Source organism: Curvibacter sp. CHRR-16 (assembly GCF_018474005.1).
Taxonomy (GTDB): domain Bacteria; phylum Pseudomonadota; class Gammaproteobacteria; order Burkholderiales; family Burkholderiaceae_C; genus Allorhodoferax.
Genome location: NZ_JAHCSH010000001.1, coordinates 168,603 through 226,003, shown reverse-complemented (window position 1 = coordinate 226,003; position 57,401 = coordinate 168,603). Strand labels below are relative to the sequence as shown.

General features: G+C 58.9%; 53 protein-coding genes and 1 riboswitch (2 of these 54 cut by a window edge). Of the genes, 21 read left to right on the top strand and 32 right to left on the bottom strand.

The genetic code is table 11. The features are described 5' to 3' along the window. From KIK84_RS01105 to KIK84_RS01090, 4 genes are all read right to left on the bottom strand, one after another. On the bottom strand, positions 1-706 hold the 5' portion of the coding sequence (locus tag KIK84_RS01105; RefSeq protein ID WP_214121561.1) for an NAD(P)H-dependent flavin oxidoreductase. Its footprint begins 251 nt before the window's first position; 706 of the gene's 957 nt are visible here — the first part of the coding sequence; it begins with the start codon at positions 704-706; its stop codon lies beyond the left edge, outside the window. A 35-nt stretch (positions 707-741) separates the two neighbouring features. Then, positions 742-2,562, bottom strand: coding sequence for an acyl-CoA dehydrogenase (locus KIK84_RS01100; RefSeq protein ID WP_214121140.1), 1,821 nt, complete (start codon positions 2,560-2,562; stop codon positions 742-744). A gap of 80 nt (positions 2,563-2,642) precedes the next feature. Next, on the bottom strand, positions 2,643-3,572 hold the full coding sequence (locus tag KIK84_RS01095; protein ID WP_214121139.1) for an electron transfer flavoprotein subunit alpha/FixB family protein: 930 nt from the start codon (positions 3,570-3,572) through the stop codon (positions 2,643-2,645). Between the two features lie 29 nt (positions 3,573-3,601). Beyond that, on the bottom strand, positions 3,602-4,351 hold the full coding sequence (locus tag KIK84_RS01090; protein WP_214121138.1) for an electron transfer flavoprotein subunit beta/FixA family protein: 750 nt from the start codon (positions 4,349-4,351) through the stop codon (positions 3,602-3,604). A 239-nt stretch (positions 4,352-4,590) separates the two neighbouring features. Here KIK84_RS01090 and KIK84_RS01085 point away from each other — a divergent pair, with 239 nt between their 5' ends. Next, positions 4,591-5,808 (top strand): glycoside hydrolase family 28 protein, encoded by a 1,218-nt coding sequence (locus KIK84_RS01085; protein WP_214121137.1) that lies wholly within the window; start codon positions 4,591-4,593, stop codon positions 5,806-5,808. Here KIK84_RS01085 and KIK84_RS01080 read toward each other — a convergent pair. Continuing rightward, positions 5,785-7,095 (bottom strand): mechanosensitive ion channel family protein, encoded by a 1,311-nt coding sequence (locus KIK84_RS01080; protein ID WP_214121136.1) that lies wholly within the window; start codon positions 7,093-7,095, stop codon positions 5,785-5,787. The two genes, KIK84_RS01085 and KIK84_RS01080, sit on opposite strands and share 24 nt — an antisense overlap. A 34-nt stretch (positions 7,096-7,129) precedes the next feature. Between KIK84_RS01080 and KIK84_RS01075 the strand changes: the two genes are divergently transcribed. From KIK84_RS01075 to KIK84_RS01065, 3 genes are read left to right on the top strand one after another with little or no spacing between them, the layout of a single operon-like run. Next, positions 7,130-8,053, top strand: a complete 924-nt coding sequence (locus tag KIK84_RS01075; RefSeq protein WP_214121135.1) for an AAA family ATPase — start codon at positions 7,130-7,132, stop codon at positions 8,051-8,053. A gap of 12 nt (positions 8,054-8,065) precedes the next feature. Continuing rightward, positions 8,066-9,169 (top strand): DUF58 domain-containing protein, encoded by a 1,104-nt coding sequence (locus KIK84_RS01070; protein WP_214121134.1) that lies wholly within the window; start codon positions 8,066-8,068, stop codon positions 9,167-9,169. A gap of 11 nt (positions 9,170-9,180) precedes the next feature. Further along, positions 9,181-11,277, top strand: a complete 2,097-nt coding sequence (locus KIK84_RS01065) for a transglutaminase TgpA family protein (protein WP_214121133.1) — start codon at positions 9,181-9,183, stop codon at positions 11,275-11,277. A 34-nt stretch (positions 11,278-11,311) separates the two neighbouring features. Here KIK84_RS01065 and KIK84_RS01060 read toward each other — a convergent pair whose 3' ends face one another. From KIK84_RS01060 to KIK84_RS01035, 6 genes are all read right to left on the bottom strand, one after another. After that, on the bottom strand, positions 11,312-13,627 hold the full coding sequence (locus KIK84_RS01060) for an autotransporter outer membrane beta-barrel domain-containing protein (protein ID WP_214121132.1): 2,316 nt from the start codon (positions 13,625-13,627) through the stop codon (positions 11,312-11,314). Positions 13,628-13,643: 16 nt separating this feature from the next. After that, a complete protein-coding gene (locus KIK84_RS01055) occupies positions 13,644-14,330 on the bottom strand; it encodes a PilW family protein (protein ID WP_214121131.1) in 687 nt (228 codons plus the stop codon). A gap of 5 nt (positions 14,331-14,335) precedes the next feature. Continuing rightward, on the bottom strand, positions 14,336-14,764 hold the full coding sequence (locus KIK84_RS01050; protein ID WP_214121130.1) for a PulJ/GspJ family protein: 429 nt from the start codon (positions 14,762-14,764) through the stop codon (positions 14,336-14,338). Then, positions 14,742-15,206, bottom strand: a complete 465-nt coding sequence (locus tag KIK84_RS01045; protein ID WP_214121129.1) for a pilus assembly FimT family protein — start codon at positions 15,204-15,206, stop codon at positions 14,742-14,744. Before KIK84_RS01045 ends, KIK84_RS01050 begins: the two co-directional genes overlap by 23 nt. 5 nt (positions 15,207-15,211) lie before the next feature. Next, a complete protein-coding gene (locus tag KIK84_RS16765; protein ID WP_214121128.1) occupies positions 15,212-15,655 on the bottom strand; it encodes a type IV pilin protein in 444 nt (147 codons plus the stop codon). Between the two features lie 151 nt (positions 15,656-15,806). Beyond that, positions 15,807-17,243, bottom strand: a complete 1,437-nt coding sequence (locus KIK84_RS01035) for a YdgA family protein (protein WP_214121127.1) — start codon at positions 17,241-17,243, stop codon at positions 15,807-15,809. Between the two features lie 257 nt (positions 17,244-17,500). Here KIK84_RS01035 and mltB point away from each other — a divergent pair, with 257 nt between their 5' ends. Continuing rightward, a complete protein-coding gene (gene mltB / locus KIK84_RS01030; protein WP_502757529.1) occupies positions 17,501-18,541 on the top strand; it encodes a lytic murein transglycosylase B in 1,041 nt (346 codons plus the stop codon). A gap of 40 nt (positions 18,542-18,581) precedes the next feature. Beyond that, positions 18,582-19,592: a DUF2628 domain-containing protein gene (locus KIK84_RS01025; protein WP_214121125.1), complete on the top strand. Its 1,011-nt coding sequence runs from the start codon at positions 18,582-18,584 to the stop codon at positions 19,590-19,592. Positions 19,593-19,637: 45 nt separating this feature from the next. Here KIK84_RS01025 and KIK84_RS01020 read toward each other — a convergent pair whose 3' ends face one another. Genes KIK84_RS01020 through KIK84_RS01010 form a run of 3 tightly spaced genes read right to left on the bottom strand, consistent with a single transcriptional unit; the run spans position 19,638 to position 22,961 of the window. Beyond that, the gene (locus KIK84_RS01020; protein WP_214121124.1) at positions 19,638-20,516 is read right to left on the bottom strand and encodes an HDOD domain-containing protein; all 879 of its coding nucleotides are present in this window, start codon (positions 20,514-20,516) and stop codon (positions 19,638-19,640) included. A 5-nt stretch (positions 20,517-20,521) separates the two neighbouring features. Further along, positions 20,522-21,478: an alpha-E domain-containing protein gene (locus KIK84_RS01015; protein ID WP_214121123.1), complete on the bottom strand. Its 957-nt coding sequence runs from the start codon at positions 21,476-21,478 to the stop codon at positions 20,522-20,524. Positions 21,479-21,503: 25 nt separating this feature from the next. Beyond that, positions 21,504-22,961 carry a circularly permuted type 2 ATP-grasp protein gene (locus KIK84_RS01010; RefSeq protein WP_214121122.1) on the bottom strand — a complete coding sequence of 486 codons (1,458 nt, stop codon included), beginning with the start codon at positions 22,959-22,961 and terminating at the stop codon, positions 21,504-21,506. A gap of 363 nt (positions 22,962-23,324) precedes the next feature. Here KIK84_RS01010 and KIK84_RS01005 point away from each other — a divergent pair, with 363 nt between their 5' ends. Beyond that, a complete protein-coding gene (locus tag KIK84_RS01005) occupies positions 23,325-23,963 on the top strand; it encodes an MBL fold metallo-hydrolase (protein WP_214121121.1) in 639 nt (212 codons plus the stop codon). A 1-nt stretch (position 23,964) separates the two neighbouring features. On the opposite strand, the gene KIK84_RS01000 is transcribed toward KIK84_RS01005, so the two are convergent. The 7 genes from KIK84_RS01000 to hppD form a co-directional block, all read right to left on the bottom strand. Then, positions 23,965-24,921: a DMT family transporter gene (locus tag KIK84_RS01000; protein ID WP_250207715.1), complete on the bottom strand. Its 957-nt coding sequence runs from the start codon at positions 24,919-24,921 to the stop codon at positions 23,965-23,967. Between the two features lie 155 nt (positions 24,922-25,076). Then, positions 25,077-25,724, bottom strand: a complete 648-nt coding sequence (gene maiA / locus KIK84_RS00995; RefSeq protein WP_214121560.1) for a maleylacetoacetate isomerase — start codon at positions 25,722-25,724, stop codon at positions 25,077-25,079. Then, the gene (phhA, locus tag KIK84_RS00990) at positions 25,721-26,551 is read right to left on the bottom strand and encodes a phenylalanine 4-monooxygenase (RefSeq protein ID WP_214121119.1); all 831 of its coding nucleotides are present in this window, start codon (positions 26,549-26,551) and stop codon (positions 25,721-25,723) included. Before phhA ends, maiA begins: the two co-directional genes overlap by 4 nt. Before the next feature lie 21 nt (positions 26,552-26,572). Beyond that, positions 26,573-26,878: a 4a-hydroxytetrahydrobiopterin dehydratase gene (locus tag KIK84_RS00985; protein WP_214121118.1), complete on the bottom strand. Its 306-nt coding sequence runs from the start codon at positions 26,876-26,878 to the stop codon at positions 26,573-26,575. A gap of 2 nt (positions 26,879-26,880) precedes the next feature. After that, positions 26,881-28,194 (bottom strand): fumarylacetoacetase, encoded by a 1,314-nt coding sequence (fahA, locus tag KIK84_RS00980; RefSeq protein WP_214121117.1) that lies wholly within the window; start codon positions 28,192-28,194, stop codon positions 26,881-26,883. A 5-nt stretch (positions 28,195-28,199) separates the two neighbouring features. After that, entirely contained in the window at positions 28,200-28,751 is a 552-nt protein-coding gene (locus KIK84_RS00975) for a VOC family protein (RefSeq protein ID WP_214121559.1), read from the bottom strand. 30 nt (positions 28,752-28,781) lie between these two features. Beyond that, positions 28,782-29,864, bottom strand: coding sequence for a 4-hydroxyphenylpyruvate dioxygenase (gene hppD, locus KIK84_RS00970; protein ID WP_214121116.1), 1,083 nt, complete (start codon positions 29,862-29,864; stop codon positions 28,782-28,784). 107 nt (positions 29,865-29,971) lie between these two features. Between hppD and KIK84_RS00965 the strand changes: the two genes are divergently transcribed. The 4 genes from KIK84_RS00965 (at position 29,972) to KIK84_RS00950 (ending at position 34,306) form a co-directional block, all read left to right on the top strand. After that, positions 29,972-30,472 carry an Lrp/AsnC family transcriptional regulator gene (locus tag KIK84_RS00965; RefSeq protein ID WP_214121115.1) on the top strand — a complete coding sequence of 167 codons (501 nt, stop codon included), beginning with the start codon at positions 29,972-29,974 and terminating at the stop codon, positions 30,470-30,472. Between the two features lie 84 nt (positions 30,473-30,556). After that, positions 30,557-31,552 (top strand): lysozyme inhibitor LprI family protein, encoded by a 996-nt coding sequence (locus KIK84_RS00960; RefSeq protein WP_214121114.1) that lies wholly within the window; start codon positions 30,557-30,559, stop codon positions 31,550-31,552. Between the two features lie 2 nt (positions 31,553-31,554). Beyond that, a complete protein-coding gene (locus tag KIK84_RS00955; protein ID WP_214121113.1) occupies positions 31,555-33,285 on the top strand; it encodes a calcium-binding protein in 1,731 nt (576 codons plus the stop codon). Next, positions 33,278-34,306: a lysozyme inhibitor LprI family protein gene (locus KIK84_RS00950; RefSeq protein ID WP_214121112.1), complete on the top strand. Its 1,029-nt coding sequence runs from the start codon at positions 33,278-33,280 to the stop codon at positions 34,304-34,306. The genes KIK84_RS00955 and KIK84_RS00950 overlap by 8 nt, the downstream gene beginning before the upstream one ends. Before the next feature lie 167 nt (positions 34,307-34,473). On the opposite strand, the gene KIK84_RS16760 is transcribed toward KIK84_RS00950, so the two are convergent. After that, complete coding sequence (locus KIK84_RS16760) at positions 34,474-36,042, bottom strand: methyl-accepting chemotaxis protein (RefSeq protein WP_214121111.1); 1,569 nt, start codon at positions 36,040-36,042, stop codon at positions 34,474-34,476. Between the two features lie 104 nt (positions 36,043-36,146). Further along, a riboswitch (TPP riboswitch) is annotated at positions 36,147-36,255 on the top strand. A gap of 104 nt (positions 36,256-36,359) precedes the next feature. Between KIK84_RS16760 and thiC the strand changes: the two genes are divergently transcribed. From thiC to KIK84_RS00915, 6 genes are all read left to right on the top strand, one after another. Next, on the top strand, positions 36,360-38,294 hold the full coding sequence (gene thiC, locus KIK84_RS00940) for a phosphomethylpyrimidine synthase ThiC (RefSeq protein WP_214121110.1): 1,935 nt from the start codon (positions 36,360-36,362) through the stop codon (positions 38,292-38,294). Next, entirely contained in the window at positions 38,291-39,388 is a 1,098-nt protein-coding gene (locus KIK84_RS00935) for an FAD-dependent oxidoreductase (protein ID WP_214121109.1), read from the top strand. The genes thiC and KIK84_RS00935 overlap by 4 nt, the downstream gene beginning before the upstream one ends. Then, positions 39,385-39,630: a sulfur carrier protein ThiS gene (gene thiS / locus KIK84_RS00930; protein ID WP_214121108.1), complete on the top strand. Its 246-nt coding sequence runs from the start codon at positions 39,385-39,387 to the stop codon at positions 39,628-39,630. The genes KIK84_RS00935 and thiS overlap by 4 nt, the downstream gene beginning before the upstream one ends. An 89-nt stretch (positions 39,631-39,719) precedes the next feature. Next, positions 39,720-40,535, top strand: coding sequence for a thiazole synthase (locus KIK84_RS00925; protein ID WP_214121558.1), 816 nt, complete (start codon positions 39,720-39,722; stop codon positions 40,533-40,535). 34 nt (positions 40,536-40,569) lie between these two features. Continuing rightward, on the top strand, positions 40,570-42,240 hold the full coding sequence (gene thiD / locus KIK84_RS00920; protein WP_214121107.1) for a bifunctional hydroxymethylpyrimidine kinase/phosphomethylpyrimidine kinase: 1,671 nt from the start codon (positions 40,570-40,572) through the stop codon (positions 42,238-42,240). Positions 42,241-42,375: 135 nt separating this feature from the next. After that, entirely contained in the window at positions 42,376-43,608 is a 1,233-nt protein-coding gene (locus KIK84_RS00915) for a pectate lyase family protein (RefSeq protein ID WP_214121106.1), read from the top strand. Between the two features lie 9 nt (positions 43,609-43,617). On the opposite strand, the gene KIK84_RS00910 is transcribed toward KIK84_RS00915, so the two are convergent. From KIK84_RS00910 to KIK84_RS00870, 9 genes are all read right to left on the bottom strand, one after another. After that, positions 43,618-45,195, bottom strand: coding sequence for a methyl-accepting chemotaxis protein (locus KIK84_RS00910; protein WP_284150451.1), 1,578 nt, complete (start codon positions 45,193-45,195; stop codon positions 43,618-43,620). 112 nt (positions 45,196-45,307) lie between these two features. Next, a complete protein-coding gene (nadA, locus tag KIK84_RS00905; RefSeq protein WP_214121104.1) occupies positions 45,308-46,513 on the bottom strand; it encodes a quinolinate synthase NadA in 1,206 nt (401 codons plus the stop codon). Positions 46,514-46,526: 13 nt separating this feature from the next. After that, positions 46,527-47,444, bottom strand: coding sequence for a carboxylating nicotinate-nucleotide diphosphorylase (nadC, locus tag KIK84_RS00900; protein WP_214121103.1), 918 nt, complete (start codon positions 47,442-47,444; stop codon positions 46,527-46,529). Positions 47,445-47,473: 29 nt separating this feature from the next. Beyond that, on the bottom strand, positions 47,474-48,271 hold the full coding sequence (locus KIK84_RS00895) for an ATP-binding cassette domain-containing protein (protein ID WP_214121102.1): 798 nt from the start codon (positions 48,269-48,271) through the stop codon (positions 47,474-47,476). Further along, positions 48,264-49,319, bottom strand: coding sequence for a FecCD family ABC transporter permease (locus KIK84_RS00890; RefSeq protein ID WP_214121101.1), 1,056 nt, complete (start codon positions 49,317-49,319; stop codon positions 48,264-48,266). Before KIK84_RS00890 ends, KIK84_RS00895 begins: the two co-directional genes overlap by 8 nt. Continuing rightward, complete coding sequence (locus KIK84_RS00885; protein ID WP_214121100.1) at positions 49,316-50,218, bottom strand: heme/hemin ABC transporter substrate-binding protein; 903 nt, start codon at positions 50,216-50,218, stop codon at positions 49,316-49,318. The genes KIK84_RS00890 and KIK84_RS00885 overlap by 4 nt, the downstream gene beginning before the upstream one ends. After that, positions 50,206-51,333: a hemin-degrading factor gene (locus tag KIK84_RS00880; protein ID WP_214121099.1), complete on the bottom strand. Its 1,128-nt coding sequence runs from the start codon at positions 51,331-51,333 to the stop codon at positions 50,206-50,208. The genes KIK84_RS00885 and KIK84_RS00880 overlap by 13 nt, the downstream gene beginning before the upstream one ends. Before the next feature lie 34 nt (positions 51,334-51,367). Continuing rightward, positions 51,368-51,919 carry a HugZ family pyridoxamine 5'-phosphate oxidase gene (locus tag KIK84_RS00875; protein WP_214121098.1) on the bottom strand — a complete coding sequence of 184 codons (552 nt, stop codon included), beginning with the start codon at positions 51,917-51,919 and terminating at the stop codon, positions 51,368-51,370. A 15-nt stretch (positions 51,920-51,934) separates the two neighbouring features. Beyond that, entirely contained in the window at positions 51,935-54,112 is a 2,178-nt protein-coding gene (locus KIK84_RS00870) for a TonB-dependent hemoglobin/transferrin/lactoferrin family receptor (RefSeq protein ID WP_214121097.1), read from the bottom strand. A gap of 146 nt (positions 54,113-54,258) precedes the next feature. Here KIK84_RS00870 and KIK84_RS00865 point away from each other — a divergent pair, with 146 nt between their 5' ends. From KIK84_RS00865 to panC, 4 genes are all read left to right on the top strand, one after another. Next, positions 54,259-54,462 carry a DUF3460 family protein gene (locus tag KIK84_RS00865; RefSeq protein WP_214121096.1) on the top strand — a complete coding sequence of 68 codons (204 nt, stop codon included), beginning with the start codon at positions 54,259-54,261 and terminating at the stop codon, positions 54,460-54,462. A 63-nt stretch (positions 54,463-54,525) separates the two neighbouring features. Continuing rightward, complete coding sequence (locus KIK84_RS00860; RefSeq protein ID WP_214121095.1) at positions 54,526-55,377, top strand: segregation and condensation protein A; 852 nt, start codon at positions 54,526-54,528, stop codon at positions 55,375-55,377. A gap of 11 nt (positions 55,378-55,388) precedes the next feature. Next, entirely contained in the window at positions 55,389-56,270 is an 882-nt protein-coding gene (gene panB / locus KIK84_RS00855) for a 3-methyl-2-oxobutanoate hydroxymethyltransferase (protein ID WP_214121094.1), read from the top strand. An 8-nt stretch (positions 56,271-56,278) separates the two neighbouring features. After that, the gene (gene panC, locus KIK84_RS00850; RefSeq protein ID WP_214121093.1) at positions 56,279-57,124 is read left to right on the top strand and encodes a pantoate--beta-alanine ligase; all 846 of its coding nucleotides are present in this window, start codon (positions 56,279-56,281) and stop codon (positions 57,122-57,124) included. A 2-nt stretch (positions 57,125-57,126) separates the two neighbouring features. On the opposite strand, the gene pobA is transcribed toward panC, so the two are convergent. Further along, positions 57,127-57,401, bottom strand: the 3' end of a protein-coding gene (gene pobA / locus KIK84_RS00845) for a 4-hydroxybenzoate 3-monooxygenase (RefSeq protein WP_214121092.1). 901 nt of this gene lie beyond the right edge of the window; only the last 275 of its 1,176 coding nucleotides appear in the window; its start codon lies beyond the right edge, outside the window; its stop codon occupies positions 57,127-57,129.

The window sequence follows — 57,401 nt, the reverse complement described above, 5'->3', positions numbered from 1 at the left end:
TGCTGTAGACCACATCATCGGAATCGCAATCCACGATGGCCTGCTTGTACTCGGTAGCTGCGCGGGCTTCGTCCGTGGCAATAAAGGCCGAGCCGATGTAGGCAAAGTCAGCTCCCATGGCGCGTGCGGCAAGAACCGCAGAGCCCGAAGCAATAGCCCCTGACAAAGCCAAAGGCCCATGGAACCACTGGCGAATCTCTTGCACCAGCGCAAAGGGGCTCTTCACGCCCGCATGACCACCAGCACCAGCGGCCACAGCAATCAAACCATCGGCCCCTTTCTCAATGGCCTTGTGGGCGTGGGTGTTGTTGATGACATCGTGCAGCACCACGCCCCCATAAGAGTGAGCGGCGGCATTGATTTCCTCACGCGCCCCCAAGGACGTGATGATGATGGGCACCTTGTACTTCACACACAGGGCCATGTCATGCTCCAAACGGTCATTGCTCTTGTGCACGATCTGATTGATGGCAAAAGGGGCTGCAGGTTGATCCGGGTGCGCAGCATTGTGGGCTGCCAATGCCTCGGTGATCTCTTGCAACCACTCCTCCAACAGCTCAGCAGGCCGAGCGTTGAGCGCTGGCATGGAGCCCACCACACCCGCCTTGCACTGGGCAATAACCAGTTTGGGGGTGCTGATGATGAACATGGGAGAGGCAATCACCGGGAATGGCACATGGGCCAAAGCACCGGGCAAGCTGCGCAAAGAAGAGGTAGTGTGGGTCATCGCTTGAATCCTTCTCAGAATGCTTCTAGCGGCATAGCCAGCACGCTGTTGGCGCCTTGCACAATGCTGTCACGCATGCCTTGGCACTTCACCAGCAGGTGGTCGGCATAAAAACGCGCAGTGATCTGCTTGGCTTGCATGAAGGGCACATCCTCGCCGCGGGCTGCTGCGGCATGGGCTGCTAACCAAGAACGCGCCAACTGCCAACCAGCCAGCACAGTGCCAGCCAGCAGGAGGTAGGGCACGCTGCCTGCAAACACGTCGTTAGGCTGGGCCTTGGTGTGGGCGACCACAAAGTCCACCACATCCACAAACGCTTGGCGTGCCACTGCCAAGCGCTGGGCAATCGCATGGGCATTGGCATCCCCTGTAGCTTGCAAGGCCATTTCAGTGGCAGTGACTTGCTGGGCAATGGCCTTGGCGGTTGCCCCCCCATCACGCACGGTTTTGCGGCCCACCAAGTCATTGGCCTGAATAGCGGTGGTGCCCTCATAAATAGTCAAAATCTTGGCATCACGGTAGTACTGGGCAGCGCCCGTTTCTTCAATAAAGCCCATGCCACCGTGCACCTGCACGCCCAAGCTAGTCACTTCCAGACTCATCTCGGTGCTGTAGCCTTTAACCAGCGGTACCAAAAATTCGTAGAAAGCCTGCTGCTGCTTGGCCAAAGCGGCATCGGGGCTGTGGTGCGACACATCGTAGGCGGCTGCTGCCACGCTGGACAGAGCGCGACAGCCCTCGGTGTAAGCGCGCATGGTCATGAGCATGCGGCGCACATCCGGGTGGTGGATGATGGCCGCACTGCCGGGCAAGGAGCCATCCACAGGCCGGCTTTGCACGCGCTCGCGGGCAAAGGTGGCCGCTTTTTGGTAGGCGCGCTCGGCAATGGCAATACCCTGCACGCCCACGCTGTAGCGGGCCGCGTTCATCATGATGAACATGTACTCCAATCCGCGGTTTTCTTCGCCCACGAGGTAGCCCACCGCACCAGCGCCACTGGCATCGGCTACGCTGCCCGCCAAACCATCTCCGTACTGCAGCACCGCAGTCGGGCTGGCTTTGATGCCCATCTTGTGCTCAATCGACACGCACTGCACATCGTTGCGCTGACCGAGTGTTCCATCGGCGTTGACCAAAAACTTGGGCACCACAAACAGGCTGATACCCTTCACGCCTTCGGGCGCACCGGGCACACGGGCCAGCACCAAATGGACGATGTTGTCCACCATGTCATGCTCACCCCAGGTGATGAAAATTTTGGTGCCAAACACCTTGTAAGTGCCATTGCCTTGCGACTCGGCACGGCTGCGCACCAACGCCAAGTCCGACCCCGCTTGCGGTTCGGTCAAGTTCATGGTGCCGGTCCACTCCCCACTGATGAGCTTGGGCAAATATGCCGCTTTGAGTTCGTCCGAACCTGCCGTGAGCAAGGCCTCAATCGCTCCATCGGTCAACAGCGGGCACAACGCAAAACTCATGTTGGCACTGTTGATCATTTCCGAACACGCAGCCCCTATGCTCTTGGGCAAGCCCTGCCCGCCAAAGTCCACGGGGTGCTGCAACCCTTGCCAGCCGCCTTGGGCAAACTGCTCAAACGCCTGCTTGAATCCCGGCGTGGCCTGCACTTGGCCAGCTGCCCAGCTAGACGGGTTCTTGTCACCTTCCCAGTTCAGCGGGGAAAGCACTTCTTGGCTCAGTTTGGCTGCCTCTTCAAGCACCGCTTGGGCCGTGTCTAAGCCAGCGTCTTCGTATCCAGGCAAAGCAGCGACTTGCTCGATACCTGCCACGTACTGCAGGTTGAACAGCATGTCTTTGAGGGGGGCTTGGTATGTCATGGGGAACTCCTCGTGTATTTGTTATTGCCAGAAAAAAGCCGCCCCAAACAGACGGCTTTTTTCGGTAGGTTCTCTGCCGCTTACAGCGCCTTGACCAGTTCAGGCACTGCGGTGAACAAATCGGCCTCCAGCCCGTAGTCGGCCACACTGAAGATGGGGGCCTCAGGGTCTTTGTTGATGGCCACGATGACCTTGCTGTCCTTCATGCCCGCCAAGTGCTGGATAGCCCCGCTGATACCGCAGGCCACGTACAACTCGGGGGCGACGATCTTGCCGGTCTGACCGACCTGCAAGTCGTTGGGGGCATAGCCTGCATCCACCGCAGCACGGCTAGCGCCAATGGCCGCACCCAGTTTGTCGGCCAGTGGTGTCATGACCTCGTTGAACTTCTCCGACGACCCCAGAGCGCGGCCACCAGAGACGATGATCTTGGCAGCAGTCAGCTCAGGGCGGTCGCTCTTGGCCAGTTCAGAACCCACAAAACTGCTCTTGCCGCTGTCCGCAGCCGCTGCAATGCTTTCTACCGTTGCACTGCCACCGCTAGCTGCGGCATCAAACGCCGTGGTACGCACGGTGATGACCTTCACTGCATCGGCCGTTTGCACCGTAGCGATGGCATTGCCCGCGTAAATGGGGCGCTCAAAGGTATCGCTGGATACCACCTTGGTAACGTCGCTGAGCTGCGCCACGTCCAGTTTGGCCGCCACACGGGGGGCCACGTTTTTGCCGCTGGCCGTGGATGGGAACAGGATATGGCTGTAGGCACTGGCAACGGCGAGCACTTGGGCCGCAACGTTTTCAGCCAAGCCGTGGGCCAAAGCAGCGCTATCAGCGTGCAGCACTTTGCTCACACCGACTACTTGGGCGGCGGCGGCGGCGGCGGCGGCGGCATTGTGGCCTGCTACCAGCACGTGCACGTCACCACCGCAAGCTGCGGCAGCGGTAATGGTGTTCAGGGTTGCGCCCTTCAGGGACGCGTTGTCGTGTTCGGCAATAACGAGAGCGGTCATGGGTCTATGTCCTTCTGCGTGTTGTTCTATTAGATGACTTTGGCTTCGGTCTTGAGCTTGGCAACCAAGGTAGCCACATCGGGCACCTTGATACCAGCGCTGCGCTTGGCTGGCTCACTGACCTTGAGCGTCTTGATGCGCGGGGCCACGTCCACACCCAAGTCTTCGGGTTTGACGGTATCGAGCTGCTTTTTCTTGGCCTTCATGATGTTGGGCAAGGTGACGTAGCGGGGCTCATTGAGGCGCAAGTCGGTGGTGATAATGGCGGGCAGGCTCACGGCAACTGTTTCTAGGCCGCCGTCGATTTCGCGCGTCACTTGGGCTTTGCCATCGGCAATTTCTACCTTGGAAGCAAAAGTAGCTTGTGGCAGGTCTGCCAAAGCAGCCAGCATCTGGCCGGTTTGGTTGCAATCGTCGTCAATGGCTTGCTTGCCCAGAATAACCAAGCCGGGTTGCTCTTTGTCCACCAAAGCTTTGAGCAGCTTGGCCACGGCCAAGGGCTGCAGCTCGGCATCGGTCTCGACCAAGATAGCCCGGTCTGCACCGATAGCCATAGCAGTACGCAAGGTTTCTTGGCACTGGGCCACGCCACACGATACGGCGATGATTTCACTCACCGCACCCTTTTCTTTGAGGCGAACCGCTTCTTCCACAGCGATTTCGTCAAAGGGATTCATGCTCATCTTGACGTTGGCGATGTCCACGCCCGTGTTGTCTGACTTGACGCGCACTTTGACGTTGTAGTCCACCACGCGCTTGACTGCTACCAAGACTTTCATAGTTGCCTCTCCAAATAGGGGGTTGTCTGCAAAATAGAACGATCGTGCTTTTTTGATGAATTATAGCCAGAGCGCTGCAAAAAGCCTGCAGCAAAGTGGGTGCAGCACTCTAGAAGCTTTCCACCCAACGCACAATGCGATGGTTGTGAACCCATTTCATCACCATGAAGAACTTTAGCCTTAAAAAGTGGCCCCATCTGCTAATTAGCGTTCTGGGAACTGTGATTGGCAGCTCCAGCATGGCCGCTACGCCTGCCTGCACCGTAGCGCCCACCACGGCAGAGGCTGCCGATGACACACTGGCCCTGCAAACCAGCATAGACCAATGCGCTGCCCAAGGCGGTGGTCACTTGCAACTGGAGGGTCGCGTATACCGAATAGGCCCCATCCAACTGCGCAGCAAAGTGTATTTGGTACTCGATGCCGCCACCGTACTGCAAGGCACCGAGGACAAAAGCCGCTATGAAGCCGCCTTTATTGGCTGGCCTTACAAACCACGTGAAGCGCTGATCAGTGGCTACCAAATCAGCGATGCGGGCATCTTGGGCGCAGGCCGCATTGATGGCAACGGTCAACTCTGGTGGGCCCAAGCCAAAGTGCAACGCAAAGACGGCACCATGGCGCGCCTGTACCCAGACATACCGGCATCCAACGGCATGCCACGCCCGTGGTTGGTGGAGTTTTTCGACTCCCAACGCATCACCATCGATGGCCCCACCATGACCAACAGCCCTATGTGGAACTTGGTACTGCGCTATAGCCAGCATGTGCAAATCAGCAACCTCACCGTGCGCAACCCCGAGAACTCGGCCAACACCGATGGCATTGACGTGGTAGCCAGCCAGCACGTGACCATCCGCCATGTGGATATCAGCACGGGTGATGACAACATCGCTCTGAAATCGGGCCTGGCAGGCTCCACCCTGCCTGCACAAGCCACTGCCCACGTGGAAGTAAAAGCCGCCACCTTTGGCAGCGGACATGGTCTGTCCATTGGCAGCGAAACCATCCATGGCGTGCAAGACATTGCACTGGACGATGTGCACTTTGACGGCACAGACTACGGTTTTCGCCTGAAAACCGGGCGCGACCGGGGCAACAACATCGGCCCCATCAGCATTCGCAACAGCACGATGCGCAATGTGCAAATGGCTATTTCGGTCACTGCGTACTACCCCAATGTGCCCGATGCACGCGATGCCGCCCAACCGGTAGGAGCAACCACCCCACAAATCCATGACATCAGCATCGAGAACTTGCAAGCCAGTGCCAATGTGGCAGGCCGCATCGTTGGCTTGCCCGAGTCACCGGTACGGGGTGTGCGGCTGCACAACGTGCACATCAGTGCCAACAAAGGGCTGACGCTGCGTGATACCGAATTGCTGGAAAACAATGCGCAAATACAGACCCTGATCGGCCCAGCCGTGATCCCCCTAGAGGGGGTGAGAACTCCCTGAAGGGCGTACCAGCACTTGGCGCTGGGGAGTGGCCAAGGCAATGCCATGCGCGCGCAGTGCGCGCAGCATGGCCAGATTAATGTCAGAGCGCAAATTGCCTTGGTTTTGTCCCCCATCGGCCACCCAGTAGCTGACTTGAAACTCCAGGCCATCGGGCGTGAAGTTCTGCAAGCTGACCGAGGGTGCTGGGTCGCGCAGCACGCGCACTTGCTGCTCCACAGCCTCACTCATGAGGCGCATGGCCTGTTCAGCATCGCAGTCGTTGGTCAAGGTCAAAGTGATGGTTTGGTTGACACGGCTATCGGCCAGCGACAGGTTTTCCACCCGCTGGGTCATGAGCTGCTCATTGGGCACAATGGCCTCGCGCCCTGCCGCTGAGCGCACCACGGTATAGCGGGCATTGATTTGGGTGATCACGCCCTCAAACGCACCTTCGAGTCGCACCACATCGCCAATGCGCATGCTGCGCTCGGCCAAGATAACAAAGCCACTCATGTAGTTGGCAGCCAATTTTTGCAGGCCAAAGCCCACACCCACACCCACGGCGCCGCCCAGTACCGAGAGGGCGGTGAGGTCTATACCCACTGCGGCCATGGCCAGCATCACCCCCACCAGCATCAGTACCGCCCGCGTGGCGTTGCTGATGGCTTTGCGCAGTGACAACTCTGCCCCTGTAGCTTGGCGCAACAAACGCGATTCGATACCAGCTGATATCCACAAAGTGATGAGCAAGGTGGCCCCAGCGGTGATCATGCCCTCGATGAGGTTGCGCACCGACAAGGTGGTGCTGCCCACTTTCCAAGTGATTTGATCCAACTCGTTGAGCACCACGGGCAGCAGACCACTGACCCACAGCACCATGCCCAGCCACGCCACCCAAGATATGGTTTGCTCCAACGCCTTGACCCAGCGCGCTTGGGCAAAGGTGGCTTGCAGCACCTTGACCCCCACGCGAATGACCACCAAGGCCACGAACACCGGCACCGCAATGGAGAGCACCGCCGGACGCAGCCAATGCCTGACCACATCCAATGTGGCGTAAGTCAAACACAGCAACAACATGGGCAGCAGCACACCGTCCACCAATTTGCGGCCAAACCAGATGGAGCGTTCGTCGTGCTGGCTCAAACCTTTTTGCAGTGCTCGGGCCATGGCCCACGCCAGCAATATGACCATGGCCAACAAGCCGAGCTCGGCCAACACGGTGGGGCGCATCAGGTCTTGCAACCATCCGGCAAAGTCGTCAATGGGTTTGGGCTGAACAGACAAGGGATTTAACGTACTCATGTGAAAACAAGGCAATTGCGTTATGGTGCAGGACATGGATACACAACAGACCCTGCACGCCTTACTGAACCAGCTTAACACGGCCATTGTGGGCAAAAGCACCCAAGTTCGCGACAGTTTGGCTTGCTTGCTAGCCGGGGGGCATTTGCTCATCGAAGACGTACCCGGCGTGGGCAAAACCACGCTGGCCCACGTCCTGGCCCGCACGCTGGGGCTGCAGTTTGCGCGGGTGCAATTCACCGCCGACTTGATGCCCAGCGACTTGACCGGCGTGAGCGTGTTCGAGCGTGCCAGCGAACGCTTCACCTTCCACCCCGGCCCCTTGTTCACCCAAGTGCTGCTGGCCGATGAAATCAACCGCGCCAGCCCCAAAACCCAAAGCGCCTTGCTCGAAGCCATGGAAGAGCGCCAAGTGAGCGTAGACGGCAACACCCACGCGCTGCCTGCGCCCTTTTTCGTCATCGCCACGCAAAACCCCAGCGAACAACTGGGCACGCACCCCCTGCCTGAATCGCAGTTGGACCGATTTCTGATGCGCATCAGCCTGGGCTACCCCGACAGGCAGTCCGAGCGCCTGCTGCTGCGCCACGACGGGCACCGCGCCCACGTGGAGCAACTGCCCGCCCTTTTGGGGCCAGGTGGTTTGCAAGGCCTGCAAGACAGCGTGCAAGCCGTCCATGTGGCCGACCCGCTGCTGGACTACGTGCAAGACCTCATCAGCGCCACGCGCAATGGCCAGTGGTTCAGCCAAGGCCTGAGCCCGCGTGCGGGCTTGGGCCTGCTGCGCGCGGCCAAAGCCTATGCCTTGTTGCAAGGACGCGACTACGTGGCCCCCGACGATGTGCGCGCCATCCTGCCGCAAACCGTGCTGCACCGGCTGCGCCCCGCTAGCCAGCAGCGCGCCAGCAGCGTGAGCGACCCGGTGCAAGCCTTGCTGCACAGCGTGCCCTTGCCTTGAGGCGGCCGCTTTATGCTCCGGCTACGCAACCCGCTCACCACCGTGTACGCGGTGCTGTTCACCGCCCCGCAACGGCGCATCCGCGATTGGTTCCACCAGCGGCTACCCGCCCGCGACAACATGGTGCTGACGCAACGCAACGTCTACATCATCCCCACCCGCGCGGGCTGGATGCTGGCGCTGACGGTGTTGGTACTGCTGGTGGCCAGCATCAATTACCAGCTCAATTTGGGCTACGCCCTGACCTTTTTACTGGCCGGCAGCGTGGCTATCAGCATGCATGTGTGCCACGCCACTTTGCGCGGACTTGCTATGCATTTGATAGCGCCTCCAGCACTATTCATGGGCTCTGCGGGCAAAATTCGCATAGAAGTGCAAAACCCCAGCAAGCGCACCCGCTGGGCCTTAGCACTGGGCTTACTCGACAGCACAGAGCCCATTTGGCTGCATGTGGACGCCCACAGCCAAACCGGCCTTGATGTGCCCTTTGTCCCCCACGCACGGGGTTGGCAACCACTACCCAGACTGAGCGCCCATACCCGCTTTCCGCTGGGAGCATTTCACGCATGGACAGTGTGGAAGCCCGCTGCTCGCGTGCTGGTGTACCCGCAGCCCGAACCACACGCTCCTACCCTGCCCCTGACTGCAGCGCGCACCGAGCAGCACAGCACTGAGGATGAACTGCCCACCACCACAGCGCAGCCCCACCCAGTCACCAAGGGCGATGGCAGTCTGCCCGAGGATGTGCGCCCCTACCGCCGCGGCGACCCACTCAAATGGGTGGTGTGGAAAAAAGCTGCACGCACGGATCGAATCGACCAATGGGTCAGCCGCACCCACGGCCCCGATAGTCCCCCCAGCAGGGAACGCACCGTGTGGTTGGATTGGCAGCAGGCGCAGCAAAGCCTGCACACCCTGCCGCACCAGCACACCGCACCGGCTATGGATCTGTACCCCAATGCCCATGAGCATGCCCTAGGGCGACTCTGCGCTTGGGTGCTGCAAGCCCAAGAGCAAGGCCTGCACTATGGCTTGCGATTACCAAACGTCCACATCGCACCTGATAACGGCCCCGACCACCAAAGCGCCTGCCTGCAAGCGCTGGCCTTGGCCTGACTGCCTGCACTATGAAAAACCCCCTGCACTCCTTGCCACGCGATGACCGTGACACGCTGCTGACGCTGGCCGTAGCGCTGTGGGTGTTGCTGCCGCAGTGGAACCACTTGCCGCTGTGGTGCTCGGCGCTGTCTGGCTTGCTATTGGCTTGGCGCGCTTGGCTGACGTTGACCCATGGCACACCAAGTCATGCACCAGGCTTGCACACCGGTGCGGCCGCGTCCTTGCCGCGCAGCCGCTGGCTGTTGCTGATTGGCGTATTGGCTTGTGTGGCCGTGGTGCGGGAGTACGGCACCCTGCTGGGGCGCGATCCGGGAGTGGCCTTGCTGGCCGTGCTGCTGGCCTTGAAGACGCTGGAAATGCGCGCCCAGCGCGACGCCATGGTGGTGTTTTTTCTGGGCTTTTTCATGCTGCTGGCGCAGTTTTTTTTCAGCCAAAGCCTGCTCACGGCAATCCACATGCTGCTGGGATTGCTGGCCCTGCTCACACTGCTGGTACTGGCCCACATGCCCAGCGCCATGGCGCAAGAGGCATCGCTGCGCAGCGCACTGGGCGTGGCGTGCAAACTGGCGGCGTGGGGCACTCCGCTCATGCTGGTGCTGTTTGTGCTGTTTCCGCGCGTGGCCCCCTTGTGGCGCATGCCGCAAGACTTGGTGGCTGGCAAAAGTGGTTTGTCCAACCACATGGAGGTGGGCCGCATGGCCCAACTGGCGCTGGACGACAGCGTGGCCATGTTTGTGCGCTTTGACGACCCGGTTCCGCGCCCCGACCAGCTCTACTTTCGCGGCCCGGTGCTGAGCGTATTTGACGGCCAGCGCTGGACCAGCGCGGCCAGTGCGGCCGACTCCGCCAATTTGGTTGGCCCATTGGATGCCGCGCTCCTCCTGCCCCAAGGCCCAGCGGTGCGCTACCAAATCATCCTGAACGCGCCACTGGCCGATGGTGGACAAACCGTGCTACCCGTGCTCGATGCCACCACCACTGTCGACATGCCCAACCAGCACCCACATGGCAATGCGGAACTGAGCTGGTTTATTCCCACCGCCCTGCAAGACAGTGTGCGCTACCGCGCCAGCAGCCATGTGGAGTTTGGCCATGGCGCGGGCCTGTCCAACACCAGCCGCCTGCGCAACTTGCAGTTGCCCATGGGCTACAACCCGCGCACACAAGCATGGGCGACAGACCTGCGCCGCCAAGCCCAGCAGCGCTACCCGCAAGCAGCAGACAGCGCCCAGCGCACGCAGTGGCTGGTGCAAACGGTGCTGGAGCACATCCGCACCGGTGGCTACACCTACACGCTAGAGCCCGGCACCTATGGGCGCGACAGTGCAGACGAGTTTTGGTTTGACCGCAAACTGGGCTTTTGCGAGCACTTTGCCGCAGGCTTTGTGATTGCCATGCGGGGGGCAGGCGTGCCTGCCCGTGTGGTCACGGGCTACCAAGGCGCGCAGGTCAATGCCTTAGACGGTGCCTGGGTAGTGCGCCAAAGCGACGCCCACGCGTGGGCCGAGGTGTGGCGCAGCGATGTGGGGTGGCAGCGCGTAGACCCCACCGCCGCCATAGCCCCCGGGCGCATTGGCAGCTACAACCGCCTGCAAACCGCCACAGGCGCCGTGGTGAGCCAAGTAGTGGGCACCATCAGCCCCAACCTGCTAGTGCAATGGCGCGCCCTGTGGGATGCCGTCAACAACCAGTGGACGCAATGGGTGCTGAACTACGGCCAAAACCGCCAAATGCGGCTCTTGGAGCGGCTGGGCTTTGAATCACCCGACTGGCAGCAACTGGGCCAAGTGCTGGGTGCTTTACTAGCCGCTGTGGCGGGGGTAGGCATAGCGTGGGCATGGTGGGACAAACGGCAGCACAACCCTTGGCTGCGCCTGCTGCACCGCGCCGCCCAGCGCTTGGGCTACCCCACCCCGCACGAGAGCGTCACCCCTGGCCAACTGCAAGCATGGGTAGGCAACAGCCCACTGCCAGTGCCTGCGCAAGAGGCTTGGCAAGCATGGCTAGCGCAGCTGCAAGCGTGGCGCTATGCGGCACAAGAGCGTGCGAGCCTCAAGACACTGCGCCAAAAACTACGGGGCCTCGAAAGGCCCCGTGTGAAATAAGCAGATAGCGGCTTATTGGATGGGGATTAATGGGCTAGTAAACGTAGCGGGCCCATTTGAGATTGACAGAAGTAGATGTCGAACTACAGCCTTTTGATACCACTTGAAGCTGATCGCTAGTCAAACCATTCGTATGCACATTAAATGACCCCCCAGTGAATTTAATTGCACCTCCACTAGCATTTACACCAACAGCCGCTGTTCCATACACATTGGTTTCTCCTCCACTGCTATCCAAGGCACCTCCCACCAAAATATTTCCATGCACTTCCCAACCAGATATGGTTAATTTCTTATTAATAGCAATTGCCATATTTCCTATGGGGTAGGTATGTGCAGCACCATCACTATCGGCCCAAGTTGCCAAGCTCCACGTATTATTATTTTTTGTACAAAGATTAGTCGGATAAAAATCACCAGAACATGCGTCCGAAGCTCCTGCAAAGTTTGGGGCCCACAAAGGTATATGCCCAGAATTAGTTAAGTTCAAATTACCGGTAGAAAAAATACCCGTTACGATCTTAGACATTAAACCAGAGGAAACTCCATCAATTTTTACATCCCCATCAAACAAAGCTACTCCAGGCGGCATTTTTGAGAGTCCATTCATAGTCCAGCTTGACGTTTCATTTTGAAAACAATGTGCTGACGAGTGCGCGCTATCCGTTATCCAATTACACATTAAGAAATTTTTCCCACCAAGCTTCCTAACATCACCAGTCTTGAGGTTATAAATACCATCAATTGATGTACCATCCGATGTTTTTACATTTTTCACTTTGAGCATTGGAACATTGGATTCAAAGTAAAAATAATAATTTACATCACCGGAATAATCTTTAGCATCTAAAGTATCTGTTTTGGTATTGCAATAAGGTAAACCAGGCAAGCCAGGGGATGTATTGACAACGGATGAGGTTAAGTTATTGATAGATCCAGAATACTTTGTTTTAGAAGAAGAATAGAATATATCTCCCGCAATTTTACTACCACTCCCTATAGGAGTGAAGTTGTCGCATGAAGTACTTCCACATGATGCAAATTGACTCCACAGATATCCTCCACCTGTAATCGACGAAATTTTTCCAGTTTTACCGCCACCAATTTTTGCATCGCCAGCCACCAATAATTCAGAAATACTGCTATTCCATCCCTCGTCCACAAAACTATTGGCCCACACTTTAGATGCAGTAGTCGTAGCAATGGAAATATTTCCACCATATATGGAAGTTGCCACAAATAAAAGTGTATCGGGCAATAATCCAGAGCCACTTAACCCAGTTGCGGCTTCTTGGGCATTCGAAACGACGCCCGTAGTCGTGTCAATCGTTGCAGAAGCCAAATTAACCACATATTTACTGCCATCAGTCAATGTAACAAATGCCCAACCAGATGTATCAGGCAGAACCGTACCAGCAGTCCATGGTGGTGTAGTGGGAGATGCAGTTGACGCTTTTAATTTCCCACCAATATTTCCCGCACCTATCTTTGATCCATTTGAATAGACATCAACAGAATATGAACCGGCTTTCAGGGCTGTATAAACAGCGTCTGTTTGACTGGAATTCAAAGTAATGTTCTTACCCCAAAAAACAACATTTTTTGGCGGATTCATTCCGCTACTAGTTTTAATGGTTCCATTTTGAGAGTAAATATAGGTGTTATCAACAACCCCACCACCATTCAAAGTGACATCCCCTGTTGCACAGCCTGACAATTTAACTGTTGCAGCGCTTTCTACAGTAAGGTTGCCATCTACTGCAATCCCAGCCAAACTTCCCGAGGAACTGGTCGCATTTAAGCCACCGCCTGAAACTGACGTATCTCCGCCCAATACAAGACCAGCGCTAATACTTTTACTGCAGGTACCAGAACTGCTGCTAGCGCTAGCAGTAGTCGCCCCATAAACCACCCGAATAGTGCTCGAAGCTCGCGCTGCTGTATCTTCTTCACCGGAAGTAGCTGTGACATCCACCGTGAAAGTAGTGGGGTTTGTTGCACTGTCTACCGCAACCGCAGTAGCAGAGACACCATCAAGCCCTGTCAACTCAAGCTTGACAGAGCCTTGGGAAGTAATGGCCGCTGCCAATGCTTTGGTGTTGTCCGTGCTGTTGGTCATCAATGTCTGCAAATAACTGCGTACCACCTCCACACCAGTCCAAGCACGCACTTGCGCTTGGGTTTGTGCGTGCAATGAGGCGCTTTGTGCTTGCGAGGCGTTGACGTAGTAGATGGTGCCCACGGTGGCAGCTGACAAGGTCAGGCCAATGAGGAGCACCATGACGATAGTGGCCACGCCGCGCTGTGCGCGGTGGGCTAGTCGTGTGTTAAATGGCTTAGCTGGGGACATGGTGTTTACTCCTGCATCAGCTCAAAGGAAAGTTGACCAAACAACTGCTGCTGGTAGAGGTTTGGGTGGTGTTGGTGGTGATGTTGTTGTCTTGCTTGAAGTCACGGCGAACCGTGTTGGTGGTGAAGGTCATGCTGACCTTGCCAATACCCACGATGCCAAAGGACGCGCAGCCACCCGACTTTTCTGACAAGGCCATGTGCGTAGTGGACTGGCTGGAGTTGTCCAGCACTGTCTGCGTCCAAGCCAGAGTGCTCCACCCGGCGCTGGCAGAAGTGCAATCTTGCGGGCCCAAGCGGTACATGCCACCAGTGCTTGGGGAATACAAGCCTGCGCACTGGTAGGTGGAGCCAATTTTTTCACCCCACACCACCGCATTGCCTTCTGTACCAACACTTTGCAAAGTACCCGAGAGCACGCCAGTTGTTGCGTCGATGCTTGCACCGGACAACACCACCAAATCTGTACCAACGGTAGCGGAGGTGATAGCAAAACCGGCTGACTGCACTAGGAGCTGGCTGGTCAGAATGCTGGATAGGCGTTGCGCATCGTTGATCGAGTCTTCTTTGGAACTCATGCTGGTGCGGATGAGGTTCTTAAAGACGATGACAGTGGCCAGCAAAATGATCAGAGAAATGACCAAACCGACCATGAGGCTGATGAGCGATATGCCCGTTTGTTTCTTGCGGGAAAGCATGGTCATGATCATCAAGGGGCGATGCTGATGCCTGTAGTACCCGCGTCATCGCCGCTGGTGGGGGTAGCCAAGGACGTTAATTGCGTCACGTTGGTCACAGAGCCACTGATGCCCAAGCTGCTTCCATCTGCTTTTTTGGGATCCACCGTTACGGATGCAATGGTGCTGCAAGTGGGTGTGACGGCGACTTGACTGCTGGTGGAGACGGCGGTGCCGCTGCTGCCACACAAAGTGCTAACACCTGTGTCACTGAGAACCTGGCGCATTTCCACCAAAGTGCGTGACCCGACGCTGGTGTTGCGCTGGTTATTGAGTGTCTTGGTCATGACAAATGCCAAACCCAGTGAGATGACCGACATGAGCAACATGCCCACCAAGGCTTCAATGAGTGCGTCCCCGCGCTGCGATGACAAGGGTTTATTGCAGAGTGAAGGTTTCATTCTGGGTACCTTTGGATGTTTTGTAGCTAGTAGCAGCGGTAATGGGCAAACCTAAGCTGCTCAGTTCCAACGAAGCGAGCGTGGTCTCTGTGCCAGAGGATGCTATGTAGCTGAAAGCGACCCCTGCGGGGTAGCCCGCGCTCCACTTGGCAAGCGTGCTGGTGCAACTGGAGGCAGGGCCTTCGCAGGCATATATCTTGGCGTTGGCAGTGTCAATTACCAAAGAGGCTGCTGCCGTTGAACCTTGGGCTTTTTGGGCATTGCGCAAAGCCAAGCCCTTCACTTGGCTATAGCTCTGTACCAAACGTGCACGGGCCTCTGAGACTCGCCCGGAATCAACCCAACTCGATGTCAGCGGAATGGCAACCACCAGCAATATGCCGATGATGGTCAACACCACCAACAGCTCGATCAAGGTGATGCCTTGCTGTAGTTGGCGCATGTGCTTCACCATGATGTGAAACCGCAATCTGCCCCCGTGGCGGTGCCAGCTGTTGAGGAATTGGTCACTGACAAGGTGCAGGCCATGCCTGTAACACCTTCAGCAGAGAGCGTGTAGGTGGTTGCTGTCGAGTTGACCTTGTATGTAAAAAATGCACTCTGGCTAGGTGCCCAACCGGGAAACGCAGTCTGAGTTCCACTGGTGCTGTTGCAGGCCGTTGTGCATGCGGTGTAGCTCAACTGCTTTTGGTAGCCGTTTTCTAGGACAGCAGCCAGCGCCCGCAAATCGGCAGCGGCCGAGCGTGCACGGCTTTTTTTAACGTAGCTGTTGTATGCCGGCAGTGCCACTGCCGCCAAGATGGCCACTATGGCCACCACGATCATGACTTCAATGAGGGTGAATCCGCGGCTAGTGCGCACACCTGAAAAACCGCACCACGGTTTGACCATAGCTCTACCTTTTCGACTGAAACAACGCTAAAAAAAATGGGGAATGTTTTGAAATGCGTGCCCGTGGCACCATTTGATTTGCAGTTTTTAACACAGGCATGGCATTACCCCATACCCAGTTATCGGGTAGCGCGGACGCTTAGCAACACTCCTAGTGTGCAGCAATGACTTCTGGTTCTTTTTCTGCTAATGGCTGTGGTGGTGGCCTGTCATTGAGTGGGTTCACCTCTATCGGCGCTACCTCACCACGTAGCAACGCACGTAACTGCAACTCTACTTGCTGCAATATAACGTTCAATAACGTTTCATCAACCATTTGATCGGCCACACTCAACTGCCCTTGCGCATAGTGCACTTTGAAGGCCAACCCATCACTGGGCGTGCGCCCCAAGGGCACCGCAACCCCACTGGCCAACGCACTTTGAAACTGCTCTGACGACAGCATGGCCCCCTGCAGTTGCAACGCAGCATCCAGTTGCAGCCGATTTACCAAATCTTGTGCACCATCGGCAGCAGGCTTCAGGGCCAATTGCAAATTGCCCTGCACTTGGCCCTGCAAAGGGCCGCTGCCTTGTGCATGCAGCTGGTCAATGCCTAGCTGCAAACCAGCACCTAGCAGCATCTCTACCGCGGCCAGTTGTCGTTTGGAGCCAAGGCTGACACCACAACTGCCCTCCCCAGCGGCGATAAATTGGCGCACGCTGGGCCAGTAAACATCCTTCGCCCCCAAAGCAAAACGCAGGTTTTGCAAGGCCTGCCGCCCAAACTGAATGCGGTCAACCGATGGTGTAATTTCTGCATCCAAGCGGCTCACTCCATTCACATCGCGCATCCGTGCCTGCAATTGCAGTGCAAGCCCTTGCGCAAGCCATGCCATGCGAGAACCTTGCTCAGCGTTAGCCTGGGGCTGCCAGCGCCATTGCTCACTGCGCAGTTGCACCGATAGCAGGGATTCGCTCCACAACAAGCTGCCTTGGACTGGGGCCATGTGCAGCGGGGCATCCAGCCACATAAATTGGCGCGGGCTGATGGTGAATTGGCTGCGCACTCGGGCGTCGTAGCCCAACTGGGCGCTGCCAGTTGCACGCCACGCAGCACCAGTCTCAATTCCGTGCATCGGCTGGAGTGACCACTCCACTACCCCCCAACCGTGCTGGCTGGGAATATGGCCGACTTGGTAACGCAGCACCCATGCGGGTTGGGCTGGACTTTGAGCCGATGCATCCCAACAATCACTCACCAATTGCACCTGCAACTCACCAGAGGAGCGCAGCCACTGCAAATCGTTGTGCCAAGCCACTACCCGCACACTGCTGCGATTGGTCTGAGCACTGGCCACCCACTCTTGCATGCGCAGTTGCAACACCAAACCAATAGCCCACGGTGCCATCAAGACCAAACCGATGCACAGCAACAACAAAGCCAGCGCCAATAGCCACAGCCTGCGTACCCATTTGCGGGGACCGGGCTGCGGCGCTGGTGGTTCTGTTGGGGTTTGCTCAGGCGGTACAGGATCCTGCGCCAGAGGGAGTTCGGACTCTATCCAACGGGGTTCTTGCCGAGTGCTTGAAAAGTCTTCTGCTGCCATGAAATTTCCACTGCAAGACTTTGGACTGCGTGCGCACGGTTAAGCTTGTGCCCATGCGTATTGCTTGCTCCATGATTGTCTCCACTATTTCACGCCAATCCCGTTCCGATTTCAAAAGCGGCTTGTTTTGTGCAGTATTTGCTACGTTTTTGATAGCTACTCCAGCAGTATCAGCAAGCTCTAGCACCGATTTACACACAAAAAAACAACAAGCACAGCACCACAGCCGCAAAAGCGATGCAGCACACCAGCAACGGGTGCGACAGATCCAACACCAAGCGCAACGGGCCAGTTTGCAGCAGGAGGCAGAGGCATCCCCCAGTTACGCCAAGCGCGCTGATGTGATGGCTGCAGCCCAAGAGATGGCCCAACGCCTCAAACTCGATATGCAATGGGTGCAAGCCACCGTAGGCCAAGCCCGCAAGATGGACTCCATCGCCCGCGCAGTGCTTCCCCCCAGCAGTGGCATGAACAAAAACTGGGCGCTCTACCGCAGTCGCTTCATCGAGCCCATCCGCATTGCAGCAGGCGTGAAGTTTTGGCGCACCAACCAAGCCACGCTGGAGCGAGCAGAACGTGACACGGGCGTACCTGCCAGCATCATCGTCGGCATCATTGGAGTGGAAACCATTTACGGCCAAAACACCGGCAACTACCGCATCATTGATGCGCTCACCACCTTGGCGTTTGACTTTCCCAAAGAACACCCCCGCGCGGAAAGCCGTGCGCGCTATTTCCGCTCCGAACTCGAAAGCTACCTCCAACTGACAGCCCGCACCGGCACCAACCCGCTAGCCCTGCGCGGCAGCTACGCCGGGGCCATGGGCATGCCGCAATTCATGCCATCGAGTTGGACTCAGTACGCGGTGGACTTCGATGGCGATGGCCGCGTTGACCTGTTTGCCAATCCGGCTGATGTGATTGGCTCTGTAGCCAACTACTTTGTGGCCTTTAAGTGGAAACCGGGCGTGCCGACACACTTTGCCATCGACCCCGATCGCAACAACCCCAATGCGATGGCCACCTTGCTACAGCCCGACATCGTGCCCACATTCAGCGCCCCAACCATGGCCAATTTAGGGGTCAAGCTGGACACTGCAGGGCAGCAATACAAAGGCCCACTGGCCTTGATAGAGCTGCAAAACGGCGACCAAGCCCCCAGCTATGTGGCTGGCACGGAGAACTTTTATGCCATCACCCGCTACAACTGGAGCAGCTACTACGCCATGGCCGTGATTGAACTGGGGCAAGCAATTGCAAACGCTATGCAGCAAACCCAGCAAGCCGCGTTACCATGAGCACCCACCGTCGCTTGCGTGTTGCACGAGTCCGCCCACCATGTCCAAGACCCCAAACCAAGAGCCCCCTACCCTGCACTCCATACTAGACACTGGTCACGACCACTCCACCAGTGCTTTGTACCGTTCTGCCTTGGGTGACTTGTGGAACAACGTCTACCTCAAGCACTTTGCCAGCATGGAAGAACACCCCAAACCACATTGGCGTTGGCTGGGCTGGAACTGGGCTGCAGCGGGCTTGACCACCAACTGGCTCATCTACCGTGGCATGTGGCGCGGGGTATTGACCTACATATCAACCCTTCTAGCCCTCTGTTTGCTGGTGCTGGGCATGGGTCGATTGGCCTACCACTTGGACGATACAGAACTGCTGATAGCGCTAGGCGTGGTGGTGGTGCTCATTTCCGTCTTCATGGGCTTGGCAGGCAACGCCTTGCTCTACTGGAGTACGCGAAAGCAACTGCAAAAAGCACTGACCGTGACCACCTCGCTAGCAGAAGCCAACGAATGGCTGCGGCGCCATGCCCCTAGCCGCAAGCGGCTCTACATCGTGGCAAGCGCCAACGCCGCATTGCTCGTGGTGTGCCTGCTGTCTTGGTTGCAAATGCCCTTGCTAGAAGGTATTCCCACCACGGCTAGCACGCCCGCTGCCAACGTGGTCAATCCCCCTGCGCCCACCACCAAGACACCGGCTGCTGCACCGCTTCCCACGGCTGCACCTAGCGCACCACCTTCAGCCGTGTCCCCACCACCATCCCCCACTACGCCCCCGACAAGCGCAACCGCGCCTGTAACGCCTGTACAAACCGCCCCAAGCCCGGTGACTCCGCCCCCAGCAGCAGGCACACCAGCCAGTGCCCCACCTAGCAGCCCAGCCAGTCCCAGCGATACAGCACAACGCCCCAGCGCCCCCCGCAACAACACGGCGGCGGCTACAAACCGGCCAACTGCTCGCCCCAACACAGATACCAGTGACAGGCCCGCGCTGGTCTCGGAAGCGGCGCGACAAGCACGCGAGCGGGTGCAACGACTCAATACCGACACCCCATAAAAAAAGCCTGGGGACTACCCAGGCTGAACCGGAATCTGAACGCCATCAGGAACCGACTATTCCTGCAAACTGGTCTTGCAGGGCGTCTTGCCAGTGATCCACCTCCACCGCGCCCACATGCAATTGGGCAAGGCACTGCTCCCCGTGTAACTCCCACTCATGGGAGCACGCGCTACCCTCGAAGCGGTTAACCAGATGGTCTGCCAAACCCAGCATGGCCACCAAAGTGCGCAACTCGACCGGGAAGTCGTTCGCCTGCAGCACTTGCAAGTCGTGGTGCATGCGCACGGCAATCGACACAATGGGCGGCAAACGCCAAGTCTTGGCCACGATAGCCCCCACCACCGCATGGTCGGTGCGGTGGGCGGCGTTCTCCAACTCCAACATGGGTTTTTCAGGGCTGGCCAACGCTTGCTGCAAGGTCTTTTCATAACCGGGCACAGCCTGCAACAAGATAGGAATACCCACATGGCAAAACAAACCACAGCTATGCGCTATATCCACCTTGATACCGTACATCTGCTTGGCAATAAAGCCCATGGCATCAGCGCGGCGAGTCGAGTTTTCCCAGAAGTGGTTGAGTAAATCCCATTTCACCGGGAACGACTGGCGCAGCAAAAAACCCGTCAGGATGGATATGGTGCTATTCATGCCCAATACCGACACAGCCTCAGCCACAGTAGCGGCAGCGCGCGAGCGTTGGTACAAGGGGCTGTTGGCAACCCGAATCAACGACGCTGCCATAGCCACATCGCGCTCTGCGATGCGGGCTATGACTTGGGGATCTGGATCGGCACGGTTGAACTCCGTGCGCAAATCCGTCAGCAGAGCAGGACAAGGCTGAATGACAATGTCGCGGAGCGTACTTTGTGCTTTGGCTTTGTCTATGTCGTTGGCTATCTTGTCCAGTACTGCAGATGACATAGGCTTTATTGATTGGGAACCAGAAATTCCCGGCTTATGCAGAAGCCCAGATCATTCACCCGATCGAGGAACTGTGTCAAATAGGCATGCAAACCTGTTGCCAGAATTTCATCTATGCGCCCATATTGCAACTCTGCTAACAATTTGCCCGCGCGACGCAAAGCCTCGCTTTGTGGGTCGGCCACCAAGCGCTTGAGGTTGCCCACCACTTCGGCCATGCAGGCATGCAAAGAGCGCGGCATGCTGCGATTGAGAATCAAAAGATCGGCCACTTGCTCAGGACGGATCACATCGCGGTACACCTTGCGGTAAATCTCAAAGGCCGACACGCTGCGCAAAATCGCGCTCCAATGGTAGAAATCGTACTCTTGGTCTTTCTCGCTGGCAGCGCCAAAGAAGTCACTCTGCACCGCATGGAACTTCACATCGAGCAAACGGGCGGTGTTGTCAGCGCGCTCTAGGAAAACACCTAAACGCATAAAGTCAAACGACTCGTCCATGAGCATGGTGCCCACCACCACGCCACGTGAGAGGTGGGAGCGGAATTTCACCCACTCAAAAAACACCCCAGGATCGCGCTCAAACTCCGTGCCACGCACCATGCGACGCACGTCCAACCACGTGGCGTTATGCGTTTCCCACACCTCGGTAGTGAGTGCACCGCGCACCGCACGGGCATTCTCCCGCGAGGCATTGAGGCAAGACAGGATGGACGAGGGATTGTTCTCATCCTTGACCATGAAATTCATCACATCACGGGCATTGATATCGCCATGGCGCTGCTGGTAAGCGGGTGCCAGTTCGCAAATAGACAACATGCCTTGCCAGCCCATTTGGGCCACGGAATCGGACTGGGGTAAGAGCGAGGTTTGGTAATTCACGTCCAGCATGCGGGCGGTGTTTTCCGCGCGCTCGGTGTAGCGGGACATCCAGAACAGGTGGTCAGCGGTACGGGACAGCATAAAACGGTATTCCTTGCGCGGTTTCTCAAGCTTCCAAAATCCAAGTGTCCTTGGTGCCGCCGCCTTGCGACGAGTTCACCACCAGCGAGCCTTCTTTGAGGGCCACGCGGGTCAGACCACCGGGCACCATCTTCACGCTCTTGCCAGTGAGCACATAGGGGCGCAAGTCGATGTGGCGCGGCGCAATGCCGCTCTCCACAAAGGTGGGGCACGACGACAAGCTCAGCGTAGGCTGGGCGATATAGCCACTGGGGTTGGCCAAGAGCGCCTTGCGGAAATCTTCAATCTCAGCCTGCGTGGCGGCAGGCCCCACCAGCATGCCGTAGCCGCCCGCACCGTGTACTTCTTTGACCACCAAGTCCTTGAGGTTGGCCAGCACATACTTCAAGTCGTCCGCGTTGCGGCACATGTAAGTGGGTACGTTGCTCAGAATCGGTTTTTCACCCAGATAGAACTCAATCATCTTGGGCACATAGGGGTAGATGGATTTGTCGTCCGCGATGCCTGTACCCACCGCGTTGCAGATGGTCACATTGCCTGCCTTGTAGGCCTGCAACAAACCGGCACAGCCCAAAGTCGAATCGGGACGGAACACCTGCGGATCAAGGAAGTCGTCGTCCACGCGGCGGTAGATCACGTCCACCCGCTTGGGGCCGCGGGTGGTGCGCATGTAGACGAAGTTGTCCTTCACAAACAGGTCTTGGCCTTCGACCAACTCCACCCCCATTTGCTGGGCGAGGAAGGCGTGCTCAAAGTAAGCACTGTTGTACATGCCGGGGGTGAGCACCACCACCGTGGGGTCGGCAGAGCCTGCAGGGCCGCTTTCACGCAAGGTTTCCAGCAGCAAGTCGGGGTAGTGGGCCACGGGAGCCACGCGGTGCGCGCTGAAGAGTTCAGGGAAGAGGCGCATCATCATCTTGCGGTCTTCCAGCATGTAGCTCACGCCGCTGGGTACGCGCAAGTTGTCTTCCAAGACAAAGTATTCGCCCTCGCCTTTGGCATTGGGTGCCCGCACGATATCAATGCCCGAGATTTGCGAATACACGTTGTTGGGAACATCTACACCGATCATTTCGGGGCGGAATTGGGCGTTGCCTTCGACCTGCTCACGCGGAACGATGCCCGCCTTCAGAATTTCTTGCCCGTGGTAGATGTCGTAAATGAAGCGGTTGAGCGCTGTGACCCGCTGGGCCAAGCCCTTTTCCATACTCTGCCACTCTTTGGCAGGAATGATGCGAGGAATCAGATCGAATGGGATGAGCCGCTCAGTGCCGGCGCCCGTTTCGTCCTTTTCACCGTAAACGGCAAAGGTAATCCCCACTCGGCGGAACATCATTTCCGCCTCTTCCCGGCTTTTCTCCATGGCGTCAGCGGCTTGCTGCGCCAGCCAGGCATCGTAGGTCTTGTAGTGTTCCCTTATCGCACCCTGCTGGGCAGGACGTGTATAGGGAAGTTGGGTGTACATCTCGTCGAACTTCTGCATAACAAAGACCTTCCTTGACCACCTTTACGCAAACTTCAGGCCAAGTATGACAGCAAAATCACGCACCAAAAACAAGCACTAACGCCACAACAATTGCCCCACTATGGGGTGGAAACCCGCCAGAAAGCGTTCTATGGCTTGCATGCGGTGGAGAACACACCCAACCATGGTGCAACCTTGTTATCAAATTGGTGCCAAACGCCTCGACATAACGTTGCCTGATGGACGGATAAACCTGCAGCATCTGGGGCACCACCTTGCGGCCAAACGCGCATCCACCCAATCGCTAAGTTTGTCGTCTTGCTTATTGGTATGGGGAGCTCTTTTGTAAGGTTGTCAAAGCACAGTCACAATAGAGCCACCATGCTGCATTACCAAACTATCCCTGTAACGCCACTGGCCCAGAATTGCTCGGTCGTGTGGTGCGACGAAACACGCAAAGCCGCCGTCATTGATCCGGGCGGCGATCTGGATGAACTGCTGGACGCCACCCGAAAACTGGGCGTAGAGCTCGAACAAATTTGGGTCACCCACGGCCACTTAGACCATGTGGGCGGCGTTGCCGAACTGGCACAGCAACTGCACATACCCATCATTGGCCCGCATCCTGCCGATCAGTTCTGGATCGATGATTTGCCCCTGCGGGCTAAGCAATATGGATTCACACCCACAGAAAGCTTCACGCCCACCCGTTGGCTGCACGATGGCGACACCGTGACACTGGGCTCCTACACCGTGCAAGTGCGCCACTGCCCCGGCCACACGCCCGGCCACGTGGTGTTTTATTCCCCCGACCTCCAGCGCGCCTTTGTGGGCGATGTGCTCTTTGCTGGCAGCATAGGCCGCACCGACTTCCCCCAAGGGGACTACGACACGCTGATTGCCAGCATCACCCAACGCCTATGGCCCATGGGGGATGACACCGTGTTCATCCCCGGCCACGGGCCTGAGAGCACCTTTGGCCGCGAACGCCGCATGAACCCCTACGTGGGTGGCACCTGAATCAATGCACTGGATTGGCTGGGCGCTCGCTGGGGCGGTTAGTGGGGCGCTGCATGCGGTAAACCGCCAGCACCACGCCGCCCACCAATAGCAACACACCGCCCAGCGTCCAAGCGCTGGGCCATTGTTGGCGCAGCAGCAAGGCAAAGCCTACGGCCGCCAAAGTCTCAAACACAATGAGCATGCCCACCAAGGTGGTGGGCAAACGCTGGCTGGCATCACTCCACAACAAAGTACCCAACCAGGATGCACAAAAACCCAGCGCGAGCATCAGCAGCACATAGCGCCAGGGTGTGGGCCCCAAAAAACCATGGGCTTGGCTGGCTTCACTGCCAAAGCCCAACATCCACAAGCCATACCCTACAAAACCCAATGCAGCCAAGGGCAAGGTTGCCAAACCTTGGGCACTGGCCCACGCCCGTGGTACACGCTGGGTGTGGGTGCGCAGCCAATCGGCATTGCGCAGTGGATACCACGTCCAACACACCACGGCAGCGAGCGCCAACACAATACCCCACCCGTAGCGACCAGCCCCCGCACCACCTGCACCCGTTTGCGCAAACACCAGCGCCAGTTCATGCTGGTTCACACAGGCAATGCCCGCCGCCATCAACACCAACGACGGCCATAGCCTGCCCCAAGGCAAGCGGGTATGCGGCTGGCGCAGTTGGTTGGCCACGGCAATGACCACTGGCAGCGTGCCAATAATTACCCCCACCAACACCGCCCCGGTGCGCTGAATGGCACTGGCCAAAAACACGTAATACAGCAGATTGCCCACCAAAGCCAGCTCCAAGGCCAGCAGCCAGTCCTGCCGGGTGTACTGGCGCAGCTCGTGCCTATCCATCCACGCCAAAGGCAGTGCAATCAAACCAAAAGCCAAGTAGCGGCCAAAACTTTGTAAAACCGCTGGGTAGTCAGGCAGCAGCAAGGGGCACATGAACACCAAACCCCACATCAACCCTGCCCCCAAGGCACTGAGCAAACCCAACGCTAAATTGCGCGACGAAACCTGCACGAGCACTCCTTAGACGCAAACCTGCAAACAGCACCACACCGTACCAGGCTGGTCGACTATAGCGGCCCCTGTGCACACCAGCGGTGGCAGGACTTTCACTGGGCATCCAACTGGGCGGCGGGTGCGGCTTGCGCAAAAGCGCTTTGTGCCAAGCAATGCGCATAAATGCGCGTTATGGTGGGATAGGGCTGCATGTCTGCGTCAAAACGCAAGGCGTTGAACACCTGCGGTACCAAGCAGCAGTCAGCCTGCGTAGGCACATCACCGTGGCAATACAGCCCTGTTTCTGGGCTGCTGGCCAGTTGCTGCTCCAGCGCAGCAAAACCCAACTGCACCCAGTGCTGGTACCACGCTTGTTTGGCCTCGGGGATCAGGCCTAGCTGTTGCTCTAGGTACTGCAGCACCCGCAGGTTGTTGATGGGGTGCATGTCACACGCCACCGCTTGTGCCAACGCCCGCACCCGAGCACGCTGCAAAGGCTGTGCAGGCAACAAAGGCATGGTGTGGGGGTAGGCCTCGTCCAAATACTCCAGCACCGCCAGCGACTGGGTGAGCACCACCCCCGCATCGTCCAATGCAGGCACTAGCTGCTGCGGGTTGATGGCGCTGTAGGCTGGCATGTGCTGCTCGCCCCCACCCCGCAGCAGATGCACGGGAATGGATTCGTACGCCAAGCCTTTGAGCGCCAGCCCTATGCGCACGCGGTAAGCAGCCGAACTGCGAAAGTAGGTGTACAGCTTCAGCACACCGCCTCCAGCTTGCTACGGTGGTAGCTGCCATCGCCATGGTGCAGCACGGTGTCACTGGGCTGCACCGCATTGGGCGAGTAAGTAGGGCCTGTGCCCAAACGCTCGTACAGCGGCCCAAAGTCAATGTGCTCCAGTGCCAGCAAGTCTTCCAGCTTGTCCAGCACAAAGTAGGTGGGCTGGTAGTCGTCGATGCGAAAGTCCGTGCGCATGACACGTTCCAAATCAAAGCGGATACGGTGGGGCGATGTGCTGTGCACCGAAAAACGGCTCTCCCCATACGAAGACGAAATACCTGCACCATAAATACGGGGCTGCCCACGTTCTAGCACCAAGCCAAACTCCACCGTGTACCAGTACAGGCGCACCAAGTTGTCCAAGCGCCCCAACGCCATGGCCTTGTATCCAGCCTGTCCATAGAGTTGCATAAAGTCCGCCATGACCGGGTGCGTGAGCATGGCAATGTGGCCAAACACGTCGTGGAACACATCGGGCTCTTCCAAGTAATCCAACTGGTCTGCGCCGCGGATGAAGTTACCTGCAGGAAATATGCGCTGCGCCAACATATCAAAAAACACAGCATCGGGCACCAAACCTTCCACCGCCACCACTGACCAACCGTTGAGGCGCTGGAGCGCATCGCTCAAACGGCCAAAGTGCGGTATCTGGTCACTTTGCAGCGGCAACTTGGCCAGCCCCTGCACCAGCGCATCGCAGGCCACGCTGGGCAGTAGCTGCATTTGGCGTGCGTACAGGGTTTGCCACACGGCGTGCTCTGCGGGGCCAAAGCACTCCCAGTGCTGATCGACGATGTGCTGTTGCATGGTGTGTCTCCTCGGGATTTTTTACATCGCTCCAAACTGGGCACCAAACAGGGCGTCGCACGCCCGCGCCATGTCCACATCGCGTTGGGTAATGCCCCCTGCGTCATGGGTAGTCCAAGCCACCGTCACGGTGTTGTACACATTGCTCCACTCCGGGTGGTGGTTGGCGCGCTCGGCCAGCAAGGCCACCTGCGTCATGAAGCCAAAGGCCTGCACAAAATTGCTAAAGCGAAACGTGCGCACCAGCGCTGCGCCGGTGTGCGACCAATCGGGCAAGCTGGCCGCAACGCTCAGCCACTGCTGCTGGTTCATGGGTACGAGTTGCATGCTTATCTCCTACTGACAATGGTGCCCACGCACTGGCCAAAGCCAATGCGCCGGGCTGCTAAATGGAACTGTGCCTCGGCATACGCCCGCAGAATGACGCTATCGCCATCTTGCAAAAAGGTGCGCTCTTCGCCCCTAGGTAGCTGCAGTGGCGCTTTGCCGCCTTGGGTCTGCTCCAACAGCGAACCGCCTTGCTCGGGCAGTGGCCCAGACAGCGTGCCCGTACCCAGCACATCGCCGGGGCGCAAATTGCAGCCGCCCACAGTGTGGTGGGCAATCAACTGGGCCAGCGTCCAGTAGCCATCGCGCAGGCTGGAGCGCGACAGCAGCACGCCCGCCTCACCGCGCTCGCGCATGGCCGGGGTTTGCAGCCAGGCTTCCAGCGTGATGTTCCACACACCCTGCTGCTGGTCTTGTTCGCTGTGCAAATAAGGCAGTGGCTGCGGGTCGTCTGCCGCACGCGGCTGCATGGCGCAGCGAAACGGGGCCAGCGCCTCCACGCTCACCACCCAGGGCGAGACGGTGCTGGCAAAGTTTTTGGCAATAAACGGCCCCAGCGGCTGGTATTCCCACGGTTGTATGTCGCGAGCGCTCCAATCGTTGAGCAGCGTCAGTCCCGCTATGTGCTGGCCCGCTTGGTCTATGGCTATAGGCTCGCCCATGGCATTGCCCTGTCCTACCCACACGGCCAACTCCAACTCGTGGTCCAGTCGCTGCGTGGGGCCCACCACCGGCGCTGTGCTGCCCGGTGGCATGCGCTGGCCCAGTGGCCGCACGATGTCCGTGCCGCTGACCACGATGGACGAAGCCCGACCGTGGTAGCCAATAGGCACCCATTTGTAGTTGGGCAGAAGCGGGTTGTCAGGCCGAAACAGCTTGCCCACCGTGGTGGCGTGGTGGATGCCGATGTAAAAGTCCGTGTAATCCCCCACCTCGCACGGCAGGCTGTACTGCACCGCATTGTGGGCGTGCAGGTGGGGTGCCCACTCTACTTGCAGTGCGCTACCCGTGCGCAGCCCTTCAAACAAACGCTGGCGCAGGCTGCGGCGCACAGCAGGGCTAGCAGCCATCCAGCCACGCAGATCGCCCTCCGTCCACAGGCCGGTGGCGCGCAAGTCCAGCACCTGCTCGCCAATAGCAGCGCCGACGCGCCAAGCAGCATCACCCGCATCGGATTGGTACGGACGAAAGCGCGCCAATGGCAGGTTTTGCAGCGGAAAGTCGCAGTCCGCCACATTGGCACTCGCTACCCAACTGGTCGCGCTGGGGTCGTGGGTGAAGTCCAGCAAGGTATTGGTATGGATCGCATCACGCATAACACTTACTCGCTAGCTGCCTTGGTGAACTCACGGCGGTGGAAAAAGTCCGCGTGGTGCGGCGCTTTCTTGGTACGCGCCCAGTCGTTGAGCATGTCCCACTTCACCGCATCCATGCGCTCAAGCATGGCCTGTTCGTCCGGGTCGGGGCAGGCCAACTCCAAGCGGTGGCCGTTCGGGTCAAAAAAGTAAATGCTGTGGAACGCGCCGTGGTCGGTCACGCCCAGCACCTTTACCCCCTCAGCCTCCAAATGGGCGCGGTACTGCAAGAGCGTGTCGCGGTCTTTCACCCGAAAGGCAATGTGCTGCACCCATGGCGGCGTGTTGGGGTCACGGCCCATGGCAGGCTTGGTGGGCAGCTCGAAAAACGCCAGCACGTTGCCGCCGCCAGCATCCAAAAACACATGCATATACGGGTCGGGCTCGCGGGTCGAAGGCACCAAGTCCTCGGCAATGGCGAGCATGAAGCGCATGTTGAGCATCTTCTCGTACCACTGCACGGTTTGCTTGGCATCGTGGCAGCGGTAGGCCACGTGGTGGATGCGCTGGACTTGCAAGGTGTGTGGGGTGTGTAAGGTAGTCATGGCTTAGGCCTCGGCGACTTCCAGCACACCACGGCGCAGCTGGTCACGCTCTAGCGACTCGAACAAGGCCTTGAAGTTGCCCTCGCCAAAGCCCTCGTCGCCCTTGCGCTGGATGAACTCAAAGAACACCGGCCCCAGCAGGCACTCCGAGAAGATTTGCAGCAGCAGGCGCTTCTGTCCACCCTCTGTCGTGCCGTCGAGCAAAATGCCGCGCGTTTGCAGCTCCGCCACGTTCTCGCCATGGCCGGGCAGGCGCTCGGCCAGCATCTCGTAGTAGGTGTCACGCGGGGCGCTCATCAGCGGCACACCGTTGGTGCGCAGCTGGTCTATGGTGGTTTTCAGGTCGTCGGTCAGCAGAGCGATGTGCTGAATGCCCTCGCCCCCAAAGCGCAGCAAGTACTCCTCGATCTGGCCCGAGGAGCCCTTGGCCTCTTCGTTGAGCGGGATGCGGATCTTGCCGTCCGGTGCCGTCATGGCTTTGGAAGTCAGCCCTGTGTATTCGCCCTTGATGTCGAAGTAGCGTATCTCGCGGAAGTTGAACAGTCGCTCATAAAAGTCTGCCCAGTAGGCCATGCGACCGCGGTACACGTTGTGCGTCAGGTGGTCTACCACCTTCAGGCCAAAGCCTTGCGGGCGGCGGTCCACGCCGGGCAGGAACTCAAAGTCGATGTCGTAAATGGACTTGCCGTCCTCAAACCGGTCTATGAGGTACAGCGGCGCACCCCCTATGCCTTTGATCGCGGGCAAGCGCAACTCCATAGGCCCGGTGGGAATGTCCAGCGGCTGCGCCCCCATCTCCAGCGCCCGCTTGTAAGCGTGGTGCGCGTCACGTACCCGAAACGCCATGCCGCACGCGCTAGGCCCATGCTCGGCGGCAAAGTAGGCTCCCACGCTGTGCGGCTCGTTGTTGACGATGAAGTTGATGTCGCCCTGGCGGTACAGCTCTACCTTTTTGGAGCGGTGGCGCGCCACCAAACTAAAGCCCATCTTTTCCAGCAGCGGCTCAATCACGCCGGGCGTGGGTGAGGCAAATTCCACAAACTCAAACCCCATCAGTCCCATCGGGTTGTCAAATAAGTCGGCCATAACACTCTCCTGCGGTACGTTTCTATGCCCCAGATTGTGCGAATCAGCGTGCGCAATTTGTGCGCGCAAGTCCCCCGACAAAACCCTTGCTGATGCACAATTTATGCATGCAAATCAAATTAGATGACGGATTGCTGCTTGATAAGTTCGATATCGGCTTGCTTGCTGCACTGCAAAAGAACGCCTACGCCACCCACCAAGCCATTGGCGAGGCCATCCACCTCTCGGCCTCGCAAGTGAGCCGCCGCATCCAGCGGCTGCAAGACCAAGGGCTGATCAAGCGCTATGTCGCCTTGCTAGAACCCAGCCGCTTGGGCCTGGGCGTGCGGGCGCTGACCTATGTAACCCTGCTGCGCCACGGCGGCGAAGAAGGCCGCGCTTTTGAAGAAGAGGTGAAACACATAGACGAAGTGCTGGACTGCTACGCCGTGGCGGGCGAGGCCGACTACGTGCTGCATATCGTCACCACCGACCTGTCCACCCTGTCAGACACCGTGCTGCGCCGCATCACCCGCATCCAAGGCGTGGCCAGCATCCGCTCCAACATCGTGCTCAACACCATCAAAACCGGCACAGCCCTGCCGCTGACGCATGTGCAGGAGAAGTGAGGGCCAGAGTTGAGATCGCTAGGTTAAGGCTATTGGCCAGTGTGGGGGCGTTGAGTACGAAGGAATGGAAGCCTTGAGAGGGCTATGACAGATACGACACAGGAGGAAAGGATGGATATGAAAAGAGAAATACGCCATTGGATTGGCGCAATTGCCGTGGGCATGCTGATCACCAGCACAGGCGCACAGGCCGCCAGCTTTGATTGTGCGAAAGCGCAGAGCAAAGTGGAGAAGATGATTTGTGCGGATGCTGAGTTGTCCAAGTTGGATGAGGAGATGAGTGCAAGTTACCAAGTCGCTCTGCAAAACCAAGCAGACGCTGCAGCTATCAAACTGGCGCAGAAGCAATGGCTGAAGAAACGCGCTGCCTGCACTTCGAACGCCTGCATCAAGGACGAATATGTAAATCGTTTAGCCGCACTCTCCAATCATTTGGCATCTAGATATGTCCTCACTGAGGAATCGCCAGATGCAGCAGTACCCACAACAGAGGTATGCCAAGATTTTTTGGAAAACTTGAAGCGTCTTGGCAATCCACCAATGGTGTGTGATCGAGAGTTTCATCCCAGCATGGTCCAATTTACGTGGCCGAAGTGGAGACCTATAAATGCGCTTAAGCATCGATATCTGGTCGAACAGATATGGCAAAACGAGTATGGATGGGCGCATGACGAACATTTGAGAGCTTCGTTTGAGAGCAGAGCACGAAGTGGAGAAATCGCACTGGCAGTTACGCAGATCCCCATTGATGGGAAAACGACGACAGTTATTCGTTTCATCAATGGAGATAAGGAGAGCCCGTGCGAGCCCAAGTACTGGAACAGCACTTATCCCCTGCGTCAGTATTTTGCGATTGACTCCAAACTGCAAAAACTTGATTTTGGTGTGACCTACAAATCAGTGCTGAACGGATATTCCAGCTATTCGAAGGAGATGCGTCCGGACCTCTTCCTGCACAAAGGGAACCCCTACATCGCCTTCTGGGACATGAAAGGAGATGGGAAGGGGACTATCGAAATATTTGGTGATCACCGGAATTTCTGTCACATCAATTTCACGAACAACACTGAAGGGAAGTAACCATGATTAATTTGCACAAGCTAAACGTATCGGACTACAACAAACTTCTTGCCAAATTGCTTGGCACGTTTGAAGCAGATAGCTCCACCCCATACTTTGACAGTAAGACTCCGAATAAGCATGTCACGATTGGTCGTGGTTTCGATATAGAGCCGACCAATTCCTTGGCTCAGCAAAAAGTCTTTGCAACCTTAGGATTAAATCAAACAACTGGACTAACACCTGCCGCGAATGCAGCGGAAAAGGCTTATGTTGCTCAAATCATCGGTGTGCTTACTGGCTCAGATACTACCAACGCATCCCTGCAAGCATCTCTCAACCAGATCATGGCGAATAGAGCCGTCGATCCACTGTTCGCAGGCATTGCCGCCATAAACAGCCAGACAACCTTCACTCTGACAACGGCGCAAATTGAGAGCACATATACAGCGATCATTGAAGACAAAGAAAAAGTGATTGATCGTGTTATAGCGGATCGAAGTACATTGCCTCTGTCATTCGAGCGCGCAGTTCTCGTTGCAATGGCCTACCAAGGATTGACGACAAATAGAAGTGCAGCACTCAAGGCAGCCATAGTAGCTGACTCTAACCGGGCCGAGGCTTGGTATTTGATCCGATACGAGGGCTATTTGGGTGCTAATGACGGACCTGGTCAGGCAAAGCGCCATTTCGTAGAGGCGCAGGCCTTTGGTTTGTACGATAACCCAACCGCGGTAACAACTGGTGAAGCAAAGCAAGTGTTCGAGATGCTCACGAAGCACCGACCCCGTATCCTTGCCTACGAAGCACAATACGGAGTCCCGCCAGATGGCACGGATGCCGTGCGTAACATGATCGCAGTGGCAAATGCGGATGTAAATTTATCTTCCATTACTAAGGCTCAAACCCTCTTCGATGCCTTAATCCCCGCGCGAGACGCCTTCATCAAATGGCTGAACAGCCAACTGCCCACAGAGCAGCAACTCAACGCCTCCATCCTCAACCCTGCAGCCCTGTACTACAACGGCAATGCAGGAGTTGTAGGCAGACTAGATGCCACAGGAGATGACGGCAAAGGCACCGGCATGGAACATAACGTCTTAGTCGGCAACACCGGGGCAGACACCATCATTGCAGGAGCAGGAGACGACTACCTGTTTGGCATGCAAGGCAACGACACCCTACAAGGAGGAGCAGGTAGCGACACCTACGTCATCAACGCAGGCGAAGGACACGACACCATCCTTGACAGCGACGGAGATGGCAAGCTGGTGGTTGCAGGCAGCGCCCTCAAAGGGGCCAAGAAAGCCGACTACAAGACCCTCGACAACGGCCAAAGCCAATGGTCAGTAGATGGAGGAGCCATCCTCTACACACTGGACTACAACAGCAAGACCCTCACCATCAGCGGCAGCACACTGGGGGCAGGCAATGACGTGAGCATCAAGCTCAGCCAAGACGACATAGCCAAGCTCACCGGCAGCCAAGGCTATCTGGGACTCACACTGGAGAAAGGCTCCCCCGTAGCCCTGAGCGACCAGCCAGGGGCCAACCCATTTGGGCAAACCCAAGTGAGCTTTGCTCTGGTGCAAGAAGGCCAAGTCACTGCAGACCAAAGCGGTAGCGGTAATAGCAATAGCTACGCCCTAAATCCACATGTGCTGAATCGAAAATCAGCGACCTGCTCTGCGGCTAGATTCAATCGGCGCAGACAACGCATGGGCTTGCGCACCAAAGGAGTCTGCCATGCGTAAATCAATAGGTTTATTAAACAAAACAGCACGTCATAGCTTTGCCATAGGCATGCTGCTCATAGCCAACACGGGCGCACAGGCCGCCAGCTTTGATTGTGCGAAAGCGCAAAGCAAAGTGGAGAAGATGATTTGTGCGGATGCGGAGTTGTCGAAGTTGGATGGGGACTTGGGACACGCTTGGAAGCTGCATTTGCGCGATAACAAATTCCAAGACCAGTTTCGAAACACGCAAAAGCACTGGATAGCGAAGCGCAACGAATGCGCGGATGCGCAGTGCCTTAAGCAAACGTATCAAGCCCGTTTGCAGCAGATGGCATCGGGCAAAGAATACTTTTTGCGTAAAGGGCAAGGCGAGCCCTTGTGCGAGAGTCTCGTCGAGGCCATGAATGAAGAGCTATACCGTCCAGCCCATGGGCGTGTATGTGCCTTTGACATCTTGCAGCGCCTGCCGGAGGTGCAACTGCCACCGTGGAAGAAGCTGGATTTGCAAAAAGACAAGGAGTTGTACAAGAAGTTTGTTCTGGCCGATCATGCGTGGGAAGAGCTATGGCCAGCAGCTTTTTCTGATCCACCTCCAAAAGCAGGTCAACCTATCGATCCCAAGAGTAAACATTCGGCCTTTCCGATGCCATCCGATGAATATCTGAATAAGGTGTGGGAAAGTGCTTTCCAGTTCAAGGAGTTCGCTTTTTACCAGTGGGATAACCCTATTCCGTTGCCTGAGCAAGGAGATTCCCTGCTTGTCCGCATTGCGGGCTTAGACGATGGCAATTGCCCGTCCATACATACGAAATTATTCACGCACGACTTGAAGTCACCAAAAGTCATGACGGAATATTCAACGTTTTCCATGCTTCCGTTTTTTTTTGAAAGTCATTGGTATTGGTTTCATAACTACGAAGCACCATCTCCCGTTACGTCGAGCGTATCTATCAGTCAATTGACATCGATTATGAAACCGTACTACCGACTTGATGTATGCGGAGTTACCAGCGGTCAAAAATCTTTTAAATGGGAGTAATCATCATGAACTATCTGTCGCATCCCGGCAATTGAAGCTGGCAATTAACTAATTGTTTGAATCAAGAAGAAATATATTGAATTCAACCACCACCCAGCCACGCCCAACAAAAAAGCCACAGGCATTGCCTGTGGCTTTTTTTATTTGCAATCAATGAAATCAAGCACTCAATCCAACCGGAACACCCGCACCACGTTGGAGAGTTTTTCGGCTGAGCTTTGTTGCAGCTGGGCGGCGGCGGCGGCTTGTTCCACCAGGGCGGCGTTTTGGCGGGTGACTTCGTCCATTTGGGCAATGGCGTGGTTCACCTGCTCGATGCCACGGCTTTGCTCTTGGCTGGCGGCGGATATTTCGCCCACCAAGTCGGTCACGCGCTGCACGCTGTCCACCAAGCCGGCCATGGTGGCACCTGCGCGCTGCACCAGTTCGCTGCCGGACTCAACCTTGTCCACCGAGTCGTCGATCAGCGTTTTGATTTCTTTGGCCGCCACCGACGAGCGCTGGGCCAGGCTGCGCACCTCGGCGGCCACCACGGCAAAGCCACGGCCTTGCTCACCGGCGCGGGCGGCTTCCACGGCGGCGTTCAGGGCCAAGATGTTGGTTTGGAAGGCAATGCCTTCGATCACGCCAATGATGTCCACGATCTTTTTGGACGAGTCGTTGATAGACCCCATGGTCTGCACCACCTGCTGCACCATGGTGCCGCCCTGCACCGCCACGTCGGATGCGGAGCGGGCCATTTGGCTGGCTTGCTGGGCGCTGTCGGCGTTGTGCTTGACGGTCACGGTCAGGGCGTCGATGGCTTGGGCGGTTTGGTCGATGGACTTGGCCTGCGATTCGGTGCGGTTGGCCAAGTCTTGGTTGCCCGCCGCGATTTGCGCCGCTGCCGAGGTGATGGAGTCCGATCCAGCGCGCACTTCGCCCACGATTTGCGCCAAGCTGTCGCGCATGTCGCGCAGCGCCACCAGCAGGCTGCTGCTGTCGCCCGGCTTGGTGCGCACTTGCACGGCCAAATGGCCTTTGGCCACCTCGTCGGCCACTTTCACGGCATAGCGCGGCTCGCCACCCAACTGGCTGATCAATCCACGAATAATCCACGTGGCCAAGGCAGCACCGGCGCCAATGGCCACCAAGCACACCACCACCATGAACCAAGTGGACTTGGTATACGCCTCTTGCACGGCCACGCTGCTGGCCTTGCTCAAGTCGGAATTGAGGTTGATGAGGGCGTTGATCGATTCCAACCACTTGATCTGCAGCGGCAGCACCTCGGCCACCAAATACTGGCGCGCTTCTTCGGGATTGCCGCTGGGGCCTAGCAGCTCAGCAGCGCGCTTGAACACGGTTTGCGATTTGTCCTCTAGCTGCCCCATGTCTTTGAAGATGGCGTGCTTTTCTGTGGCATCGGGCTGGCCATCCAGTACGGCTTGCAGCCGTGCTTTGGACTCGGCATAAGCCTTGACCTGATCTTGCACGATTTGCATGTCCTTGCTGTAGCTGCCAGGGTCAGCCTTCAGGAACATGTCACGGAACAGAACGCTGCGAATGGACACGCTGTCAAACATGATGCTCAGTTCATCGGCCTCGGCACCGTTGACCTGCACGATTTGCACCACGTGCCCATTGAGCTGACCCATGCGCTGGATAGAAAACCCGGTAACCACCACCAAAAACAGCAGCACCACCGCAAAGCCTGCATACAGGCGGGCAGCTACCGACAAACGCTTCCAATCCATGAATTTCTCCTCAACTCGTTTTGCCACCTACATCGGCAGCACTTGCCACAAACTGTAACTTGGTTTGCAGCCTGTTTTGCATAAACGCATCCACGCTTACAATTAGCCCCGCTCCGGGGTGCACGTATGGCGTGCTGAGATGGCGGACTTGACCGCCGGAACCGCGAACTTGATCTGGTTAGTACCAGCGTAAGAAGAGCTGCAGTTTGTTGCTACGCCCATGGCTTGTGTACGTCTATGCACGTGCACGCACACCTTGGCCGCCGTGGCCGCAGGCCGATTGCGGAGCATTCCACCAACCCCACGGAGTGCCCGCCATGAATGCCAGCGACAAATTTTCCCGCCTGCTCACCCTATCGCGTGAGCCTTTCCCCGCCTCCAGCAAGGTGTACGACCAGGGCAGCTTGCACAAGAGCGTGCGCGTGCCCATGCGCCAAGTGCAGTTGACCAACGGCAGCAGCGTCACGCTCTACGACACCAGCGGCCCCTACACCGACCCACAAGCCCACATCGACGTGCGCCAAGGCTTGGCCGATGTGCGCAGCCCCTGGATTGCCCAGCGCGCCGACACAGAAGGCTACGACGGACGCCAGCGCCAAGCGGTGGACGACGGCCACCGCCGCAATGCCGACAGCAGCGACCCCGAGGTGCAGCGCATAGAGCAACTGCGCGCCGAGGCAGCAGCCCTGCAGCGCCAGCCCCGCCGCGCCAAGGCCGGCCACAACGTGACCCAGATGCACTACGCCAAGCGCGGCATCGTCACCCCCGAGATGGAATACGTCGCCCTGCGCGAAAACGCCCGCGCCCACCTAGGCGGCAGCTGGGCCGAGCAGGTGCTGAACGACCCCGAGGCCGACCCCACCCGCCACCAGCGCCTGCGCGGCAACCCCATGGGTGCGCTGCTGCCAGCTGTCATCACCCCCGAATTTGTGCGCGACGAAGTGGCGCGGGGCCGCGCCATCATCCCGGCCAACATCAACCATACCGAGCTCGAACCCATGGCCATAGGGCGTAACTTCCGCGTCAAGGTCAACGCCAATATTGGCAACTCGGCAGTGACCAGCAGCATCGAAGAAGAAGTAGAAAAACTCGTGTGGGCCATCCGCTGGGGCGCAGACAACGTGATGGACTTGTCCACCGGCAAGAACATCCACACCACGCGCGACTGGATCGTGCGCAACAGCCCGGTGCCCATAGGCACCGTGCCCATTTACCAAGCGCTGGAAAAAGTGGGCGGCGTGGCCGAAGACCTGACCTGGGCCATCTTCCGCGACACGCTCATTGAGCAAGCCGAGCAAGGCGTGGACTACTTCACCATCCACGCCGGCTTGCGCTTGGCCCACGTGCCACTGACGGCGCGCCGCCGCACGGGCATCGTCAGCCGGGGTGGTTCCATCATGGCCAAGTGGTGCATAGCCCACCACCGCGAGAGCTTTTTGTACGAGCACTTCGAGGACATCTGCGACATCATGAAAGCGTATGACGTGAGCTTTAGCCTGGGCGACGGCTTGCGCCCCGGCAGCGGAGCGGATGCCAACGACGAAGCCCAGTTTGCCGAGCTGCACACGCTGGGCGAGCTGACGCAAGTGGCCTGGAAGCACGATGTGCAGACCATGATAGAAGGCCCCGGCCACGTGCCCATGCACCTGATACAGGCCAATATGGACGAGCAGCTCAAGCACTGCCACGAAGCACCCTTCTACACCCTGGGGCCGCTGACCATCGACATCGCCCCCGGCCACGACCACATAGCCAGCGCCATTGGTGCGGCCATGATCGGCTGGATGGGCACAGCCATGCTGTGCTACGTGACACCCAAGGAGCATTTGGGCCTGCCCAACCGCGACGACGTGAAGGCCGGGCTGATCGCCTACAAAATCGCCGCCCACGCGGCCGACGTGGCCAAGGGCCACCCATCGGCCCGGGCGCGGGATGAGGCGATTAGCCAAGCGCGCTTTGACTTCCGCTGGGAAGACCAGTTCAACCTGGGACTGGACCCGGACACCGCGCGCGAATTCCACGACGAAACGCTGCCCAAAGACAGCGCCAAGGTGGCGCACTTTTGCAGCATGTGCGGGCCCAAGTTCTGCAGCATGAAGATCACCCAAGAAGTGCGCGAGTACGCCCAGCAGGGCATGGCCAGCAAGTCGGCGGAGTTCCGCCAAGGCGGTGGGGAGATTTACATCCCCATCCAGCCTCAGCCTCAGCCTCAGCCTCAGCCTCAGCCCCCAACCGACAGCAACCCGGCATGAACGCTCCCTCCATAGGCATAGCAGGCGCGGGCTTGCTGGGCCGCCTGCTGGCGTGGCAGCTGCTGGAGCGCGGCCACCGCGTGGCGGTGTTCGACCCGGCCAGCAGCTTGGTCGAAGCCCCCCCGGCCTACCACCCCACGCGGGCGGCGGGCTGGACGGCGGCGGGCATGCTCAGCCCCACTGCGGAGCTGGAGTGCGCCAACGCGCAGGTGTTTGCCCTGGGCCTGCGCAGCCTGACCCTGTGGCGCGACACCGTGGCCCGGCTCAACCCGATCAGCCCTGTTAGCCTGAGCCACGCGGGCAGCCTGCTGCTGGCGCACCGGGGCGATGAAGGGGCGGCCCAGCGCGTGCTGGGTTTGCTGGCCAGCAAATTGTCGATAGAACAACTCGCCACCCAGGCCGCCCAGCATGCGCCGCAGCCGCTCACGCCCATTGGCTTGCACGCGCTGGAGCCCGACATCCATGGCCCGGCCCATGCGTGGCTGCTGCCGCACGAAGGGCATATCCACACCGTGCAGGCCATGGCGGCGCTGGGGCAGGCCATCACCCAGCACCCGCTGGCCACGCTGCATTTGGGCGCTGCGGGTGGGGTGCAGACCACGGGGCCGGGCTGGCTGCGCACGGCCGCAGGCGAGCAGCGCATGGCGCATGTGCTGGACGTGCGCGGCACGGGCTACCGCACGGGCTACCACACGAGAATACGCGGCGTGCGTGGCGAGATTTTTTGGCTGCACGCCCCCGGCCTGCCACTGAGTCGCCCGCTGCGCCTGCTGCACCCGCGCTGGCGCGTGTACATCGTGCCGCGTGGGGGCGACATGGTGGTGGTGGGCGCGACAGAGATTGAAAGCGAAGACCGCTCGCCCGTGTCGGTGCGCAGCACGCTGGAGCTGCTCAGCGCCGCGCACAGCGTGCTGCCCGCACTGGCCGAGGCGCGCATCGTCCACAGCGAGGCCAACCTGCGCCCCGCCACCCCCGACAACCTGCCCTGCGTGCACCACAGCGCGGGGCTGTCCGTCATCAACGGTTTGTTCCGCCACGGCTGGCTCATCGCCCCGGCGCTGGTAGAGCAAGCCTTGCACACCCTGGGCTTATGAACACCCCTGCAAACCACACCCCCTACCGCCTCAATGGCCAACCGTTGCCACTGGCCACCGACCAACCCCTGCCCACCACGCTGGCCGAGCTGGTGGCCCTGCTGGCCACCACGCAAGGCGTGCAGCCCGAGCGCATCGCCACGGCGGTCAATGGTGAATTCGTCGCCATCAGCGCGCGCGCTGCGCGGGTGCTGCACAGCGGCGACGAGGTGATGACCTTCCAACCCATTTTTGGAGGCTGATAGTGAGCCACGACAACCAATCCCCCTGCCAGTCACCCATCCAGCCACCGCCCCGTGCCCCCCAATTCGCCCCCGACACGAGCGATGCACTGCAAATAGGCGATGTCACCCTGCACAGCCGCTTTTTCTTGGGCACAGCGCTCTACCCATCGCCTGCGGTGCTGCAGCAGGCCATAGAGGCATCGGGCACGCAGGTGGTGACGGTGGGCCTCAAGCGCCAACTGTCCCCGTGCCTTGGCCCCAACCAAGGCCATGCGGGTGGCCCGGCCAACAGTCCCCTAATACCGGGGGAGTTTTACCAACTCATCCAGCGCCACGGCGTGCGCCTGCTGCCCAACACCGCGGGCTGCCGCACCGCCCGCGAGGCGGTGGCGCTGGCGCACATGGCGCGTGAGTTGTTTGGCACGCACTGGATCAAGCTGGAAGTGGTGGGCGACGAGCACACCCTGCAGCCCGACCCGTGGGAGCTGCTGCAGGCGGCTGGCGAGCTGGTGCAGGCCGGGTTCGAGGTCTTCCCCTACTGCACCGACGATTTGGTGAGCTGCCAGCGCCTGCTGGACGCGGGCTGCCGCATCCTCATGCCCTGGGGCGCACCCATTGGCTCGGGCCAAGGCCTTATCAACCCCTGGGCGCTGCGCACCCTGCGCGAACGCCTGCCGGGTGTGCCGCTGGTGGTGGATGCCGGCATTGGCTCCCCCGCCCACGCCGTGCAAGCCATGGAGCTGGGCTTTGACGCCGTGCTGCTCAACAGCGCCGTGGCCCAAGCCCACGACCCGGTGAGCATGGCCCGCGCCTTCGGGCTGGCCATACAGGCCGGGCGCTTGGGCTGGCAGGCAGGCGTGATGGCCCCGCAGAGCATGGCCCGCGCCAGCACGCCCGTGACGGGTCGCCCGTTTTTGTTGTAACCACTTGCTATAACTTTGATAGCTGCTCCAGCTTATGCACCAAGCTCTACAGGCCGATTTGACCCTCAAGCCCCACTTACCCCATACACCCAAACCCATCATTTGGGTGATTGCCGGGCACGACAGCGGCGGTGGCGCAGGCCTGTCGGCTGACCAACGCGCTGCCGCAGCGCTGGGCGTGCACGCCTGCCCGGTGGTGGCGGCCATCACCGCGCAAAACTCGGTGGCGGTGCAGCGCATAGAGGCCAGCAGCCCCGCGCTGCTGGAGGCGCAGTTGCAGGCACTGGCGCAGGACATGCCGCCAGCGGCCATCAAAACCGGCATGCTGGCCGACCCCGCGCTGGTGCGCGTAGTGGCCCGCTGGGTGGACAGGCTGCGCGAACAAGCCCCCCATCTGCCGCTGGTGGTGGACCCGGTGCTGCGCGCCAGCACAGGTGCAGCCCTGTGCAGCGCCAACGCCGCAGATGCCCTCATCCACGCCCTGCGCACCGAGCTGCTGCCACGTGCCACCCTCATCACCCCCAACCAAGCCGAGGCGACTGCACTGCTGGGCAGCCAGGCCCACGGCACAGACACCACCAGCGTGGAGCAACAAGCCCAAGCTTTGGCTGCGACGGGTTGTAGCGTGGTCATTACCGGGGGCGATGCGGTAGATGGTGCTGGGCAAAGCACCCATGCCCGCGACTACCTGCTGTGCCGCGAGGCCTCTGGCTGGCTGTCCCTGCCGCGCGTGGACACACCGCACCACCACGGCACGGGCTGCACCTTTGCCAGCGCGGCGGCCAGCGCCTTGGCACTGGGCTACCCCGTGGCCGATGCCGTGGTACTGGCCAAAATGCTCACCACCCACGCCCTGCGCCACAGCTACGCCGCCGGTGCTGGCGCAGGCCCCCTGCTGCCACGCGCCGACTTCGCCCGGCTAGAGAACCTGCCCACGCTGAGCCTGCCGTGGCAGAACAGCCTGTCGTCCGCCGTGCCCACCATGGCCCCACTCACAGGTGCCCAGCGCACCTTGGGCCTGTACGCCATAGTGGACAGCGCCGACTGGGTGGAGCGCGTACTGGCCGCAGGAGTGCGCACGGTGCAGCTGCGCATGAAAACCAGCGCACCAGAAGACCTGCCCACGCTGCGCAGCCACATCCAGCGCAGCGTGCAAGCGGTGAATAAGCACAACGCCACGCAAGCGGCCGGGGCGCAGCTCTACATCAACGACCACTGGCAATTGGCGCTGGAGGCCGGAGCGTTTGGTGTGCATCTGGGCCAAGAAGACCTGCTGGCCCTGCCCGACAGCGCGTGGGCAGCCATGGCCGCCGCAGGTTTGCGCGTGGGCATCAGCACCCACAGCCTGTGGGAAGTGTGCCGGGCATGGACGCTGCAGCCCAGCTACATCGCCTGCGGGCCCATTCACGCCACGCAGAGCAAAGACATGCCGTGGCTGCCGCAGGGCAACGGCAACCTGGCGTTTTGGAGCCAGCTACTGCCCGTGCCCGTGGTGGGCATTGCGGGCATGGATGCGCCGCGCTTGCAAGAGGCGGTGCGCCATGGGGCTGCAGGAGTGGCGCTGATCAGCGCCATCACCGCCGCACCCGAGCCAGAGGCAGCCATCGCCGAGCTGCAGGCTGCGTGGGAGCAAGGGCTGCGGCTGCGGGAGCTCCAGGCCACCCCATCGCCGCTGCTACCCCGCAGCACGCTGCAACACCGGTAAAGCAGGACAATGCGCCCAAAACGCTCCATAACCGCGCACCATGACAACACCCGCCACACGATGACCTCACTCGCGATTTTGTTCACCTCTTGTTCCACATCCTCCACCCCGTCAGCTTGGCGTCTTGGCCTGGCTATGAGGGCTCTGCTGGTCTTGGGCCTGCTTACAGGCCATAGCCATGCCCAAACCATTGGCTTTGGCGCGGACACCCTTGGCGGCAAAGGGGGGCAAGTGCTGCGCGTGACCACGCTGCAATCCACTGGCCCCGGCAGTTTGCGCGAGGCCTTGCAGACCAAAGGGCCTCGCATCATCGTGTTCGAGGTGGGCGGTGTGATTGATCTGGATCGCAGCGACCTGCAGCTCAAGGAGCCCTTTGTCACCATCGCGGGGCAAACCGCCCCATCACCGGGCATCACCATCATCCGTGGCGGCATGCACATCAGCACCCACGATGTGCGCATGCAGCACATTCGCTTTCGCATTGGCGATGCGGGCCAGGCCGCTGGTAGCGGGTTTGAGCGCGATGTCTCCATTGAAGGGGCGAATGCCTACAACGTGGTGGTAGACCACTGCTCTTTTGCGTGGGGTACCGATGAAAACCTGTCCGTCAGCGGGCCGCGCTATGACGGCCCCAGCGGCACTGCGCACCGCGTCACGCTGTCCAACAACATCGTGGCCGAGGGCCTGAAAAACTCCACCCACTCCAAGGGCGCGCACTCCATGGGCACCTTGGTGCATGACAACGTGCAAGACGTGGCCATCATTGGCAACCTGTACGCCCACAACTGGGAGCGCAACCCGTGGTTCAAGGGCAATGCCACGGGTGTGGTGGTGAATAACGTGATCTACAACCCCGGCATCTACGCCGTGCGCGTAGGGGCCAACCCCAAAGAATGGGACGGACGCACGCTCCCGACCAATGCACGCATTGCAGTCGTCGGCAACGTGATGCGCCATGGCGCAGACACGCGCAGCAAGCTCGCTTTGGTGCGCACCAACACCGACAACGGGGATGTATGGATGCAAGACAACCTGGCTTGGGATCGGGCTGGCAACGCCGTCCCACTGACCGAGGGCAAGATCACCGCCCTAAGCTCTGCACCCGTGTGGCCCATAGGTTTGACAGCCATAGCCGCTAGCAGCACCCAAGCGGCTGTGTTGCGCAATGCAGGGGCACGCCCACGCGACCGCGACGCAGTGGATGCCCGCTTGGTGTCTGAAGTGCAATCGGGCACAGGGCACATCCCTGATAGCCAAGACCAAGTGGGGGGTTATCCCAAACCGGACAGCACCAGCCGCGCTTTGACCATTCCAGCCGATGTGCAAACATGGCTGCAAACGCTAGCGCAAGAACTGGAAGCCCCGTAAAAGGCAGGTTTAGACCAGTGCCAAGCTGTAAGACGGGGTATGCGCCAGTTTGAACACACTGGACGTGCGTACCAAAGACTGCGCTTGTTGGTTCAGGCTATCGGCTGCTGCTGCCATTTCCTCCACCAGCGCTGCATTGCGCTGGGTGGAGTCTTCCAGTGTGGAGAGTGCTTGCCCCACCTGCCCCACGCCACTGGCTTGCTCGGCACTGGCGGTGCTGATGTGGCCCATGAGTTGGGTCACGCGCACAATGCTGTCCACCACCTCTTGCATGAGGTGGCCTGCCTCGCCCACTTGGCTGCTACCTGCTTCAACGCACTCCACGCTGCTGGTGATCAAGGATTTGATTTCTTTGGCCGCAGAGGCGGTGCGCCCAGCCAACGCGCGCACTTCCGATGCCACCACCGCAAAACCACGGCCTTGCTCGCCAGCACGGGCGGCTTCGACGGCGGCATTGAGCGCCAAGATATTGGTTTGGAAAGCGATGCCATCGATCACCGAAATGATGTCGGCAATGCGCTGGCTGGATTCGTGAATGCCCTTCATGGTGCTAACGGCTTGGGCCACCACGGCCCCCCCTTTGGATGCCACGCTGGATGCAGCATGGGCCAAGTCATTGGCTAGGCGGGCGTTGTCCGCATTGATGGACACCGTAGAGCCCAACTCCTCCATGCTGGCCGCCGTTTGCTGCAAAGCACCCGCTTGGCTGGTGGTGCGATCGGCCAAGTCTTTATTGCCCATGGCAATTTGGGCGCTGGCTGTGGCCACGCTGTCCGAGCTGTTGAGCACCTGCGCAATCATCTCCACCAAGCGCTCGCGCATATCGGCCATGGCCGCCAGCAGCACACCCAGTTCGTCGTGCTGGCCTTTTGGCACATTTTGGCTCAAATCCCCAGCCGCAATAGTGCGCACGGCATGTACCGCTTGGTTCAGTGGCCGCATGATGGAGCGCACGATCCACACCGTTGCGACTGCGCCAAAGGCCAGCATCAGCAGCAAAACCAAGGCGGTTTGCACACTGGCCTCTGTGGCGGCATCCAGCGAGTCGTTGGCCAGCTCAACCATGGCATTTGCCTGCGCCTGCTGCAGCTTATCAAGCGCGGCAAAGTAGGTGTCTTGCAATGGGGGCAATTCCTCGGTCACCAGTTGGGTGGCTTTGGCTTTGTCGCCTTGCTTCATGCTGTCTTGTATCTGGGTGATGACTTGGATGTAGGGCGTGCGCAAGCGCAGCATTTCTTGCAGCAGTTCTTTGCGTTTGGGGTTTTTGATGGACTTTTGCAAATAGTCCACCAGCTCCGCATTGCCAGTACGCACAAAGGCAAATGACTTTTTGATCTCCTCGCGGCGCTGCGGATTTTCCGTGAGGATGTAGTCACGCAGCTGTGGGGCGAGGTTTTGCGAGTTGTTCTTGAGCTGTGCAATGCGCTGGCTGTTTTCCATGCGGTGGTTGACCAGCTCATCCAAGGTCCCCGCCAAAGAGCGCATCTGCGTGATGCCCCATACCCCAAGCGCGACTGCCAGCAGCAGCAACGCCACTGTCAGTGCGATCATTTTTTGCTTGATCGATATTTTTAAAAGCACTTGCATCCCGTCCAACGTGGCTATTTTTGGGGGGCGAGGATATCTGATGCCGTATTTTCGTAAAAGTTATAAATAGTAACAAACCCTACCGAAAAAAGGTTACAAGACTTGATTTTGATCAAGCTGCTCCTATACCCGGCACCAAACCACTGCCCATGCTCCCAAGCGCTTGCTGGCTACCTTGCCCAGCCTTGAGTGCAGCCGTAAAGGCCAGCATGCGATCGATAGGCAAACGGGCACGGTCGATGATGGCGGTATCCACTTCGATGGACTGGCCACTGGCACGGGCCGCATCGGCGTCCATTTCCAGCAAACGGGCAACCCCTGCTAGGCTGTTCATGGCCATCCACGGGCAGTGCGCGCAGCTCTTGCAGGTGGCGCTGTTGCCAGCCGTCGGCGCTTCGATGAATGTCTTGCCCGGATTGAGGGTGCGTAGCTTGTGCAGCATACCGTTATCGGTAGCCACAATAAAGGTGTCTGCATCCAAGGTTTGCGCCGCTTTCAAGATGGCGCTGGTGGAGCCCACTGCATCGGCCAGCGCCACCACGTCTTGGGGAGATTCGGGGTGCACCAGCACCTTGGCGTCGGGGTATTCACGCTTAAGGGCTTCCAGCTCAAAAGCCTTGAACTCGTCGTGCACGATGCACGCACCCTGCCAAAACACCATGTCAGCACCGGTTTCGCGCTGGATGTAGCTGCCCAAGTGGCGGTCGGGTGCCCAGAGTATTTTTTCGCCGCGCTCTTTGAGGGCGCGCACGATATCGAGCGCACAACTGCTGGTTACCAACCAATCGGCACGGGCTTTGACGGCTGCACTGGTGTTGGCGTACACCACGACCGTGCGGTCAGGGTGCTGGTCGCAAAAGGCAGAAAACGCATCGACTGGACAACCCAAGTCCAGCGAGCAGGTGGCATCCACATCGGGCATGAGCACGGTTTTGTGGGGCGACAAAATCTTGCTGGTCTCACCCATGAAGCGCACCCCCGACACCACCAACGTGGTGGCCGCATGGTCGCGGCCAAAGCGGGCCATCTCCAAGCTGTCGCTGACCAAGCCGCCGGTTTCTTCGGCCAAATCCTGCAAGTCCGGGTGCACGTAGTAGTGCGACACCATGACGGCGTTGCGCTCTTTGAGCAAGCGGCGGATGGTGTCTTTGAGCGCGGCGCGCTCGGCCTGCGATGGCTCGGTTGGCACACGCGCCCAAGCGTGCTTGGTAGAGCAAACGCCCGCTGCGCTGGCAGCAGCCATAGCACCTGCTGCGGCAATCACACTGCGCAGAGGCTGTTCGTATTCAACGTCGATGCGGTTATCAGGGCTTGTCATAGCCCCGATTGTCTCAGGCTGCCAAGTCCTGTTCGCGCAAAGAGTCCAGTCGCATGGAAAAGTCGATCGCCTTCACATCCTTGGTCAGCGTGCCAATAGAGATGCGATCGACCCCTGTAGCGGCAATGGCGCGCACGGTATCGATATTGACCCCACCTGACACCTCCAACACCGCTCGCCCAGCGTTGATGGCCACTGCCTGCACCAGTTGGGCCATGGTCATGTTGTCCAGCAGCACCATGCGGGCACCCGCGTCGAGTGCTTCGCGCAACTGTTCCAGAGTTTCCACCTCGATCTCAATGAACTCTACCGCACGGTCAATGGCTTCGGCTGCACGCAAAGCAGCCGTCACTCCACCAGCGGCAGCAATGTGGTTCTCTTTGATCAAAATGGCATCGAACAAACCCATGCGGTGGTTGGCCCCACCGCCGCACAGTACAGCGTATTTTTGCGCTTGGCGCAGGCCAGGCAAGGTTTTGCGGGTGTCCACAATCACCGCGCGGTTACCGGGCACTGCAGCGACCGCATTGACAAAACTGGCGGTTTTGGTGGCCACAGCACTGAGGGTCTGCATGAAATTGAGCGCTGTGCGCTCCGCACTGAGCAGCGCCCGTGCATTGCCTTGGATTTGCAACACCACTTGGTCTGGTTGGCAGCGTTGCCCTTCGCCCACCATCCATTGCCAGCGCACGTGCGGATCCAGCGCAGTGAAAGCGGCCTCAGCCCAAGCCTGTCCACACAAGATAGCGCTTTCGCGCACCACGATGCGCCCTGTTGCTTGCTGGTCTGCGGGCACCAGACTGGCGCTCACATCGCCAATGCCCACATCCTCAGCCATGGCACGAAGAACATCTTGCTGCACTTGGCTTTGCCAGTCAGCAAAAGAGTGGATGGTGTGCGCAGAGGGAGAAGAAATGTCGTCCTTGGTCATAGTGTGGTCAAGGATAACCGCAGCCCGTGTCAGACAGATTGCTGGTTTCTACCGGGGGATAACAACAACTGACCTGTGTCAGTCAGTGCCTGCACAAAGGGAACACCGTACAAGCTGGGTAAAGCTTGTAACAAAGCCTGACGGTCGCGCAAATCGGCCTGCAAAACACCGTGCTGCACCAAGCACCAGCGCCCAAACCCGTCAAGTGCTTGCTGCACATCGTGCAGCACCGCTACCAAGGCATGACCACGCTGCTGCACAAAAGCATGCAAAGCGTCCAGCAAGCTCCACTGCAGGCCTGGATCAAGCGCAGCCACAGGCTCATCCACCAGCACCAAACCACCCTCCACGTCCCACAACTGGGCCAGCACACGGGCCAACTGGATACGGGCTTTCTCACCGCCAGACAAAGTGTCAAAGCGCCGTCCCAGCAAATGGCTCGCTTGGGCCGCCGCTGCTGCTTGGCGCACGATGTGCGCTCCTTGCGGGTCTGGATGCAGCGCAACGCGGCCCAAGCCCACCACCAAATCGGTCGGCAAACCAAAGGCCACCTCATGGGACTGAGGCAGCACCGCGCGCGCACGGCTCAGGGCAGGCAAGGACCAGTGCTGCATAGGACGCCCCTGCAAATGCACATGGCCTTGGGTGCTGTCCCATTCAGCCGCCAGCAAACGCAGCAAACTGGACTTGCCAGCCCCACTGGGGCCAAGCACCGCCACCCGCTCACCAGCCTGTAGTTGCAGATTAAATGGCCCCATGGCACGTGCGTGGGATCCACGGCCTAACTGGATGCAAGCGCTGTCTAGGCGCAGCAAAACATCAGGCATAGGCCACCCCGCGACGGCGCAAACCCAGCAGCAACAGCAAAAAGAATGGTGCCCCCATCAGCGAGGTGAATATGCCCACTGGCACCTCGGCTGGAATGGCCACGGTGCGTGCAGCGGTATCGGCCAATAGGAGCAGAACACCGCCCACTGCCATAGAGCCCGGAGCCACCCAGCGCTGGTCTGGCCCGAGCACACTGCGCACGATGTGCGGGGCAATCAAGCCCACAAAAGCAATCACCCCACACCACGCCACCGCAAAACCGCTAACCACTGCCACCAGCAGCACCACGCGTTGGCGCAAGGCACGTACTCCAATGCCCACATGCGCAGCTGCCGCCTCGCCCAGTGCCAATGCATTCATGGCACGCAAACTGCGCTGCATACTGGCATGGCCCACTACCAGCAGCACAGCCATGACCAGCACCAACCACCAACTGGCAGCAGCCATAGAGCCCATGGTCCAGAAAGACAGGCTGCGCAGTTGTTCATCTGTGGCCAAATAAGTGCACAAACCAATCACCGCGCCGGCAATGGCGTTGAGCGCTATGCCTGTCAGCAACAAGCCAGCCATGGAGTCCGCAGTGATCCAGCGTGCCATGCTGTCCAGCCCCCAGCAGACCACTACAGCCCCGGTAAAGGCGGCCACGGGCAATAAGGCGTAGCGCCACGCAAAAGGGATTGCCAAACCCGACTGCGCCAGCAACACAATGGTCAGTGCCGCTGCACAAGCGGCCCCGCTGCTGACCCCCAGTAAACCGGGATCGGCCAGGGGGTTGCGGAACAGGCCTTGCGTCAACGCCCCCGCCCACCCCAAAGCAGCCCCGACCAACAAGGCAAACACGATGCGTGGCAAACGCAAGTGCCACAGCACGTAGGCACTGCCGCTCAGGGGCTGCCCATCCTCGCGTGTCCACAGGGCCAACCAGTCCTGGGGCTGCACCGACACAGCCCCAGCCCACACAGCCAATAACAGGCACAACAGCAACAAGCCGCCTACCCCCCATGCGGTATGCAGCCGCAAGGCCCCACTGCGAACCAACGTGTTCATGCAGCCAATGCCTTGCGCAGTTGGGCATCCAACGCGGCCACCGCTGCGGGCAAGCGCGGGCCAAACCCGAGCAGGAACATGGCCTCTTGGGACACGATACGACGACGCTGCCCCGCCGGGGTTTGCGCTATGCCGGGCAGGCGCAGCGCACCGTCTACACCCCCAATGGCTTGCAAACCTTGGTCGGTGAACAGCACCACATCGGGCTGGGCAGCGATCACGGCCTCAGGCGTGAGGGGCTTGAAACCGTCAAAGCCTTGGGCCGCGTTGCGTGCACCCACGTACTCCAGCATGGCTTGGGCACTACTACCCTGCCCACCCACCATGATTTGCGCTGGGCTGTGCGACAGCACAAACAACACCCTGGGCGCTGGGCCACTGCGCAGCGGTGTGGCGGGGCGTTGCGCCCAGTCTTTTTGCAGGCGCGCTGTCAGTTGTTGGGCGGCAGGCGCTTGGTTGAGCAAAATTCCCAATCGCTGCACCCTATCGAGCAGGCCTTCAAAGCGATGGTTTGCCGCCAACACAACCAGCTCCAAACCCGCACTGCTGAGCTGGCGCAGCACTGCGGGCGGGCCCGCATCTTCGGTAGCGACCACCAACTGGGGCGATAGCGCCAAGATGCCCTCAGCCGACAATGCACGGGCATAACCCACACTGGGCAGCATGGTGGCCGCTTGCGGGTACAAGGAGGTGGTATCCACCCCCACCAGCTGCGACTCAGCCCCTAGGGCATAGATGATTTCGGTCAACGCACCACCAATGCTCACCACGCGGCGGGCAGGAGTGCCTGCTGCTTGGACGTTAAAGCCCCCTGTAGCCCCCACCAAGGACAAGACCCCCATGCCGCCCCACGCCAACACGCGGCGGCGTTGCAGTGCTAGCAGATTTAGGCGTTGCATAGATCGTTCTCCAACAGCAGTTGTTCTATAAGGCCGCGCCATTCGCACAGCTCACGCGCTCCGGGTTTGCGCGCACCAAAAAACTGGGCTATTAATTGCCCCTTTTCATCCAATAGTTCCAACGACGTCACCATGCCATCCACCGTGGGTTTGCGCACTACCCACGCGCTGGCAATCAGGTCTTGGCGCAAGTGCAGATTGAAGTCGTCATCGAGCACATTGACCCATGGGCCCATGACCACAATCTTGTGCACTGGCCCGGTATGGATTTGCACCATGCCTGCATTGGCCACAAACACCATGATGGGCACCTGATCGCGTGCAGCGGCTTGCAGCAAGCTGTGCGCCGCTGCAGGCTCCACAGCCTGCACATACTGTGGGTCTGCTAGGCGCAGGGCCTGCAAGCGCCCCACACCAAACTGTTTGAGCAGCTTGCCAAAATCGTGCGTGTCCCGCAGGCTGGCCCAGGCTTGGCGAAACGCCACCAGATCCACCGCCGCATCGGCCAGTTCGGTGCTAGCAGCATCGGGGACGGTGGCGTTGTCAGGCGTTAGCACCAAACTAGGCGTTTGGTCTGCATTGGCAAAGCGCTGCACCAAGTCGTACCACGCTGCCATGTCGGTCATGGGTTTGGCAAACACTTTGTGGATGGCGCAGCCGGCAGTGTCAAAAAACTGCAGGCTGTTTTGCATCCCTTTTTCAGTACGCTCGCACACCGCAAAACCATGCGCCCAGTGACGGTAGAACACGCGCAAATCAATCGCTCCACCCAATACCAAACCCACACCGTCTTGCACGCTGCTTTGGTAGTACGTGCCGGTTTTTTCGTGCACACAAGCGTGGTTGCGCGTCAGTGCCATGGCTTGGCCCACCGCCTCCAATGCGGCCAGCATGGCTGGCCATTCCGCACGCAGGCGCACAGCGTAAATGGTGCCTGCGACTGCTTGGATGCCACTTGCCGCATCCTCCAAGACGGCATTGCTAGCAACCGAACCTGCATGCGCCGCCACCAGTTGGCACTCGCTAATACCCAAGGACTGGGCTACCTCCACATGGCGCATGCGGCTGCTGCGACGCAACTCAGCCGCTTCGAGGCGAATCGCATTGGGGTTCATGGGTGCTTCTCCTAGAATATGGGATGCATGGGGACTAATTCGCTAGCACGTCCATGCGCTGCTGGGTGGGGGCATCGCTGGCTTGGTGGCCTTTGTCGTTGCGGTGGGCAATCTGCCCCAAGCCCGCACCACTGAGGGTGTAAGCCCGCGCAAAACCGGACACAAAACCGCCTTGCTGGGGCACCAAGGTAAAGAGGTGAAAGTCCTTCAGCCCTGCCAACACGTCCATGAACGGGCCGTGCAAGCGACGGAACTCCGCCATGGCTGCAGCAAATGTGTCGCTGTCACGCGCATGGTCGTGCGCCACGCACTGCAGCGTGAGGCGTTGGCGGGCAAAGATGTTGCGGGCATCGGCCTCGTTCTCGATGAACAACACGCTGCAGCGCGGGTTGTGCAGCAGGTTGCTGGTATGGGCCGACAACTCGCTCACATAAATGGCGTAGGCATCGCCCACTCGGGTATAGGGCGCATAGCTGGCCTCAGGCTGGCCGTGCGCATCCACCGTTGCCAGCAAAACGCACTGAAATTGCTGGGGAAAGGCGTGCGCTGCTTGCAGTACGCTGGCCAAATCAGGATTGTTGCTCATGGGGTTCTCCGTCCATCAGAACTGGTGGATGACGCTGATTTTGAAATTGCGTCCGGGTTGCGAATAGGCATCCACTTGGGACGCTGTGGTCAGATCACGCACATCGGCCCATTGCACGTATTTTTTGTCCAATACGTTGTACAGACCTGCATTGAGTTTGGTCGCTTTGCTCAGGTTGTACCAGCCTGTGACATCCAGCACACCGTAGCCACCGGGCACCACGGTGCTGGAGGAACTGACGTGCTGGTTGCGCTCTACAGCGGTGATCAAGGAGCTCACACCCCATGACTGGCCACGCTCGTAGTGCAGACCGAGCACCAGCTTGTCCGGATCTACCGTATTGAGATAGGTCTGGCTGCCACGTCGGTCTTGCACGCCTTCGGTGTGGGCGTAGGCAGCGCTTACCCGCCATGCAGGCAACACATTCCATGCACCACGCAGCTCCAACCCGTATAGCGTGACACTGTCCAAGTTGATCCACTGGTATTGCGTAGTACTGGTGTCTTGGTACAAAAAGTCTTTGTATTTGCCATAGAAAACGGCTGCGCTGTACTGGGTTTTGGCAGTTTTACCGCGCACGCCCCACTCCACCGAGTCGCTTTGCTCGGACTTGAGATTGCTGTTACCAACGACGGTGTAACTCGGACTAGTACTTACATAACCACCATTGACTTGGCTGGCAGTGGGCGCCTTAAAGCCATGGCTGTATTGGCTGTACAGCGTCAGCGTTGGTTTGTAGGCCCAGCTCAAGCCCAGTTTGGGTGAAAAGGCCCCATCGGTCAGGTCGTAGTAGCTGACGGTCGTGCTGTTGAGTGCACCGGGTTTGGGGCTGAGTTGGTAGCGGTCATAGCGCAAACCCGGCGTGACTGTGAGGCGTCCAGACTTGATTTCATCTTGCACAAACAGACCCAGATTTTTGTAATCGCTATCGGGGAAGTACTGATTCAAAGCAGTATAGGTACCGGCATTTTGGTACGCCTTGGACAGCATGGATTGCTGCGAGAAGCGCATGTCGCCACCGTAGACCAAGCGGTGCTGCACCGCATCACCCCAGTTGCTTTCCATTTGCAAGGTCGTACCCAGTGCGTTGTCGTCGTAGTAGTTGTCGCGGGTGCGGTAGCTGTACGTACCTGAAGCACGCTGCTGCCAGCTCAGTTGATTGGTCTCGGACGTTTGGGCATACACCCCCAAGGTCAACACATCAAACCAACGGTTTTGGGGCGTGTACTGCCAATCCAGTTTTGCGAGGTTGCGCTTGACCACATCGCGCGACTGGTCGTTGCTGATAACTGTGGTGCGTTCACTGAGCTCATCGGTATTGGTTTCACGCAGAATCGATTCCACTGTCAGCTTGAAAGCGTGGTCTGCACTGACTTTTTGCCGCAGCTTGCCCAGCAAATAATCGGAACGGTTGCTTTGCGGGTTGGCTTCCGTACGGCTGCTTCCTGTTGACGCATTGCTGCCCATGGTGTCGGTTTCCTGGCCACGCCGGGTGCTGAGCAAAACCAAACCCTGCCACTCTTCGCCCTTGAAAGCAAAACTAGGGGCGACCTGAAATGACTTGTCTGCCGATGAGTAGCTGGTCTTGAGGCTAAATTGCTGATTTTTACCCTGCGTCAGCAAATCTTCGGGCTCCTTGGTCACAAAACTGACCGAACCAGCCAAACCGTCTGAACCATATTGGGTACTGGCGGCACCGCGCAAAATTTCTACTTGCTTATAGCCCTCGGGGTCGATGAAATCGCCACGCCCCGTTTTAATAGGGCCAAAGCTGAACATCGATGGCAAGCTAACGCCATCCACTTGCAAACGCACCTGCTCACCTTCTAGACCACGGATATTGACACCCTCATTGCCCGTACGCCCCGTCGTAGCAAACGCTGTAGAGGAACGGTGGGGCTGCGCCCGCACCGACACGCCAACTTCATCTTTGAGCAAATCTTCCAAATCACCGGCGTTGCGCCTGTCTATGTCCTCGGACGTGAGAACCGTGACAGTGGTGGGTACTTCCTCGATGTCTTGTTCGATGCGACTGGCGCTGATCACCATCGTTTTGAGAGAACCCGTCGCAGTAGCCTGCTCCGGTGTTGCCAAACTTGTTTGCGCATTTGCCCCAGCACCTGCACACACCCAAGCCACCAAAACCGCCACTTGGCTCAAACGCCCCGCTGGCCCCGCCGTGCCTATAGCCATATTCCAACCACCTTTCTTGCTGTCTTGTGTTGCCAATCTTTTTATTATATTTGTAATGCGAATCTTTCTCATTTGTATTTTGTAAAAACAAGTTTCTTGCAGGGTTGTCCAACCAGTAGAATCCGCCGACTTTCGAGGAACGCACCATGAGTCTTTTCCAACGCCCCCACTACACATCCGAGACCACTGACTTCATCACCACGCTCAAGACCCAGCGTCCCAGCTTGGAAAAAGAGCAACTGGCAGGCCGCGCCCTGCTGTGGGACAAACAAGTGGATCGCAAGGTGCAGCAAGAATTCAAAGCTGGCCGCGTGGCCCAGCAGCCTTACGTTTACCAAACCAAGGCTTAAGTAGCCAATTGGCCTCTAGCGCCCAACCAGCAAGCTGGGTGCGCTATTAAAACCATAGCAAACATGAACACAGCTTCCAGCCCGACTGAAGCTGATGACGTTGCTGCCACCACCGCTGCCCCGCAGGTGGTAGACAACGTGGCCGTGGCGCGCCTGTATGGCGAACCACTCTTCACTCTGCCGCAAGACCTGTACATCCCGCCCGATGCACTGGAAGTTTTCCTAGAGGCCTTTGAAGGCCCGTTGGATTTGCTGCTCTACCTGATCCGCAAGCAAAACTTCAACATCTTGGACATTCCCATGCTGAGCGTGACGCGCCAGTACTTGGCCTATGTGGACGAAATCCGCTCGCGCAATCTGGAGTTGGCTGCGGAATACCTCTTGATGGCAGCCATGCTCATTGAGATCAAGAGCCGCATGCTCTTGCCCCCCAAGAAAACGGCCGATGGCGAAGAGGCGGAAGACCCACGTGCCGAACTGGTACGCCGTCTGCTGGAGTACGAGCAAATCAAACTGGCTGCTATGCAGTTGGGCGAACTGCCCCAGTACGGGCGTGACTTCTTAAAAGCACAGGTCTACATCGAGCAAAGCCTGCAACCACGTTTTCCCGATGTGGAACTGAGCGAGCTGCAGCAGGCGTGGGCCGATATCCTCAAACGCGCCAAACTCGTGCAGCACCACAAAATCAGCCGCGAAGAGCTGTCGGTGCGCGAACACATGAGCATCGTGCTCAAAAAACTGCAAGGCCAACGCTTTGTAGGCTTTGAAGACCTGTTCGAACCCGAAAAAGGTACCCCTGTATTGGTGGTGACTTTCATTGCCCTGCTAGAACTGGCCAAAGAAACACTGATTGAAATTACCCAGGCCGAAGCTTTTGCGCCTATTTACGTGCGCTTAGCCTACTCGCCGACCTGAGGAGACCCCTTATGACCGCTTTGAGCACTACCTCTGCCACCCCCTACGGCACGCTGCCGCCAGCCAGCACCCCTGCCACGCGCAAGCCCATCAGCCTGCCGCGCCTGCAAGAGATGCACCAGCGGGGCGAGAAAATCACCATGCTCACCGCTTACGACGCCACCTTTGCCGCCGTAGCCGACGCAGCCGGCGTGGAAACCATCTTGGTGGGGGACTCACTGGGCATGGTCTGCCAAGGCCGCCACGCCACCGTGGGCGTGACGCTGGAAGACATGGCCTACCACACTGAGAGTGTGGCCCGAGGTCTGCGCCGCGCCCAAGGCACGGCTTGGCTGGTGGCAGACTTGCCTTTTGGCAGCTACCAAGAGAGCAAAGAACAAGCCATTCGCAGCGCCAACGCCCTCATGCGGGCGGGTGCCCACATGGTCAAGCTAGAGGGCGGTGGCTGGACTACCGACGTGGTGCATTTTTTGGTCGAGCGTGGCATACCCGTGTGCGCCCACTTGGGCCTGACACCGCAAACTGTCCACTCGCTGGGCGGCTATCGCGTGCAAGGCCGCAACGATGCCGATGCCCAACAGCTGCGCCAACACGCGCTGGCCCTGCAAGATGCAGGTGCCACCATGGTGGTGCTGGAAATGGTGCCCGCCGCCTTGGCCACCAGCCTGACGCACGAATTGCCACATTGCGCCACCATCGGCATTGGCGCTGGCAAAGGCACCGCAGGCCAAGTGCTCGTGATGCACGACATGCTGGGCGTGAATTTGGGCAAGACCCCTAAATTTGTGCGCAATTTCATGGCCGAGTCCGATAGCATCCGGGGCGCTTTCGCCGCCTATGTGGCGGCGGTCAAAAGCGGCAGCTTTCCCGACGAAACCCAGCACGCTTGGTAAAACAGTTCATGCAAGTCATTCACACCCTGGCCGAGTTGCGCAGTGCACTCGATGCCTATCGCCACCCTGCCGTAGTGCCCACCATGGGCAATTTGCACGCAGGCCATATTGCCTTGGTACGCCAAGCCAAACCGCTGGGCGATGTGACCGTGGCCACTATCTTCGTGAACCGCCTGCAATTTGCCCCACACGAGGACTTTGACACCTACCCCCGCACGCTAGAAGCTGACTGCAAGCAACTGCAGGAGGCTGGCTGCGACATCGTGTTTGCGCCGTCCGAGGCCGAGCTCTACCCGGTTGCGCAGACTTTCCGTGTGCAGCCACCCGATGCACTGGCCACTATTTTGGAAGGGCATTTCCGCCCCGGCTTCTTTGGCGGCGTGTGCACCGTGGTGCTCAAACTGCTGGCCGCCACCCAAGCGCGCACGGCCGTGTTTGGCAAAAAGGACTACCAGCAGCTCATGGTCATCCGCAACATGGTGCAGCAATTCGCCCTGCCCGTGCACATCGTGGGCGGTGAAACCCAGCGCGCAGCCGATGGCTTGGCCCTGTCCAGCCGCAACGGCTACCTAAGCCCGGACGAACGCCAACGCGCTGTGCTACTGAGCCAAACCCTGCACCACGTGGTGCAAGAGGTGCAGGCAGGTCGCAGCAGCGTGGCCGACATTGCAGCACTAGAAGCCCAATCCATGAAGACACTCAGCGACTACGGTTGGAAACCCGACTACGTGCACATTCGCCGCCGCAGCGACTTGCAAGCCATCACCGACACCGATGCCGTAGTGGGTCATGCTGTGGTGCTGGCAGCGGCCCGCTTGGGCACTACCCGCTTGATAGACAACCTGGAAATCTGATATCAAAAGGGCAATCCGACGTAGTTCTCTGCCAGAGCGCTCAAGGCATTGTCTGAAGAGAACAGGTAGTCCCACTCAACCTGCTGCAACTTTTTGTCATAGTCCAAACTATCGGGGTATGTGTGCAGCATGTTGGTCATCCACCAAGAAAAGCGCTGCGCTTTCCACACCCGTGCCAGCGCCTTGGCTGAGTAGCCATCCAAGCCTGCGTCATCGCCATGTTTGTAGTGCCCCAACAATGCGTTGTACAGGTAGTAAATATCCGACGCAGCGCTGT

Excerpts from the sequence above, each read along its gene's own strand:
- thiS (WP_214121108.1), top strand. The coding sequence starts at position 39,385 with ATGAACACCCCTGCAAACCACACCCCCTACCGCCTCAATGGCCAACCG.
- KIK84_RS01015 (WP_214121123.1), bottom strand. The coding sequence starts at position 21,478 with ATGCTGTCCCGTACCGCTGACCACCTGTTCTGGATGTCCCGCTACACC.
- nadC (WP_214121103.1), bottom strand. The coding sequence starts at position 47,444 with ATGACCAAGGACGACATTTCTTCTCCCTCTGCGCACACCATCCACTCT.
- KIK84_RS16760 (WP_214121111.1), bottom strand. The coding sequence starts at position 36,042 with ATGGATTGGAAGCGTTTGTCGGTAGCTGCCCGCCTGTATGCAGGCTTT.
- KIK84_RS00870 (WP_214121097.1), bottom strand. The coding sequence starts at position 54,112 with ATGGCTATAGGCACGGCGGGGCCAGCGGGGCGTTTGAGCCAAGTGGCG.
- KIK84_RS01055 (WP_214121131.1), bottom strand. The coding sequence starts at position 14,330 with ATGACCATGCTTTCCCGCAAGAAACAAACGGGCATATCGCTCATCAGC.
- KIK84_RS16765 (WP_214121128.1), bottom strand. The coding sequence starts at position 15,655 with ATGGTCAAACCGTGGTGCGGTTTTTCAGGTGTGCGCACTAGCCGCGGA.
- KIK84_RS00915 (WP_214121106.1), top strand. The coding sequence starts at position 42,376 with ATGAGGGCTCTGCTGGTCTTGGGCCTGCTTACAGGCCATAGCCATGCC.
- KIK84_RS01010 (WP_214121122.1), bottom strand. The coding sequence starts at position 22,961 with ATGCAGAAGTTCGACGAGATGTACACCCAACTTCCCTATACACGTCCT.
- KIK84_RS00880 (WP_214121099.1), bottom strand. The coding sequence starts at position 51,333 with ATGAACCCCAATGCGATTCGCCTCGAAGCGGCTGAGTTGCGTCGCAGC.
- KIK84_RS01085 (WP_214121137.1), top strand. The coding sequence starts at position 4,591 with ATGGCCGCTACGCCTGCCTGCACCGTAGCGCCCACCACGGCAGAGGCT.
- KIK84_RS01095 (WP_214121139.1), bottom strand. The coding sequence starts at position 3,572 with ATGACCGCTCTCGTTATTGCCGAACACGACAACGCGTCCCTGAAGGGC.
- phhA (WP_214121119.1), bottom strand. The coding sequence starts at position 26,551 with ATGCAACAGCACATCGTCGATCAGCACTGGGAGTGCTTTGGCCCCGCA.
- panB (WP_214121094.1), top strand. The coding sequence starts at position 55,389 with ATGACCGCTTTGAGCACTACCTCTGCCACCCCCTACGGCACGCTGCCG.
- KIK84_RS01100 (WP_214121140.1), bottom strand. The coding sequence starts at position 2,562 with ATGACATACCAAGCCCCCCTCAAAGACATGCTGTTCAACCTGCAGTAC.
- KIK84_RS00910 (WP_284150451.1), bottom strand. The coding sequence starts at position 45,195 with ATGCAAGTGCTTTTAAAAATATCGATCAAGCAAAAAATGATCGCACTG.
- KIK84_RS01025 (WP_214121125.1), top strand. The coding sequence starts at position 18,582 with ATGTCCAAGACCCCAAACCAAGAGCCCCCTACCCTGCACTCCATACTA.
- panC (WP_214121093.1), top strand. The coding sequence starts at position 56,279 with ATGCAAGTCATTCACACCCTGGCCGAGTTGCGCAGTGCACTCGATGCC.
- KIK84_RS01020 (WP_214121124.1), bottom strand. The coding sequence starts at position 20,516 with ATGTCATCTGCAGTACTGGACAAGATAGCCAACGACATAGACAAAGCC.
- KIK84_RS00885 (WP_214121100.1), bottom strand. The coding sequence starts at position 50,218 with ATGCAACGCCTAAATCTGCTAGCACTGCAACGCCGCCGCGTGTTGGCG.
- KIK84_RS00935 (WP_214121109.1), top strand. The coding sequence starts at position 38,291 with ATGAACGCTCCCTCCATAGGCATAGCAGGCGCGGGCTTGCTGGGCCGC.
- KIK84_RS01005 (WP_214121121.1), top strand. The coding sequence starts at position 23,325 with ATGCTGCATTACCAAACTATCCCTGTAACGCCACTGGCCCAGAATTGC.
- KIK84_RS01060 (WP_214121132.1), bottom strand. The coding sequence starts at position 13,627 with ATGTCCCCAGCTAAGCCATTTAACACACGACTAGCCCACCGCGCACAG.
- KIK84_RS00950 (WP_214121112.1), top strand. The coding sequence starts at position 33,278 with ATGCGTAAATCAATAGGTTTATTAAACAAAACAGCACGTCATAGCTTT.
- KIK84_RS01000 (WP_250207715.1), bottom strand. The coding sequence starts at position 24,921 with ATGTGGGGTTTGGTGTTCATGTGCCCCTTGCTGCTGCCTGACTACCCA.
- thiD (WP_214121107.1), top strand. The coding sequence starts at position 40,570 with ATGCACCAAGCTCTACAGGCCGATTTGACCCTCAAGCCCCACTTACCC.
- KIK84_RS01065 (WP_214121133.1), top strand. The coding sequence starts at position 9,181 with ATGAAAAACCCCCTGCACTCCTTGCCACGCGATGACCGTGACACGCTG.
- fahA (WP_214121117.1), bottom strand. The coding sequence starts at position 28,194 with ATGCGTGATGCGATCCATACCAATACCTTGCTGGACTTCACCCACGAC.
- KIK84_RS00860 (WP_214121095.1), top strand. The coding sequence starts at position 54,526 with ATGAACACAGCTTCCAGCCCGACTGAAGCTGATGACGTTGCTGCCACC.
- KIK84_RS00985 (WP_214121118.1), bottom strand. The coding sequence starts at position 26,878 with ATGCAACTCGTACCCATGAACCAGCAGCAGTGGCTGAGCGTTGCGGCC.
- KIK84_RS01035 (WP_214121127.1), bottom strand. The coding sequence starts at position 17,243 with ATGGCAGCAGAAGACTTTTCAAGCACTCGGCAAGAACCCCGTTGGATA.
- KIK84_RS01080 (WP_214121136.1), bottom strand. The coding sequence starts at position 7,095 with ATGAGTACGTTAAATCCCTTGTCTGTTCAGCCCAAACCCATTGACGAC.
- KIK84_RS01070 (WP_214121134.1), top strand. The coding sequence starts at position 8,066 with ATGCTCCGGCTACGCAACCCGCTCACCACCGTGTACGCGGTGCTGTTC.
- KIK84_RS01090 (WP_214121138.1), bottom strand. The coding sequence starts at position 4,351 with ATGAAAGTCTTGGTAGCAGTCAAGCGCGTGGTGGACTACAACGTCAAA.
- KIK84_RS00955 (WP_214121113.1), top strand. The coding sequence starts at position 31,555 with ATGATTAATTTGCACAAGCTAAACGTATCGGACTACAACAAACTTCTT.
- KIK84_RS00865 (WP_214121096.1), top strand. The coding sequence starts at position 54,259 with ATGAGTCTTTTCCAACGCCCCCACTACACATCCGAGACCACTGACTTC.
- hppD (WP_214121116.1), bottom strand. The coding sequence starts at position 29,864 with ATGGCCGACTTATTTGACAACCCGATGGGACTGATGGGGTTTGAGTTT.
- nadA (WP_214121104.1), bottom strand. The coding sequence starts at position 46,513 with ATGACAAGCCCTGATAACCGCATCGACGTTGAATACGAACAGCCTCTG.
- KIK84_RS01050 (WP_214121130.1), bottom strand. The coding sequence starts at position 14,764 with ATGAAACCTTCACTCTGCAATAAACCCTTGTCATCGCAGCGCGGGGAC.
- KIK84_RS00890 (WP_214121101.1), bottom strand. The coding sequence starts at position 49,319 with ATGAACACGTTGGTTCGCAGTGGGGCCTTGCGGCTGCATACCGCATGG.
- KIK84_RS01075 (WP_214121135.1), top strand. The coding sequence starts at position 7,130 with ATGGATACACAACAGACCCTGCACGCCTTACTGAACCAGCTTAACACG.
- KIK84_RS00960 (WP_214121114.1), top strand. The coding sequence starts at position 30,557 with ATGACAGATACGACACAGGAGGAAAGGATGGATATGAAAAGAGAAATA.
- KIK84_RS00965 (WP_214121115.1), top strand. The coding sequence starts at position 29,972 with ATGCAAATCAAATTAGATGACGGATTGCTGCTTGATAAGTTCGATATC.
- KIK84_RS00895 (WP_214121102.1), bottom strand. The coding sequence starts at position 48,271 with ATGCCTGATGTTTTGCTGCGCCTAGACAGCGCTTGCATCCAGTTAGGC.
- KIK84_RS01045 (WP_214121129.1), bottom strand. The coding sequence starts at position 15,206 with ATGCGCCAACTACAGCAAGGCATCACCTTGATCGAGCTGTTGGTGGTG.
- KIK84_RS00875 (WP_214121098.1), bottom strand. The coding sequence starts at position 51,919 with ATGAGCAACAATCCTGATTTGGCCAGCGTACTGCAAGCAGCGCACGCC.
- thiC (WP_214121110.1), top strand. The coding sequence starts at position 36,360 with ATGAATGCCAGCGACAAATTTTCCCGCCTGCTCACCCTATCGCGTGAG.